Origin of the sequence: Labrys miyagiensis (genome assembly GCF_030160835.1) — a bacterium.
Classification (GTDB): Bacteria; Pseudomonadota; Alphaproteobacteria; order Rhizobiales; family Labraceae; genus Labrys; species Labrys miyagiensis.
Genome location: NZ_BSPC01000076.1, coordinates 1 through 48,488, shown reverse-complemented (window position 1 = coordinate 48,488; position 48,488 = coordinate 1). Strand labels below are relative to the sequence as shown.

General features: G+C 63.5%; 47 protein-coding genes and 1 riboswitch. Of the genes, 26 read left to right on the top strand and 21 right to left on the bottom strand.

Features of this window, described 5'->3' with window-relative positions:
- Positions 1-408 precede the first annotated feature (408 nt).
- From QQL24_RS32875 to QQL24_RS32830, 10 genes are all read left to right on the top strand, one after another.
- Entirely contained in the window at positions 409-1,428 is a 1,020-nt protein-coding gene (locus tag QQL24_RS32875) for an SPFH domain-containing protein (protein ID WP_284316540.1), read from the top strand.
- Between the two features lie 90 nt (positions 1,429-1,518).
- Positions 1,519-2,199, top strand: coding sequence for a DUF4178 domain-containing protein (locus QQL24_RS32870; RefSeq protein WP_284316539.1), 681 nt, complete (start codon positions 1,519-1,521; stop codon positions 2,197-2,199).
- Positions 2,199-3,620, top strand: a complete 1,422-nt coding sequence (locus QQL24_RS32865) for a DUF4178 domain-containing protein (protein WP_284316538.1) — start codon at positions 2,199-2,201, stop codon at positions 3,618-3,620. The genes QQL24_RS32870 and QQL24_RS32865 overlap by 1 nt, the downstream gene beginning before the upstream one ends.
- Positions 3,617-3,754, top strand: coding sequence for a hypothetical protein (locus QQL24_RS32860; protein WP_284316537.1), 138 nt, complete (start codon positions 3,617-3,619; stop codon positions 3,752-3,754). Before QQL24_RS32865 ends, QQL24_RS32860 begins: the two co-directional genes overlap by 4 nt.
- A gap of 10 nt (positions 3,755-3,764) precedes the next feature.
- Positions 3,765-3,992, top strand: coding sequence for a DUF350 domain-containing protein (locus QQL24_RS32855; protein ID WP_284316536.1), 228 nt, complete (start codon positions 3,765-3,767; stop codon positions 3,990-3,992).
- 281 nt (positions 3,993-4,273) lie between these two features.
- A complete protein-coding gene (locus QQL24_RS32850) occupies positions 4,274-5,782 on the top strand; it encodes a polyamine aminopropyltransferase (protein WP_284316535.1) in 1,509 nt (502 codons plus the stop codon).
- 348 nt (positions 5,783-6,130) lie between these two features.
- Positions 6,131-7,768, top strand: coding sequence for an FAD-dependent oxidoreductase (locus QQL24_RS32845; protein WP_284316534.1), 1,638 nt, complete (start codon positions 6,131-6,133; stop codon positions 7,766-7,768).
- Positions 7,769-8,053: 285 nt separating this feature from the next.
- Positions 8,054-9,169, top strand: coding sequence for a hypothetical protein (locus QQL24_RS32840; protein WP_284316533.1), 1,116 nt, complete (start codon positions 8,054-8,056; stop codon positions 9,167-9,169).
- Entirely contained in the window at positions 9,166-9,516 is a 351-nt protein-coding gene (speD, locus tag QQL24_RS32835; RefSeq protein WP_284316532.1) for an adenosylmethionine decarboxylase, read from the top strand. The genes QQL24_RS32840 and speD overlap by 4 nt, the downstream gene beginning before the upstream one ends.
- 267 nt (positions 9,517-9,783) lie before the next feature.
- Complete coding sequence (locus QQL24_RS32830) at positions 9,784-10,992, top strand: ROK family transcriptional regulator (RefSeq protein ID WP_284316531.1); 1,209 nt, start codon at positions 9,784-9,786, stop codon at positions 10,990-10,992.
- A 65-nt stretch (positions 10,993-11,057) separates the two neighbouring features.
- Here QQL24_RS32830 and QQL24_RS32825 read toward each other — a convergent pair whose 3' ends face one another.
- Positions 11,058-12,098, bottom strand: coding sequence for an SIS domain-containing protein (locus tag QQL24_RS32825; protein WP_284316530.1), 1,041 nt, complete (start codon positions 12,096-12,098; stop codon positions 11,058-11,060).
- Between the two features lie 35 nt (positions 12,099-12,133).
- Entirely contained in the window at positions 12,134-13,039 is a 906-nt protein-coding gene (locus QQL24_RS32820) for a BadF/BadG/BcrA/BcrD ATPase family protein (RefSeq protein ID WP_284316529.1), read from the bottom strand.
- A gap of 322 nt (positions 13,040-13,361) precedes the next feature.
- Between QQL24_RS32820 and QQL24_RS32815 the strand changes: the two genes are divergently transcribed.
- The 5 genes from QQL24_RS32815 to QQL24_RS32795 all read left to right on the top strand — a co-directional run bounded on the left by QQL24_RS32815 (position 13,362) and on the right by QQL24_RS32795 (position 17,293).
- A complete protein-coding gene (locus QQL24_RS32815) occupies positions 13,362-14,612 on the top strand; it encodes a sugar ABC transporter substrate-binding protein (RefSeq protein ID WP_284316528.1) in 1,251 nt (416 codons plus the stop codon).
- Positions 14,613-14,633: 21 nt separating this feature from the next.
- On the top strand, positions 14,634-15,548 hold the full coding sequence (locus tag QQL24_RS32810) for a carbohydrate ABC transporter permease (RefSeq protein ID WP_284316527.1): 915 nt from the start codon (positions 14,634-14,636) through the stop codon (positions 15,546-15,548).
- Positions 15,548-16,414, top strand: coding sequence for a carbohydrate ABC transporter permease (locus QQL24_RS32805; protein WP_284316526.1), 867 nt, complete (start codon positions 15,548-15,550; stop codon positions 16,412-16,414). The genes QQL24_RS32810 and QQL24_RS32805 overlap by 1 nt, the downstream gene beginning before the upstream one ends.
- Before the next feature lie 195 nt (positions 16,415-16,609).
- A complete protein-coding gene (locus QQL24_RS32800; RefSeq protein ID WP_284316525.1) occupies positions 16,610-17,005 on the top strand; it encodes a hypothetical protein in 396 nt (131 codons plus the stop codon).
- 138 nt (positions 17,006-17,143) lie between these two features.
- Positions 17,144-17,293, top strand: a complete 150-nt coding sequence (locus QQL24_RS32795) for a hypothetical protein (protein WP_284316524.1) — start codon at positions 17,144-17,146, stop codon at positions 17,291-17,293.
- 370 nt (positions 17,294-17,663) lie between these two features.
- On the opposite strand, the gene QQL24_RS32790 is transcribed toward QQL24_RS32795, so the two are convergent.
- Both QQL24_RS32790 and QQL24_RS32785 read right to left on the bottom strand, forming a co-directional pair.
- Positions 17,664-18,332: a hypothetical protein gene (locus QQL24_RS32790; protein WP_284316523.1), complete on the bottom strand. Its 669-nt coding sequence runs from the start codon at positions 18,330-18,332 to the stop codon at positions 17,664-17,666.
- Positions 18,333-19,078: 746 nt separating this feature from the next.
- Positions 19,079-20,056, bottom strand: coding sequence for a zinc-binding dehydrogenase (locus tag QQL24_RS32785; RefSeq protein WP_284316522.1), 978 nt, complete (start codon positions 20,054-20,056; stop codon positions 19,079-19,081).
- Between the two features lie 96 nt (positions 20,057-20,152).
- Here QQL24_RS32785 and QQL24_RS32780 point away from each other — a divergent pair, with 96 nt between their 5' ends.
- Positions 20,153-21,064, top strand: coding sequence for a LysR family transcriptional regulator (locus QQL24_RS32780; RefSeq protein WP_284316543.1), 912 nt, complete (start codon positions 20,153-20,155; stop codon positions 21,062-21,064).
- A gap of 144 nt (positions 21,065-21,208) precedes the next feature.
- On the opposite strand, the gene QQL24_RS32775 is transcribed toward QQL24_RS32780, so the two are convergent.
- Positions 21,209-22,111 carry a zinc metalloprotease gene (locus QQL24_RS32775; RefSeq protein WP_284316521.1) on the bottom strand — a complete coding sequence of 301 codons (903 nt, stop codon included), beginning with the start codon at positions 22,109-22,111 and terminating at the stop codon, positions 21,209-21,211.
- A 582-nt stretch (positions 22,112-22,693) separates the two neighbouring features.
- Here QQL24_RS32775 and QQL24_RS32770 point away from each other — a divergent pair.
- The gene (locus QQL24_RS32770) at positions 22,694-25,174 is read left to right on the top strand and encodes a glycogen/starch/alpha-glucan phosphorylase (RefSeq protein WP_284316520.1); all 2,481 of its coding nucleotides are present in this window, start codon (positions 22,694-22,696) and stop codon (positions 25,172-25,174) included.
- A gap of 267 nt (positions 25,175-25,441) precedes the next feature.
- Here QQL24_RS32770 and QQL24_RS32765 read toward each other — a convergent pair whose 3' ends face one another.
- The gene (locus tag QQL24_RS32765; protein WP_284316519.1) at positions 25,442-26,347 is read right to left on the bottom strand and encodes a LysR family transcriptional regulator; all 906 of its coding nucleotides are present in this window, start codon (positions 26,345-26,347) and stop codon (positions 25,442-25,444) included.
- Positions 26,348-26,450: 103 nt separating this feature from the next.
- On the opposite strand from QQL24_RS32765, the gene QQL24_RS32760 reads away from it, so the two are divergent.
- From QQL24_RS32760 to QQL24_RS32745, 4 genes are all read left to right on the top strand, one after another.
- The gene (locus QQL24_RS32760) at positions 26,451-27,746 is read left to right on the top strand and encodes an aspartate aminotransferase family protein (RefSeq protein WP_284316518.1); all 1,296 of its coding nucleotides are present in this window, start codon (positions 26,451-26,453) and stop codon (positions 27,744-27,746) included.
- Entirely contained in the window at positions 27,743-29,248 is a 1,506-nt protein-coding gene (locus tag QQL24_RS32755; RefSeq protein ID WP_284316517.1) for an amino acid permease, read from the top strand. Before QQL24_RS32760 ends, QQL24_RS32755 begins: the two co-directional genes overlap by 4 nt.
- Positions 29,249-29,434: 186 nt before the next feature.
- Positions 29,435-30,172, top strand: a complete 738-nt coding sequence (locus QQL24_RS32750) for a hypothetical protein (RefSeq protein WP_284316516.1) — start codon at positions 29,435-29,437, stop codon at positions 30,170-30,172.
- 273 nt (positions 30,173-30,445) lie between these two features.
- Complete coding sequence (locus QQL24_RS32745; protein ID WP_284316542.1) at positions 30,446-31,405, top strand: DMT family transporter; 960 nt, start codon at positions 30,446-30,448, stop codon at positions 31,403-31,405.
- A 65-nt stretch (positions 31,406-31,470) separates the two neighbouring features.
- Here the strand turns inward: QQL24_RS32745 and QQL24_RS32740 are convergent, their stop codons facing one another.
- Entirely contained in the window at positions 31,471-32,220 is a 750-nt protein-coding gene (locus tag QQL24_RS32740) for an SDR family oxidoreductase (protein WP_284316515.1), read from the bottom strand.
- Positions 32,221-32,855: 635 nt separating this feature from the next.
- Between QQL24_RS32740 and QQL24_RS32735 the strand changes: the two genes are divergently transcribed.
- The 3 genes from QQL24_RS32735 to QQL24_RS32725 all read left to right on the top strand — a co-directional run bounded on the left by QQL24_RS32735 (position 32,856) and on the right by QQL24_RS32725 (position 35,369).
- On the top strand, positions 32,856-33,584 hold the full coding sequence (locus QQL24_RS32735) for a class I SAM-dependent methyltransferase (RefSeq protein WP_284316514.1): 729 nt from the start codon (positions 32,856-32,858) through the stop codon (positions 33,582-33,584).
- Positions 33,585-33,785: 201 nt separating this feature from the next.
- Positions 33,786-34,796 carry a DUF5995 family protein gene (locus QQL24_RS32730; protein WP_284316513.1) on the top strand — a complete coding sequence of 337 codons (1,011 nt, stop codon included), beginning with the start codon at positions 33,786-33,788 and terminating at the stop codon, positions 34,794-34,796.
- 93 nt (positions 34,797-34,889) lie between these two features.
- Positions 34,890-35,369, top strand: a complete 480-nt coding sequence (locus QQL24_RS32725; protein WP_284316541.1) for a Crp/Fnr family transcriptional regulator — start codon at positions 34,890-34,892, stop codon at positions 35,367-35,369.
- 49 nt (positions 35,370-35,418) lie between these two features.
- Here QQL24_RS32725 and gcvPB read toward each other — a convergent pair whose 3' ends face one another.
- The 9 genes from gcvPB to QQL24_RS32680 all read right to left on the bottom strand — a co-directional run bounded on the left by gcvPB (position 35,419) and on the right by QQL24_RS32680 (position 44,088).
- Positions 35,419-36,984, bottom strand: coding sequence for an aminomethyl-transferring glycine dehydrogenase subunit GcvPB (gcvPB, locus tag QQL24_RS32720; protein ID WP_284316512.1), 1,566 nt, complete (start codon positions 36,982-36,984; stop codon positions 35,419-35,421).
- Complete coding sequence (gene gcvPA, locus QQL24_RS32715; RefSeq protein WP_284316511.1) at positions 36,984-38,324, bottom strand: aminomethyl-transferring glycine dehydrogenase subunit GcvPA; 1,341 nt, start codon at positions 38,322-38,324, stop codon at positions 36,984-36,986. The genes gcvPB and gcvPA overlap by 1 nt, the downstream gene beginning before the upstream one ends.
- Positions 38,325-38,327: 3 nt before the next feature.
- On the bottom strand, positions 38,328-38,699 hold the full coding sequence (gene gcvH / locus QQL24_RS32710) for a glycine cleavage system protein GcvH (protein ID WP_284316510.1): 372 nt from the start codon (positions 38,697-38,699) through the stop codon (positions 38,328-38,330).
- Between the two features lie 179 nt (positions 38,700-38,878).
- Positions 38,879-40,045: a glycine cleavage system aminomethyltransferase GcvT gene (gene gcvT / locus QQL24_RS32705; protein ID WP_284316509.1), complete on the bottom strand. Its 1,167-nt coding sequence runs from the start codon at positions 40,043-40,045 to the stop codon at positions 38,879-38,881.
- A 173-nt stretch (positions 40,046-40,218) separates the two neighbouring features.
- Positions 40,219-40,323, bottom strand: a riboswitch (glycine riboswitch).
- 327 nt (positions 40,324-40,650) lie between these two features.
- On the bottom strand, positions 40,651-41,187 hold the full coding sequence (locus tag QQL24_RS32700) for a hypothetical protein (RefSeq protein WP_284316508.1): 537 nt from the start codon (positions 41,185-41,187) through the stop codon (positions 40,651-40,653).
- A gap of 291 nt (positions 41,188-41,478) precedes the next feature.
- Positions 41,479-42,261, bottom strand: coding sequence for a 5'-methylthioadenosine/adenosylhomocysteine nucleosidase (locus tag QQL24_RS32695; protein ID WP_284316507.1), 783 nt, complete (start codon positions 42,259-42,261; stop codon positions 41,479-41,481).
- A gap of 143 nt (positions 42,262-42,404) precedes the next feature.
- The gene (locus QQL24_RS32690; RefSeq protein WP_284316506.1) at positions 42,405-42,614 is read right to left on the bottom strand and encodes a hypothetical protein; all 210 of its coding nucleotides are present in this window, start codon (positions 42,612-42,614) and stop codon (positions 42,405-42,407) included.
- Between the two features lie 99 nt (positions 42,615-42,713).
- Entirely contained in the window at positions 42,714-43,415 is a 702-nt protein-coding gene (gene ctrA / locus QQL24_RS32685; protein ID WP_284316505.1) for a response regulator transcription factor CtrA, read from the bottom strand.
- A gap of 340 nt (positions 43,416-43,755) precedes the next feature.
- On the bottom strand, positions 43,756-44,088 hold the full coding sequence (locus tag QQL24_RS32680) for a hypothetical protein (protein WP_284316504.1): 333 nt from the start codon (positions 44,086-44,088) through the stop codon (positions 43,756-43,758).
- Positions 44,089-44,275: 187 nt separating this feature from the next.
- On the opposite strand from QQL24_RS32680, the gene fliJ reads away from it, so the two are divergent.
- A complete protein-coding gene (gene fliJ, locus QQL24_RS32675) occupies positions 44,276-44,638 on the top strand; it encodes a flagellar export protein FliJ (RefSeq protein WP_284316503.1) in 363 nt (120 codons plus the stop codon).
- A 139-nt stretch (positions 44,639-44,777) separates the two neighbouring features.
- Here fliJ and QQL24_RS32670 read toward each other — a convergent pair whose 3' ends face one another.
- Genes QQL24_RS32670 through chpT form a run of 4 tightly spaced genes read right to left on the bottom strand, consistent with a single transcriptional unit; the run spans position 44,778 to position 46,750 of the window.
- Positions 44,778-45,335: a putative glycolipid-binding domain-containing protein gene (locus tag QQL24_RS32670; protein ID WP_284316502.1), complete on the bottom strand. Its 558-nt coding sequence runs from the start codon at positions 45,333-45,335 to the stop codon at positions 44,778-44,780.
- A gap of 36 nt (positions 45,336-45,371) precedes the next feature.
- The gene (locus QQL24_RS32665) at positions 45,372-45,677 is read right to left on the bottom strand and encodes a hypothetical protein (protein ID WP_284316501.1); all 306 of its coding nucleotides are present in this window, start codon (positions 45,675-45,677) and stop codon (positions 45,372-45,374) included.
- A gap of 38 nt (positions 45,678-45,715) precedes the next feature.
- A complete protein-coding gene (locus QQL24_RS32660; RefSeq protein ID WP_284316500.1) occupies positions 45,716-46,096 on the bottom strand; it encodes a RidA family protein in 381 nt (126 codons plus the stop codon).
- 9 nt (positions 46,097-46,105) lie between these two features.
- Positions 46,106-46,750 carry a histidine phosphotransferase ChpT gene (gene chpT / locus QQL24_RS32655; protein ID WP_284316499.1) on the bottom strand — a complete coding sequence of 215 codons (645 nt, stop codon included), beginning with the start codon at positions 46,748-46,750 and terminating at the stop codon, positions 46,106-46,108.
- 436 nt (positions 46,751-47,186) lie between these two features.
- Between chpT and cysQ the strand changes: the two genes are divergently transcribed.
- Entirely contained in the window at positions 47,187-47,978 is a 792-nt protein-coding gene (gene cysQ / locus QQL24_RS32650) for a 3'(2'),5'-bisphosphate nucleotidase CysQ (RefSeq protein ID WP_431310792.1), read from the top strand.
- Between the two features lie 19 nt (positions 47,979-47,997).
- On the opposite strand, the gene QQL24_RS32645 is transcribed toward cysQ, so the two are convergent.
- On the bottom strand, positions 47,998-48,488 hold a 491-nt coding region (locus QQL24_RS32645; RefSeq protein ID WP_284316497.1), incomplete at its 5' end, for an integrase core domain-containing protein.

Below are 48,488 nucleotides of genomic sequence, written 5' to 3'. Positions count from 1 at the left end.
CACGCTCATGCCAACCTCAGATCACCAGGGAGGTTGACACAGGGTGTCTCTTGAACCTCCGACCTCGCAGGAAAAGGGCGCGGGACCCCCTGGGACCGCAGGCGTCCTCGCCTGCTTCTTCCTCTCCGGCGAGCGCGGCGGTTCTAAGAGCAGGCGAGACGCCTGCGGTCCCAGGCATCGGCCGCGTTTCCGGCGCCCCTTACTTTCCATGACGAGGTGCGGGACCGGAGTGGCGATCACTGATCGCCATTTTGGAAACGGCGCGGCTATAGAAGAGGAAGATGTCGATCAGTGATCGACACTCCGATTCGCCCCCATTCTGTTCCCGTCGTCATGTTTGGCCATTGCTCCGTGTGTTAGCTACTATAGGTTGACGACTGCAGCAGCGATGCGATGGAGAGCACGGGCATGAGCCTCATGAATTTCATTTCCAAGCAATTTATCGACATCATCCAGTGGACAGCGGAGGAGCCGGGCCTCATCGCCTACCGTTTCCCGATGCAGGACAAGGAAATCCAGAACGGCGGGCAGCTGGTGGTGCGCGAGACGCAGAAGGCGGCCTTCTTCAACGAGGGCAAGATCGCCGACGTCTTCGGGCCTGGCACCTATACGCTGAACACGCAGACCCTGCCGGTCCTCACCTATCTGCAGAACTGGGACAAATTCTTCGAATCGCCCTTCAAGTCCGACGTCTATTTCTTCGACACCCACGACCAGATCGACCGCAAATGGGGCACCACCCAGCCCCTGACCATCCGCGACAAGGAATACGGGCCGATCCGCATCCGCGCCTTCGGCAATTATTCCTATGCCATCGGCGATGTCGGCCCGTTCTGGTCGCGCCTGGTCGGCACGGCCGAGCGCTGCACCACGGAGATGATCGAGGGCCAGCTGCGCGGCGCCATCCTCACCGCGATCGCCACCTATCTCGGCCAGAGTAACATCGCCTTCATCGACATGGCCGCCAATCAGGAGACGTTCTCCCAGAAGTTGACGGAGGCGATCCGGCCGGCGCTCCGGGATTACGGCATCGACCTCAAGACCTTCTATGTGCAGAGCCTGTCGCTGCCCGACGAATTGCAGCAGGTGCTCGACAAGGTCTCCTCGATGAACATGCTGGGCGACCTCAATCGCTACACCCAGTTCCAGACGGCGCAGTCGATCCCGATCGCGGCGGAAAATCCCGGCGGGCTTGCCGGGGCGGGCGCGGGGCTCGGCGCCGGCATGGCGATCGGCCAGGCGATGGCGCAGGGCCTCAGCGCCTCCTCCGCGGCCTCGTCTTCGGCCTCCGCCTCATCCACGCCGGCCCAGCCGGCGGAGGATCCGATCGCGCTGCTCGAAAAGCTCGGCGGGTTGCTGGCCAAGGGGATCCTGACCCAGCAGGAATTCGATGCCAAGAAGGCCGAGTTGCTGGCGCGTATCAAGTAATGGTGTGCCGGTCTTCAGACCGGCCCTGCTCGCTTTGAAGATGCCGGTCTGAAGACCGGCGCACCAGTTCCCACCCGGTCCCCGATCCCCATGCCGAAATTCGCCTGCCCCTCCTGCGGAGCCGATGTGGTGTTCCAGTCGGCGCAGTCGGTCTATGCCGTCTGCGTCTATTGCCAGTCCATGGTGGTGCGCACCGATGTCGACGTGAAGGCCATCGGCAAGATGGCGGCACTGCCAGACGACATGAGCCCGCTGCAACTGGGCACCGGCGGCGTTTATGAGGGGTTGGACTTCACCATCATCGGCCGCCTCAAGATCGGCTGGCGCGACGGGTTGTGGAACGAATGGCATATGCTGCTGTCGGACGGCCGCCGCGGCTGGATCGGCGAGGCGCAGGGCTCGTTCTCGGTGAGCTTCGAACTGGAGGAGCCCTTGCCGCGGGACGTCATGGCGTCCCTGGAGCGCTGCCTGCCCCAACTGGTCGGAAACCGGGAGAGCGCAGAGGAGGTAGCGCCCGGCTTCCCCGTCGTGCTCAACGGCCAATCCCTGCGGGCCGTCGACATCAAGCAGGCGACCTGCCTCGGCAGCGAAGGCGAGCTCCCCTTCGCCGCCCCGAAGGGCAGGCGGACGATCGCCATCGATTGCGTCGGCCCCGACGGCGGCTTTGCGACCATCGAGCATGATGCCCATGAGGCGCGCGCCTATCTCGGCCGCTATGTCGAGTGGGACAGCTTCCGCTTCTCCAACCTGCGGCCGCTGGAGGGATGGTGATGGACGAGCAGCCCTCGCCCCAGACGCCGCCCGCCCGCCCTCCCGGCAAGCCGCGCACTTTCGCCTGCCCCAGTTGCGGCGGCCCTGTGACCCTGCGTGCCGTCGGCCAGTCGATCTCGGCCACCTGCAGCCAGTGCTCCTCGCTGATCGACGTGGCGGATGAGAATCTGCGCATCATCGAGGAGGCGAACTCGGCCCTGCGCCAGGGCGCCATCCCGATCGGCACGCGCGGCAAGCTCAAGGACATCGAGTGGGAGGTGATCGGCTATATGCGCCGCTCCGACCGCTCGGGCGATTACCGCTGGACCGAATATCTCCTGTTCAACCCCTATTACGGCTACCGTTTCCTGGCCGAGGAACAGGATCATTGGACCCTTGTGAAGATGCTGAACCAGGACGTGCCCGGCGCCGGTCGACAGGGCCGGGTGACGGCGAACGGGCGCTCCTACCGGTTCTTCGGCAAGGGCACGGCGCTCACCACCTATGTCGCCGGCGAGTTCTACTGGCGCGCCTCGACCGCCGACGTCACCACCGCCACCGACTATATCGCGCCACCCTACCGCCTGATGGTGGAGAGCAATGGAGAGGAGATCATCGTCTCCGAGGGCGAATATCTCGATGCCGGCTCAGTTGCCGCCGCCTTCAAGGTGCCGCTGTCGCGGCCGTCTTCCTGGTCGGCAGGCGTCAGCCAGGTCAACCCGCACAAGACCTCGCTGAGGGTGGGCCTGATTGCCGTCGCCGCGGCGACCGTGCTGCAGTTCGTCTCGCTGGCGATGGCGCCCGGCCAGCGGGTGAACCAGCAGACCTACACCCTGTCGGCCGCCGACAAGGGCAAGACGCTGTCCTCCGATACCTTCGCGCTGAAGTCCGGCGGTAATGTCGAGATCGACAGCAATGCCGCGCTCGACAATGACTGGCTCGAGCTCGACATGACCCTGGTCAACACCGAAACCAACCAGTCCTATCCCGTCTCCCAGGCGCTGGAGCGTTATTCCGGCTATGACGAGGACGGCTTCTGGAGCGAGGGCAGCAACGAGAATTCCGTGCTGCTGCCGCCCGTGCCGGCAGGCACCTACAAGCTCCTCATCGAGCCCGATGCCGGCGTGTTCTCCAAACCCGCCGTTGCGCCCTCGATAGGCCTGTCGCCCAGCATGCAGCGCCTTTTGAAGGGTGGGGCGAACATGAACACGCAGGACTGGCTGAACGCGCCGCCCGATCCGCCGCCGCCTCCGCCCGTACTGCCGACGCAGACGGTGTCCATCGCGGTGAAGCGCGGCGTGCCGGTGTGGTCCAACTACCTCATCGCTGTCGTGCTGCTGGCCATCCTACCGATCTTCAGCGTGGCGAGGCGCATGATGTTCGAAAAGTCGCGCTGGGAAAAAGGCGGCCTTGCCGAAGAATTCGAGAAGGGGGACTCATGAGCAGACTGCAGATGATCTACGCGGCGCTCGTCGTGCTGGGCATGTCGGCGGCCAATTACAACGGCTACGCCGTCGCCTCGATGTTCAACGGCAAGCAGACCGCCACGCGCGGCGTCAACGCTTATCATAAATAGGGGGGCTTCGATGGATACAACCAGCCTGATCGAATGGAAATATGTCGTCGCCTCGCTGCTTTATTCGGGCATCGGCATCGCCGTCTTCATCATCGCCTTCGCGCTCCTGGACCTGCTGACGCCCAAGGTGCATGTGTGGGCGGAACTGGTCGAGAAGCAGAACCTGGCGATGGCCATCTTCCTGGGCCTGGTAGCGCTGGGGATCGCGGTGATCATTGCATCGGCGATCCATGGGTGAGGAAGGCGCAACGTGAGCCTCCCCCACGAAGCTGGGGGTATCCGTGACAACTTCGCGTGCGAAGTTGTCACTGGGACGAACGGAGTGAGGTCGGAGGGGGTGTGGTCCGACGAGCTCAACCTAAAAGTAGAGGTCTCGGCCTCTTCAAATGAATTGTCTGAGTTTTTCTCTGTAATGCCGAGCTAGCGGACCACACCCCCTCCGTCATTGCTTCGCAATGCCACCTCCCCCAGCTTCGTGGGGGAGGCTCGCGTCGCGCCTCACTCCCCCAGGACTCTCCTTTGGAAATCCTCCTCCTCTTCTCAGCCTTCGTGATCGCCACCTGCGGGCTGGTCTATGAGCTGATCGCGGGAACCCTCGCGAGCTATCTCCTCGGCGATTCCGTCACGCAGTTCTCCACCATCATCGGCAGCTATCTCTTCGCCATGGGCGTGGGATCCTGGCTGTCGCGCTATATCGAGCGCAACCTGCTCGGCACTTTCGTGCGCGTCGAGCTGCTGGTCGGGGCCGTCGGCGGCAGTTCGGCGGCGCTGCTCTTCGTGCTGTTCGACCATGTCGCCTCCTTCCGCGTCTGGCTCTATTTCCTGGTCGGGGTGATCGGCATCCTGGTCGGCATCGAGATCCCGCTGCTGCTGCGCATCCTCGAAGGCCGGCTCGTCTTCAAGGACCTCGTCTCCAAGGTCTTCACCTTCGACTATGTCGGCGCGCTGTTCGCCTCGCTGCTTTTCCCGCTGGTGCTGGTGCCTTATCTTGGCCTGATCCGCTCGGCCTTCCTGTTCGGCATCCTCAACACGCTGGTGGCGATCTGGGTGCTCTATGCAATAAAAAGCGACATCCCCCGGCGCGGCGCCCACAAGCTGGTGGCCTTCCTGGTGCTGGCGGGGCTTGCCGCCGGCTTCGTCTGGTCCGAGCGCATCCAGTCGATCTCCGAGGCCAGTATCTATCCCGGCTCCGTCATCTTCGCGGAATCGACGCCCTATCAGCGCATTGTCGTCACCCGCCAGCAGAAGGACATCCGCCTCTTCCTCAACTCCAATCTGCAATTCTCCTCGCTCGACGAATACCGCTACCACGAGGCTCTGGTGCACCCGGTGCTGAGCGCCCTGAGGGACCCCCGCAAGGTGCTGATCATTGGCGGCGGCGACGGGTTGGCGCTGCGCGAGGTGCTGAAATATCCGGCGGTTGAGCATGTCACCATGGTCGATCTCGACCCGGCCATGACCAGGCTGTTCTCCTCCAACGAGCTCCTCACCAGCCTCAACCAGGATTCGCTGCATTCGCCCAAGCTCACCCTCATCAATGCCGACGCCTTCCTCTGGCTACGCGAGCAGAAGCCGGCGGACGAGCGCTACGATGCGGTGATCATCGACCTGCCGGACCCCTCCAATTTCTCGATCGGCAAGCTCTATTCGCTCACCTTCTATCGCCTCCTGAAATCGGCGGTGAAGGACGACAGCATCGTGGTGATCCAGAGCACCTCGCCGCTGGTGGCGCGCAAATCCTTCTGGTGCGTCGACAACACGCTGGAAGCGGCGGGCTATCAGACGGCGGCCTACCACCTCTTCGTGCCTTCCTTCGGCGAGTGGGGCTTCATCATCGGCTCGCTCTCGCCCTATCATCCGCCGGACAGGCTGCCGGAAGGCCTGCGCTTCCTGGACCTGCCGACCATGAGGGCGATGTTCCAGTTCCCGCCCGACATGTCGCACATCCCGACCGCCATCCAGCGCCTCGATGACCAGCCGCTCGTGCGCTATTTCGATGAGGAGTGGGGCGATTACCTTATTTATTGAACAGGGGAGAGCGAGAGCTTCCGCTGGGCGAGATGAGCCGCATGAGGATAGAGCGCGCCGGTGGCGCCCCCTCGCCCCGCCCTTGCGGGGAGAGGATAGAGGTGAGGGGCTGCGCAGAGTTTTGGGATTAAGGTTCTCTAAGGCCCTCCGATCCGGAGAGCCACGTTTGATCTATTGTAAGTTATTGGGCAAGCTAAGAAAAATAATACTGCCGATGTTGCGCAGCCCCTCACCTCTATCCTCTCCCCGTAAACGGGGCGAGGGGACTTCGACGGCGCGCTCCATTCCATGACGCCTCATCTCGCCCAACCGAAGTCTTTGCGCCTCTTCTTCGCGTGGGCCTTCCTCATGACCCGCATCACCCGCAAGCAGTTCCTCGCCCTCGGCGCGGCCGGTCTCGCCGGTGCCGGCCTCCTCGGCGTCGAGAAGTTCGCCGGCCCCGCCGCCGCCACCCCGCCCGCCGTCCCCGGCACCCTCGTCGGCGCCTCCTCCGCCATCGGCCACCGCCTGCGCTCCGGCGGCTTCCCGCCCCCCAGCGAAACCCGTTCCGCCGGCCTCGTCATCGTCGGCGGCGGCATGGCCGGGCTCGGCGCCGGTTATCGTCTCGCCAAGGCCGGCTTCGACGATTTCCTGCTGCTCGATCTCGAGGCCGCGCCCGGCGGCAATGCCGCGAGCGGGCGCAATGCCGTCTCTGCCTATCCCTGGGGCGCCCATTACGTGCCGCTGCTGACGCAGGAGGCCAGGGCCGTGCGCGCGCTGTTCGAGGATCTCAACATCATCACCGGCTATGGCGCCAATGGCGCGCCCGTCTATGACGAATACGCCCTCTGCGCCGACCCGCAGGAGCGGCTCTACCGCTATGGCCGCTGGCAGGAGGGCCTGGTGCCCGCCATCGGCGTCACGCCTGACGAGGAGGCCGAGTATAGACGCTTCTTCGCCGCCATGGCCGCCTTCCGCCAGCGCATCGGCAGCGACGGCAAGCGCGCCTTCGCGATCCCGATCGACCTCTCCTCGCAGGACGCCGACCTCACGGCGCTCGACGCCATCACCATGACGCAGTGGCTGCAGCGCGAGGGCTACCGCTCGCCCAACCTCGCCTGGTACATCAATTATGGCTGCCGCGACGATTATGGCACGGAGGCGCAGCATGTCTCGGCCTGGGCCGGCATCCATTATTTCGCCGCGCGCAATGGCCGCGCCGCCGATGCCGACGACCAGGGCCTGGTGACCTGGCCCGAGGGCAATGGCTATCTCGCCCATCGCCTGGCAGCCGCGCTGGGCGACAAGGTGCGCATCCGCCAGCTCGCCTTCCATGTCGAGACCCGGGATGACGGTGTCGTCCTCGATGTCTGGGATGCCGCCGCCGACAAGGTCTACCGCCTGCAGGCGAAGGCCGCGATCCTGGCGACGCCGCATTTCGTCACGGCGCGCCTCACGGGCGATCCCGCGCTCGCGACCGGCTTCAGCTACGCGCCCTGGGTGGTGGCCAACATCACGCTGAGCGCCATGCCGGCGGGCCTCGGCGCCGAGCTCAGCTGGGACAATGTGATCTTCGACAGTTCCCTGCTCGGCTATGTGGTGGCGACCCACCAGGCCACGCAGATGCGCCCGCTCGCCACCGTGCTGACCTATTACTGGCCGATCAGCCATTTGCCGCCCGAGGATGCCCGCCGCGGGGCGCTGGCCCGGCGGCTGGAGGATTGGCAGGCGATCTTCCTGAAGGAGCTGCTGGCCGTGCATCCCGAGCTTGACGGCCATGTCGAGCGCTGCGACGTCTGGGTCTGGGGCCACGCCATGATCCGCCCCGAGCCCGGCTTCATCTGGGGCGAGCAGCGCCGAAGGAGCCTGGCACAGAAGCCGCCGCTCTTCACCGCCCATTCCGACATGAGCGGCATCTCGATCTTCGAGGAGGCCTATACGCATGGCGTGCGTGCGGCGGAGAACGCCATGGCTTATGCTGGGCATGGGTTTGAGACGGTGCTGTGAGGGGGGAGATGATGAGGGGGCTCGAGAATAGAGCGCGGCGTGAGCCTCCCCCACGAAGCTGGGGGAGGTGGGCCGGCGAAGCCGGCTCGGAGGGGGTGTGGTCCACTAGTTCAGCGATACCGGAGATGGCTCAGAGCATTCATTGGAAGAGACTCAAGTTTTCTCGTTCAGGTCGAGCCCGTCGGGCCACACCCCCTCCGTCACGACTTCGTCGTGCCACCTCCCCCAGCTTCGTGGGGGAGGCTCGCGTAGCGCCTTACTCCTCACTCTTTCCCCGCTAACCCCATGCCTCCCACCCAGCCCTGGATCTTCTCGGCCCGCTTCGATCTCGGCTTCATCTTGGCGCCGGCGCTTCTCGTCACGCTCGCGGCGCTGGCCTGGCCGCTGCTCGGCCGGGCGCCGGCTGAGATCCCCGCCGGGCTCTGGCTGGTGCTGGTGGTGGGCGTCGATGTCAGCCACGTCTATTCGACGCTGTTCCGCACCTATCTCGACCGCGCCGAGCTCGGCGCCCGGCCGTTGCTCTATACGCTGACGCCGCTCCTCGCCTGGCTTGGCGGCTCAATGCTCTATTGGTGCGGCGCCCTGGTGTTCTGGCGCGTGCTCGCCTATGCCGCCGTCTTCCATTTCGTGCGGCAGCAATATGGGTTCATGATGATCTATGGCCGGCGCGAGCGCAGCCTGCCGGCCTTCTGCCGCCGCCTCGACAAAGCAGCCATCTATGGCGCCACGCTCTATCCGCTGGTCTGGTGGCATTGCCACGCCCGGCAGTTCAACTGGTTCGTCGACGGCGATTTCCTGCAGCTCGACCTGCCGCTGCTGAGCCGCCTCGCCGGCGCCGCCTATGCCGCCATCCTCCTCGCCTATGCCGCCAAGGAGATCTGGCTCTGGCGCGGCGGCCATGGCTTCAACCTGCCGCACAATCTCCTGCTGGCGGGTACGGCCGCGTCCTGGTTCATCGGCATCATCCTGTTCGACAACGACCTGGTCTTCACCGCCACCAATGTCATCGCCCACGGCATTCCCTATATCGCGCTGATCTGGGGCTATGGCCGCAACCAGGCGCAATTGCAGGGCCTGACGCGCAATTCCTTTCTGGCGCCCTGGATCGCCCGCCTGTTCAGCTGGCAGGCGGTGCCCTTCTATATCGGCGCGCTTTTCCTGCTGGCCTTCCTGGAGGAGGGGCTGTGGGACGGCTTCGTCTGGCGCGAGCATGCCGGCCTGTTCGGCGCCTTCCAGGGCCTGCCCGCCTGGAGCACCTCGGACAATCTGATCTGGCTGGCGCCCCTGCTCGCCATGCCGCAGGCCACCCATTACATCCTCGACGCCTTCATCTGGCGCATGCAGACCAGGGACACCAATTGGAAGCGCATCCTCTTCCTGCGGAATCCGGGGCGGCCATGACCGTATCGGCGCCCTACGCCCCCGGCCTGCATCTCCTCATCGATTTCTGGGATTGCCGCGTGCCGGAGGACCCGGCCGAAATCGAGGCAGCCCTGCGCGAAGCCGCCACCGCCTGCGCCGCTACCGTTCTCACGGTGAACCTGCACCACTTCGGCGAAGGCGGCGGCATCACCGGCGTGGCGCTCCTCGCCGAATCCCACATCAGCATCCACACCTGGCCCGAGACCGGCTACATCGCCCTCGACATCTTCATGTGCGGCCGTTGCGACCCGCAGCTTGCGGTGCCCGTGCTGGAGCGGCGCTTCCTGCCGGGCAGGGTGAAGGTGGGCGCGCATCGGCGGGGGTAGGTGACAGCTGGACAACATCCGATCAGAACAACGCGCATCGTCATTCCGGGCGACCGAAGGGAGACCCGGAATCCATGAACACTGTCCTTTGAGGTTGGTGTTCATGGATTCCGGCGTTTCGCTTTGCTACAGCCGGAATGACGTCGCGCGTCATTCTGATCGGATACTGGCCCAAGGCGGGCCGTGGAGATATTCGCAGTCCACGACCCATCCATTCCCATAGAAAACAGCATCGTCTTTTCAGCCTCATGCTCTAAAACTCCGACCATGGACATCCCGAGCCCTCCCACCCTGACCGAAAGTTCCCGCGCCGTGCTGCGCCTGCTGGCGACGCGGGGGCCGATCACCCGGCCGCAGCTGGGGGCCATACTGGATCTGTCCAAGCCCACCATGTCGGCGGCTGTGTCGGAGCTGAGCGCGATGGGGCTGGTGGCTTCCTTCGGCTCGCACAAGGGCGCCCTGGGGCGAACGGCTGTGATCTATGGGCTGGGGCCGGCGGCGGGCTATGCCGTCGGAATCGATGTCGGTGAGGCGCAGGTCAGGGCGGTGGCGCATACGCTGGACGACCTGCCGCTCGCCACCATCGAGGAGCAGATCCCGCGCCGCCAGCGCGGCTCGATCGAGGGCGTGGGCGAGGTCATCGCATCCGTGGCGCGGGCGGCCATGCTGGCTGTCGGCGACAAGCATGGCTCCCCGCGCACGGTGGCCGTCGCCGTGCCGCGCATCGTCTCGCAGCATCATCTCGGCCAGAACAAGCGCCGCAGTCCCGAGGCGATCCTGCAGCAGCTCAGGAACTGGCTGGAGGTGCCCGTCATCCTCGAGAACAACGTCAATTGCGCCGCTCTTGGCGAATTGCATTACGGTGCGGGGAAAAGCCATGATGTCTTCGCCTATCTCCAGGTCGGCGTGCGCATTGGCCTCGGCATCGTCATCAATGGCAGGCTGTTCCGCGGCTTCAACGGCGCTGCCGGCGAGATCGGGCGCCTGCCTTTTCCCTGGACCTCCTCCGAGATCCCAACGCGCGAGGGCCTCGAACATTATCTCGGCTCAAACGCGCTGATCCGCCGCTGCACGGAGGACTGGCCGGAAGAGGAGGGGCCGCCGCCCGTCTCGGCCAAGGAACTCTTTGCCTGGGCGGAGGAGGGGCTGCCCCGTGCCCAGAAATGGGTGGCGCGCCATGCCGCCGATATCGGCCGTCTGGTGGCCGCCTGTATCGGCATGGTCGATCCCGGCCTGATCGTGCTCGGCGGTGGCGTCGGACAGAACCCGCTGGTGCTCAAGGAGGTGCAGCGGGTGGCCAGGGAACTCACCTGGGCCGCCGACATCGCCGTTAGCGCCCTCGGCCCCGGCGCGACGGCGCTCGGCGCCACGCGGCTGGCCGCCGAGTACGCGCTCGGGCTGATCCTGGGCGAGACGAACAGGTCGCTGGTGGTGCTACCGTCGTTGCGGGCGGCCGAGCGAGATGAGGCGGTTTAGAACGGGGCGAGGGGACTTCGAAGGCGCGCTTTATCCTCAGCCGCCTCGTCTCGCCCTGCCGCCCCCTACACCTCCGTCGGCGACCAGGGCTTCAGCTTGGTGTCCGTCTGGCGGTAGCGGAAGGTGATGTCGGCGAGGCCTGCGGCGTCCTGCATTTCGCCGACGATTAGCTGCGCCGCTACGATATGCACGATGGCGTCGCTGATCTCATTGCCGCCGGATGGCACTGATATCACCGCGAGCCTGTCGGTGGCGGCGATATCGGTGCGGTTGGTGATCAATACCGAAGGGCAGCCGAAGGCGGCGACGTCGACGGCGATCTGCGCCTCGCGGCCATTGCCGAAGGCGATCAGGCCGGTGCGCCCGTCCTGCGATTCCATCGGCCCGTGCAGGTAGTTGAGCGTGTCCCAGCCGGCGGCAGGGATGCGCACGGCCTCGCGGATCAGCATCGCGCCTTCGCCCGCGGTGGCAAAGCCGGCGCCGGCGCCCACGAGATCGATGGAAGAGCGACTGGCAAGGAGATCGGCGGCTTGCTTGGCCGGGTCACCCGAACTCGCCAACACTTTCGCGATGGTGCCAGGCAGGTCGGCCCACTGGGCGTCGAGCGCCTCCCCGACCAAGCGGTCCGCCAGCTGGCCGATGGCGAGCAGCATGCTGGTATAGCCGGTGGAGCTGGCGCCGTTGTCGTCGCCCGACTGCGTGCCGATCACCGCGCCGGTGATGGCGGCCAGCGGGTTGTCGGTGCCGCGGCAGATGGCGAGGCGCGGCAGGTGGCTGCGCGCCTGCATGACCTCGGCGATCTCCTTGCTCTGCCCGGAGGCCGAGAGCGCGACGAAGGCGTCGGCGGCATCGACGGCCTCGTAGAGATCGGTCGAGCAGAAAGCGAAGGCGCGGCGGCCGCGAGCGCGCAGGAAACTCGCGCCGGCCAGCGCCGCCTGATAGCTGGCGCCAATGCCGGCAAGGCCGATGGCCTTGCCCTCGAAGGTGGAGAGGTCGAGCGTCCTGAGCGTCTCACTGACCGCAGCCCGTGTCGTCTCCAGGGCCTCGGGCTGGCGGGCCACCGCCTCGCGATAACCGATCCGCCGCATCATGGCATCTTTTGTCATGGCTGAAACATCCGTTTGAGTATGAAGGGCCGGAGCTAGTGCAAGGCGCGCTCGGCCAGCACCAGGGCGCCGGTGACGGGCGGGGCGCGTAGCAGCACGACATTGCTGGTGGGCGAGATCTCGGCCATGCCGCGCTTGAAGGCGTCCATCAGGCGGGGCTGCTCGACGATGACGCCGCCGCCGGCGACCACGTTCGAGGCATCGGCCCCGCGCCGGATCAGGATGCCCACCAGCGCCGCCAGCGCCTTGCCACCCTCGGCGATGACCATCACGGCAAGGGGTGAGCCGCCATCGGCGGCGCGGAACACGGCATTGGCGTAGCGGCCCCAGATCACGGCGCTACGCGTGTCGTTGAGGAGGCGGCCGAGCATGGTGGGGTCGTCGGTACCGATCTCGGCCATCAGGGCATCGATCAGCCCATCGTCGCGATGGCCGTTGTCGAGCGCGCCGCGGACCGCCTTGGCGGCCTCGCGCACCAGGGCCGGGGCGCTGCCTTCGTCGCCGAGAATCCAGCCCCAGCCACCGGCGACCAGCATCTCGCCCTTGGCCGTGCGCGCCACGGCGATTGAGCCGGTGCCGGCGACGACGCCGATGCCGCCGACATAGCCAGCCGCGGGCGCCATCAGCTCGGAATCGTTGAACACCCTGACCACGCCTGGCAGGTGCTGGCCGAGCGCCTGCTGATATTCGCGGCACTGCTCGTCCGTATCGCAGCCATGGGCACCCACGGCGGTGGCGCCCAGAGCGGCCGCCGGCACGTCCTTCTCGGCGCAGAGCCGCGTTACCAGGCCGGCGAGGGAGCGCGCATCTGCCTCGACCTCGCGCACGCGCCACGCGTCGGTCGGCAGGGTGGTGTCAACGATGGATCGCCCGGCGCTATGGATGAGCACACTGGTCTTGGTGCCGCCGATGTCGATGCCCGCGATGATCTCTGTGCTCATGCCTTCACGCCATTCCAGCCGCTGGAGGGCCCGTCGGGGTCACCTCGTTAATTTAGTTAGGCAAGTTAACAAACTATCTAGCCACGGAGCAAGAACTATGATTTGCTGGCGAACATAGAGCCTGACCGAAAAATCGCGGGAACCTCAGCTTTTTGTCATTGCCGGGCTTGTCCCGGCAATCCACGGCACAGAGGCTGGCAAGCGTTGCGTCTGGATGCCCGGGACAAGCCCGGGCATGACAGAAGCGGCGCCTTTCTCGACTCTTCTGCGATTTCTGGTCGGGCTCCTAGAACAGCGCGAAGCGTGCAACGGGAGATGGGGAATGGTTACAAAGCATATCGGGAGAACCCTTCTGGCTGCTGTTGCGGCCTGGGGCCTGGCGGCGTCGGCTGCCCTTGCCACCGAGATTTCGTTCTGGACCTGGCGCCAGGAGGACAAGGCCGCCTATAACGAGATGTTCGCGGATTTCACCAAGCTGAATCCGGACATCACGGTGAAGTTCGAGTCCTTTCCGGATGAGAACTATCCGACCATCGTCTCGACGGCTCTGGCGGCCGGCCATGGCGGCGATGTGATCCACACCCATGCCTATGGCTGGCTGGAGCAGTTCATCAAATCCGGCTATTTCGTGCAGCTCGATCCGTCGAGCGTGCCGTCCATCGCCAACATGCCGGCGGATGCGCTCGCCGCCACCAGCTATCGCGTCGACGGCAAGCTCTATTCGCTGCCCTTCGCCTCGCAGACGCTGGGCCTGTTCATCAACAAGGACGTCTTCGCCAAGGCGGGCCTGACCCCGCCCAAGACCTGGGACGAGTTCATCGCCGTCAGCAAGGCGCTGAAGGAGAAGGGCATCACTCCGCTTGCCAACGGTCTCGGCACCAGCTGGTTCAACGAGATGTTCGTGGCGGTGTTCACCAACCCCTTCCTCAGCCAGGATTTCGTCAAGGACCTTGTCGCCGGCAAGACCACCTTCAAGGATCCGCGCTATGTCGCGGCGCTCGGCAAGCTGCTGGAGCTGCGCAACTACATGCCCCAGGGCTATGAGGGCGTCGATTACGATACCGCCGGGCAGCTCTTCCTCACCGGACGCGCCGCCATGCTGGCCGGCGGCAGCTTCGACATCGCCACCTATCGCGGCGAGAACCCGGCGATCAACATGGACTTCATCGCCCCGCCCTCGGCCAAGGCCGGCGATACGCCCGAGGTCACCAAATTCTATGACGGCGGCTATGCCGTCAACGCCGCCTCGCCCAACAAGGAGGCAGCGCTGAAGCTCGTCGACTACATGGGCACCAAGGCCTTCGGCGACAAGCTGGTCTCGCTGCTCGGCAATATCTCGCCGATCAAGGGCGTCGAGGTGAAGGATCCCTTGCTCTCGGAAGTGGCGATGCTGAACCAGACGGCGATGCCCCACATCAACGTCGTCTATTTCCGCTTCCAGAAGCCGACGGGATCGGAACTCCTGCAGGGCGACATCACCAAGATGATGGCCGGCAGCATGACGCCGGACCAACTCGCCGCCGATCTCACCAGTGGCCTGGCGAAGTGGTATGCTCCCTTCCAGGGGAAGTGAGGGGATGAGCGAGGGCGCCGCATGACCAGCCTTCTGCCGCGGCGCCGGACGCTCTGGATTATCTTCCTGCTCGCGCCGGCGACGATCACCATGACGGTGTTCGTCGTCTGGCCGCTCCTCTCGGCCCTGCGCCTCTCCTTCTACAGCTTCAACGGGCTGAAGCCGGCCGGCTTCGTCGGGCTTGAGAATTTCCGCCAGGTGCTGTTCGAGTCCCCCTACAGCGACTGGACCTACAACGCCTTCTTCCACAACGTCATCGTCTTCGTCGCCCTGATGGTGTTCGAGAACGGCACCGCCTTCCTCCTCGCCTTCGCGCTCTTGAAGACCCTGCCCGGCCACCGCGTCCACCAGGTCATCGTCTTCCTGCCGGTGGTGCTTTCGGCCGTCATCGTCGGCTTCCTGTGGAAATTGCTGCTGCATCCGCTGTTCGGCCTGGTCAACCAGACCCTGGCGCTGGTGGGCGTTCCCCCGCATGCCTGGCTTGGCGATGAATCCACGGCGCTCGGTAGCATCATCCTCGCCAATGTCTGGCACTGGGTCGGCTTTCCCACCCTGGTGCTGCTGGCCGGCATGCAGCGCATCAGCAAGGAAATCCTCGAGGCCGCCCGCCTCGACGGCGCCGGCGACGGGGTGCTGCTGCGCCAGATCATCTGGCCGCTGATCGCCCCCAGCGTCACCATCGTGTGCATCCTCACCTTCATCGGCAGCTTCAACTGGTTCGAGCTGCCTTACATCATGGCGGGGCTGACCGGTTCGCCCGGCGGCTCCACCGACGTGCTCGGGCTCTATTTCTACCGCACGGCCTTCGGCAGCGTGACCAGCGGCATTCAGGATTTCGGGCAGGGCAGTGCGCTCGCCGTGCTGATGTTCATCTTCATCGCCGGCGTCACCACCGTCGCGCTGCGCATCCTCCGGCGGCGCGAGATCGAGGTCTGATGAGCATCTCCGCCACCGCCGAGACGCAGGCCCAGGCCGGACGGCGGCCGGACACGCTCAAGAACGGCGCCATCCAGATCCTTCTGCTGATCAACGCCTTCATCATGGTCTACCCGCTGGTGGTCATGGTGCTGTCGTCCTTCAAGACCAATGCCGAGATCTTCACCTCGCCCTTCGCGCTGCCGGCCAGCTTCTCGCTCGCCAATGTCGACAAGGTGCTGGCCGAGACCAATTTCGTGCGCTACCTCGCCAATTCCGTCGGCGTGACCAGCGCGGCGGTCCTGCTCATCCTGGTCTTCAGCACCATGGCCGCCTATGCCATCGCGCGCTACGAGTTCCGCTTCAGTTCGCTCGTGCTGATGTTCTTCCTGAGCGGCATGACGGTGCCTCTGAAGCTTGCCATCATCCCGCTCTTCATCCAGCTCGACACGCTGCATCTCATCGACACCTATGCCGGCCTGGTGCTGGTCTATGTGGCGATGGGCATCCCCTCCGCCATCTTCATCATGACCGGCTTCCTGCGCTCGCTGCCGCGCGAAATGGAGGAAAGCGCCCGCATCGACGGCGCCAGCGAATGGAAGGTGATGACCGCCATCATGCTGCCGCTCGCCCGGCCCGCTCTGGTGATCGTGGCGATCCAGAACGCCGTGCCGATCTGGAACGACTTCTTCTTCCCGCTGATCCTGATCAATTCCGACGACCACAAGACCCTGCCGCAGGGCCTGACCGTGTTCATGGGCGAATTCACCACCAATTGGGGCGTGCTCTTCACCGGCCTGTCGCTGGCGGCGCTGCCGATCACGCTGCTCTACCTCGTGCTGTCGCGCCAGTTCATCGCCGGGATCACGCAGGGCGCGGTGAAGTAGGGCAAGGGATCCTTCCCGCCGGCCAGAGGCAGCCAGACTTCGGGCTTCGTCCCGCAATGGCAGGGGCAAGGCAGGCATACGAGGATGCGAAGCATCCGGCCTATTCTTTTCTGTCTCTGCCTCTGGTTCTGTATCTGTATCTGGTTCTGTCTCTGTATCTGGGGCCGTTGCAGTAACGTTGCGCCGGGCGTTACGGTGACGTTTCACCCGCTCGGTCGAAACGTCGCTCCTGAATTGACGCTTCGCCCAGCCATGCGGCGACAAGCGTCCGCCCTGCCTGTCGAGAAGACCACACGCAGTGAGCTCGGCGAGCAGCTCCGCGATTTCTTCCGCCTTCTGTCGCAGCATGAAGGCGAGGTCGTCGAGATCATCCGGCAGCACGCCATCATGCTTGCTGGCGACGCACAGGAGGTTGACCCAGCCCTTGAAGGCAGCGGGCTGCAAGAGCTGCACCTTGGGGTCATCGAGCGCCTCGTCATAGAGGCGAAACCAGCGGCCCATGCGGGCAACGGGCTGGGGGAGGGATTTCATGGGAAGTCCTGGAAGTGGTGGCGTCGAGGCCGGGTTTCAGTGAAGACCGGCCAATTATAAGGGAAATATCCCTCAATTTCAAAGGGAAATATCCCGCAATCTTGTTATATGGGGCCAACCAACTCCACAGGCATCCGCTGTCCTGAAACCGGCCCCGCGGTTGCGCATTGAAGTCTCGAATGAAAAGGAGTTCGAGCGATGATCCGCAGGCTGAAATCAGGAGAGTATCGCATCTACTCGCGCAAGGTGGATCCGAAGACCGGCAAGAGGCGCAATCTCGGCACGTTCCACTCGAAGGAGGCTGCCCAGAAACACGAGCGCGAGATCCAGTATTTCAAGCGGCACTGATAGGGTGGTCGCGCGGTTGATCTGGAGCGCGGTCGTGGTGACCCTCGCGATCATCTGCGGCATCGCCTGGTGGATGGCTGCAACGGATCATGCAAAGGAAGGCCGGCATGAGCCGCCTGCCAAGATGGGTGCGACCGAATAGCGGATGCCTCGCCTAGAACGTTTTGTTTTCAGATCGAATCACCAAGAATCGCAAAATACGTTTGATACCAATGAGTTAAGTTTTGGGTTCGGCCCTGCCTGAACGCATTTTGCTCTAGGGAAGCAGGCGATCGCCCTGAGAAGATCTGCCGGCTCCCCTGGCCTCGAACCACGCCTCAAAAAAAAGCGGAGGCAATGACGCCTCCGCATTGAGCATTGTTGTGCTGGCTTACTTGCCGCCATGGCCACCCTTGTTTCCGCCGTTGTTGTCGCCGCCCTGGTTGTCGCCGCCCTGATTGCCACCCTTGTCGTCGTGGCCGCCCTTGTCGCCGCCGCCCTTGTCGCCGCCGCCCTTGTCGCCGCCGCCCTTGTCGCCGCCGCCCTGGTTGCCACCCTTGTTGTCGCCACCCTTGTCGCCGTGACCGCCCTTGTTGTCGCCGCCTTTGTTGTCGCCACCCTTGTCGCCGTGACCACCCTTGTTGTCGCCGCCTTTGTTGTCGCCGCCCTTGTCGCCGTGGCTACCCTTGTTGTCGCCACCCTTGTCGCCGTGACCGCCCTTGTTGTCGCCGCCTTTGTTGTCGCCGCCCTTGTCGCCGTGGCTACCCTTGTTGTCGCCGCCCTTGTCGCCGTGGCTACCCTTGTCGTCGCCACCCTTGTCGCCGTGGCCGCCCTTGTTGTCGCCGCCCTTGTTGTCGCCACCCTTATCGCCGTGGCCGCCCTTGCCGTCGCGGCCACCCTTGTTGTCGCCGCCCTTGCCGCCACCCTTGTCGCCATTGTGATCGTGGTGCCGCCCATCCTTGGAGCCCGGATCACAATTCCCGGGAGTGCCGCCGCCATTGCCCGGGTTGCCGCTTCCAGAACCTGGATCGCCGCCCTTGTTGCCCGGCTTGCCGGACACAGAGGTGGATTTGGTCGAACCGCCCCCGTTGTTGCCATGCGAACCGCTGTTCGGTGGGGGGTAGATTGCTTGCAGATCGTCGGCTGCACATGACCTACCGCCGAACGCTCCGAATATGGCGCCGAACTGCTGGAGCGTGCAACCTCCGCGGGATCCGGCGGCATTCGCCGGTGCCGAAATACCTAGCATCAACGAGACGGACAGCATGGTTCCGCCAAGAAGGCAAATGACTTGCGCGTTCTTTTTCATGATCAATCTCTATGTGTGATACAATAACTTTGTCTCTCTGCGCTCTTCTGTTGGGTAAAAGCGAGTGAGTTATTTATGGATAAAATCTAATCGACTTTGCAGTTCTGTTTTTGTTTAAAAGGCCATGCTCTATGGCGTAAGAAGTTCTGCTCTTCCGGCTTAGCCGTTATGCTGTTGGGAGGCCCTGGGTCAGCCACTCTTTGACCATTTGGGTTAATCCCCAGCGTCGAAAGTCAATCGAGCAGGATGAGCCTCAGACTTCGGGGGAGATTGGTTCCCCTAAAGCGATCGGCGGAGCGAGCAACGCCTGGGGCAGCGTATCCACGCTGCCGCCGCAACTTTCACACAGGGGATCATGCCTGGAGGAGGCGATGAAAACTGCCGACGACCGGAATTCAGGCGACAAATCCCGTCGGCGACGCTGCGGAACTCGGCAGTGGAGTATCGTGGCCGGCGCCTGATCTTCCCCTCTGCATGCTCGAGCCTGATCGGCCCTCTTACAAGCGCACCACGATCTTGCCGTTCGCCGCGCCGGCCTCCATCAAGCGATGGGCCTCGCGGATCTCCTCGAAGCGGAACACCCGCGCCGGCTCGGCCTTGTAGGTGCCGTCTTCAACCCGCTCGACGATGGCCTGCATGGGAACCTCGGACGTCGGAAACGCCGGCGCGCCGAACATGAAGCTGCCGAAGAAGCTGAAATGCACACCGCTGGGCAACTGCATGACCGGCATGAAGATGGGGATCGGATCGAGGCCGCCGAGGAAACCGGCGAGGCAAAGGCGGCCGTGGCGGCGGATCATGGCAAGCGATCCGACGACCGTGCTGTTGCCGACCAGCTCCAGCACGGCATCGACGCCTTGCGGGTGCCGGTCGCGCACGCGCTGCGGCAGGTCGGGCGCTTCCAGCACCACTTCCCTGGCGCCCAGCGCCTCGAGTGTCTCCGCGCGCTGCGGGTTACGGGTCGTGGCGATGACGCGGGCGCCGGCATGGGCGGCGATATTCAGCGCCGCCTGACCCAGCGCGGAGGTGGCGCCGCGGATGACAAGGGTCTGGCCGGCCTTGAGGTCCAGATTGCCATGGAGGGCAGCCCAGGCGGTGGCGTAGGATTCCGGGATCGCTGCCAGGGTGTCCCAGGCAAGCCCGGTCTTCACCGGCAGCACGTTGCCGGCGGGCACGCTGGTCAGCTCGGCGTAGCTGCCATTGATGCTGCGCCCCAGGCCGCCCATGAAGGCGACGACTTTCTGGCCCGGAGCGAGACGCCCATCCGGATCGGCCTTGACCAGGCCGACGCATTCGATGCCGCTGATCTCGGTCGCCTCCGGCCAGTTTCCTTCCCGCATATGGGTCTCGGCGTGGTTCACGCCGAAGGCCTTGACCTCGATGAGCACATGGCCTGGCTGCGGCTTGGGATCGGGGCGCTCCTCGATGCTCAGCACGTCCGGGCCGCCATATTGCTTGATGACAATGGCGCGCATGACTGATCTCCAGATTGGTTGGCGCACCCTTGATGAGCGATTGGAGACTTGATAAAAAGAATGAAGTTTCGATCATCTTAATAGGATTTACCGATGATTGAGGGCCTCACCTTACACCAGCTGCAGTGCTTCGACGCGGTGGTGGTGGAGGGGGGCTTCCAATCCGCGGCCGAAAGACTCGGGCGCACGCAGCCGACGGTCTTCACCGCTGTGAAGAATCTGGAAGCGCAGCTTGGCCTGACCTTGCTCGACCGCAGCGGCTATCGCGTGGCGCTGACCGAGGCCGGCCGCTCCTTCCATGACCAGACGCGCGTGTTCCTGCAGGAGCTTCGCAGCTTGCAGTATCACGCCCGGCAACTCGCCATGGGCGAGGAGAGCGAGCTGCGCGTCGTGATCGGCGATCTCAGCCCTGTGCGCGAGGTGCTCGCTTTGCTCCGCGCCTTTTTCGACCGTCATCCGGGAACCCGGCTGCACCTGCATGTCGAGGCCATCGCCGGCCCCTGGGAGCGGCTCTTCGACGGGGAGGCCGACCTGATCATCCACCATATCGACAAGGCCGATCCGCGGCTCGAATTCATCGATCTTTGTGCCGTCAAGCTCATCCCGGTGGTGGCGCCCGGATTTCTGCGCATGCCCGTCTCCGAGGAAATTACCCCCGACCAGATGCGCGGCTACATCCAATGCGTCATTCGAGACACGGCCCGCCACAGCGTCCGGCCGAACTTCTACATCATCGAAGGCGCGCCGAGCTGGACGGTGGGCGACCAGCTGATGAAGAAGGAGATCATCATGCAGGGCGCGGCCTGGGGCCACTTGCATGACGTCTTGATCGAGCGGGAACTGCGCGATGGACGCCTGCTCTCCATCGCCGGCCGGCATTTGAAGGGCGGCCGCATCGAGCTCACGGCAGCGCGGCGACGCGATCAGGTGCACGGCCCGATCGCCAACCGGCTCTGGCAGCATATCGAGGAGAGGGCCGCGAATTTCACCGTCGCCGGGCATGAATGAGGCGAATTCGCGCGCGATAACGGGAGCAGGGCTGCCGGTGCAGGAACGTCCGCGCCTGCTTCGTGTATGGAGGCGAAAAGCGGCGGCCAACCGCCTTATGCGGACATGTTTGACGGGGCAGGATTTGGCCGTGTGCGGCCCGCTTCAAGTCCAGGTTCCCGCGCCAGGATCGCTCGTCACGGCACGCCAGCCCATTATCTCGCCCGCGGGCCGCAGCATCCCCATCGCCCATAGCCAAGGCGTTGCGTTTTCAACCGAGAAATCATCGCCCGCTCCCATGATGTTGCCGGAGTTGTTGATGCCCTGTTCGGAGCCGTAGCAGAAGTGTGAATTCGTGCCGCCTTTTATCTTCCAGTATACGTCCATCCCCGCGTTTGCGGAGGCAATCGCAAACTCGCAGAGCGGTAACCGTCGCATCACCCCGATATGATCGAGACCGATCGTATGACCGATCTCATGAGCGATTGTGTGATGTGTTTGCGGCTCGCCTGGCTGGGGGACAGGGTCGACATGTGGAATGGTGTCCAATGAATCATAGAGCAGGGAGTGCGACCGGAATGTCAGGCTGTCCAAGGACTGGCCAGTGAGCATGGCGAGGTTGAGATAGGCCACATCGATAGTCCTGTGGGCGTCACCGCTTGGAGCGAAATCAACGGAGAGTTCGCAAACCACATTGGGACGCCATTCCTTTGGCATCGAGATGACCTTCTTATTGTACTCGGAGAAGCTGGGCGGTGAGACGAGCCAGAATTGGCCGTTCCACATATTTGCTTGGGCCTGAGCGGCGGCGACGAACCGCCCCCAATCGACGGCGGGCCAGGGCAAGGTCCAAAACAGCTTGTCGTCGGCGTCGAGAATGAACGGCACGGACTTGGATTGTCGCAGTTTCATCCGAATCGCGATCGTCAATTTCATCGGCGCGAGGAAGGAGTCGCTTGTCGGCTGGTAGAGAAACGCATCGAAAGATGCGGGCACGCTGCCGCCAGTGGTTGTATTGGAAGAGAATGTCGTCGCCGCAACAGGCATCGGATTGTACGAGATCGCCATGGTCTAACCCCTGCATCCGGTACTGGCGTATAGTGAAATATTTCTAAAAATATTTCATTATACACAAATATATCATCGGCTATCTGAAGGTATTACTAAGAATTAGATGAAATATTGCAAAAATTACTTATACAAATCTCAATTTAATAGTAGTTGAACGGCATCCTGGGCTGATATCGCGTGCCGCGAGCGCGAGCGCGAGCGCGAGCGCGAGCACGACTGACGCCGCTTTTGCCTACCTGACGCTGACGCTCAAGAAGATGTCCGAGGTCTCTCAGAGCCGGACACAAGTCGTGCTTCTTGGGAGCTCAGCCCGAGGCTGATGATGCAGTAAGAAACCAACGCCGTGACGAGGATGTGACCCGGTCGTCGCGCTCTTCATGCCCCTGTCATGTGGCGGGACGATGCTGGCTCAATTGTCACCGCCTGACGCTCGCATGCGAGTGATGGCCAGGGCGTCATCAGAGCGCCCTTTCGAGAAATCTCGCGACATAAAGAACTCGGCCCGACCCCTTATGGCGGTGGCGTGGTATCATCGCAGATGGCCAGATGACGGCGCATCGTTCCATGCAGGAGGAAATCATGGACGCCCCAACCCGCTCAAGCCTTGCATCGAAGCAGACTCCCCCGCAGCCTTTCTCCGTGCCCTTTTTCGGACAGGCCGATGCCCTGTTCGAACGCCATCTGCTCTCGGACGCCGTGGTTGAACCGGTCGGCGCCTATGAGCGGCAGCGCTTCGAGGCGCTGGGGCACTCCGTCCGTGATGTCCTCGCCGCGCAGTGGATCAAGACCCAGGCGACCTACGACCAGGCCGATCCGAAGCGTATCTACTATTTGTCGATGGAATTCCTGATTGGCCGGTCGCTGACCAACAACCTCACCAATCTGATGTTGAACCCCTCCTTCAAGCATGCCGCGATCGAGGCTCAACTTGACTGGGTCGGCATGGTCGAGCAGGAGCCGGATGCCGGTCTTGGCAATGGCGGCCTCGGCCGGCTCGCCGCCTGCTTTCTCGACTCGATGGCAACCATGCAGCTCCCGGCGATGGGCTACGGCCTGCGCTACGAATATGGCATGTTCAAGCAGGCGATCGAGCAGGGCTGGCAGCGCGAACAGCCCGACAATTGGCTGCGCCGGCAGGATCCCTGGGAGATCTTGCGTCGGAGCGAATTCGTCGAAGTCAAGCTCAGCTGCTCTTTCGAGATGCATCAGGGCAATCTCCAGATCGTCGCCGGTCACCCCTCGACGCTGATCGGTGTGCCCTATGACCGCCCGATTGTCGGCTTTGGCGGCAGGACGATCAACAGCCTGCGCTTGTGGAGTGCCACCGCGCCCGATTATTTCGACTTTCAGGAGTTCAGTTCGGGCGATTTCGTCGGCGCGCTCGTCGGCAGCATCTCGGCGCAGACCCTGACCCGCGTTCTCTATCCCGACGACTCCACCCAAAAGGGACAGGCCTTGCGGTTCGCCCAGGAATATTTCCTGGTCGCCTGCTCGCTTGCCGATCTCATTCGCCGTTTTCGCCGGCACAGCGATGATTGGCAGCTTCTGCCCGAGAAGGTTGCCATCCAGCTCAACGATACGCATCCCTCCTTGTCCGTGCCGGAGCTCATGCGCATCCTGCTCGATGAAGCGAATCTGCCTTGGGACGAGGCCTGGGATCTGACGACCCGGAGCCTGGCCTACACCAACCACACTCTGCTTCCCGAGGCCTTGGAGAAGTGGCCGCTGCACTATTTCCGCCAGATGCTGCCACGCCAGCTGGAGATCATCTACGAGATCAACAGCCGCTTCCTGAGCGATGTGCGCAGCCGCCATCCCGGGGATGAGGGCATCGTCGAGCGCGTGAGCCTGATCGAGGAAGGCGAGGAGGACAAGGTGCGCATGGCGAACCTCGCCATTGTCGGCTCGCACAGCACGAATGGCGTTGCCGCCATCCATTCGAACCTCCTGAAAACGACGACGGTGCGGGACCTTGCCCAGATCTTCCCCGAGCGTTTCAACAACAAGACCAATGGCGTCACGCCGCGACGCTGGCTGCTGATGTGCAACCCCGACCTGTCGCAGGTGATATCGGATGCGATCGGCGAGGACTGGATGGAGGATTTCAGCAAGATCGTTGACCTGGCGCCGCATGCCGGGGAGCCCGGATTCCAGCATGCGTTCCTACAGGCCAAACGCAACGCAAAGGCAAATTTCGCCGGCTGGCTGCATTCGGTCTCCGGCCAGTCCGTCGATCCGGATAGCATCTTCGACTGCCAGATCAAGCGCATCCATGAATATAAGCGGCAGATGCTGAACGCACTCAGGGTGATCGTGCTCTACAACAGGATCCGTGCGGTTCCGGATCTCGAGATCACGCCGCGGACCTTCTTCTTTGCCGGCAAAGCGGCGCCCGGCTATCGCATCGCCAAGCTGATCATCAAGTTCCTGAACAATCTGGCCGGCACCATCGACGGCGACCCGCTCGTGCGCGGCCGCATCAAGGTGGTCTTCCTGCCGGAATATTGCGTCTCGCTCGCCGAACGCCTGATCCCCGCCGCCGACGTCTCGAACCAGATCTCGACGGCGGGCTATGAGGCGAGCGGCACGAGCAACATGAAATTCATGATGAATGGCGCCCTGACCATCGCCACGCGCGACGGCGCCACCATCGAAATGGCCGAGCAGGCCGGGGAGGACAATTTCTTCCTGTTCGGCTTGACGGCGCAGCAGGTCGCGGAGAGCCGGGGCTGGTACGACCCACGCTGGCACTACGACAACGACGTCGAAACCCGGCAGGCCATCGATCTGATCGCCAGCGATCATTTCAGCCAGAACGAACGGGGCGCCTTCGGGCCGATCGTCGACATCCTGCTGCATGGCGATCACTACATGCACCTGGCAGACCTGTCCGCCTACCTTGCGGCAGACCAGGCCTTGTGCGCACTCTACGCCGACCGCAACGAATGGGCCCGCAAGGCCATTCTCAACGTCGCGCATTCCGGCCCGTTCTCGAGCGACCGCAGCATCGCGCAATATGCGTCGGAGATCTGGCGCGCGAAGCCGTGCCCGGTGGCGTAAGACAGGCGGAGACCTGAGCAGGGGAGGCGCAAGAATCCTTCCCCGGCTTCGGGGAAGGTGGCTGAGCGAAGCGAAGTCGGAAGGGGTAGGGTGGCGCCTCCCTATCCCAAAAGCCGGCTATGTAGCGCCACGCTCCCCCTTCCGTCACCGCTACGCGGCGACACCTTCCCCGCAGTCGGGGAAGGATTCGCGCCTCTGCGTCTTAAGTTAGTGTCGATGGTTCAATAGTCCACAACCTCGACAATTTCAGCCTGCCGAGCCATTTCCTTAGCCGGCTGTCATATCCCCAGCCACCACCGCTACAGCCGTCGCCGCGAAGCTGCGGGCCAGCATGGTGGGTGCCTTGGGCAGGGCGACCGCGACCGGGCAGGGGGGCATGTCGGCGATGGGGACGAAGGAGACGCCGGGGCGGGCATAGAAGCGCCGGGCGGCCTCGGCCGTGATGCTGATGCCACGCCCGGTAGCGACGGCCTGCAACTCGCCTTCGAAGGTCGCTGCCTCGTAGACGATGTTGGGCGGCCGGCCTTGGCGGTAGGCGTTGGCCGTCCAGTAATCGCGCCAGATGCCCCGACCGGGCGCCGCGACGATGGGTTCGTCCAGGAGGTCGTAAACGCTGACGCTCCCGGCCTGCGCCAGGCGATGGGCTGATGGCAGGCAGGCGACGCAAGGTTCTTCCAGCAGGGGGATGCAGGTTGCGCCGATATCCTCGATCGGCGGGCGGATGATGGCGACATCGATGGAGCCATCGGCGAGGCCGGCCTCGGGCATCGAGAAATCGAACTCCCTGAGCGCCAGGTTGACCAAGGGAAACTGCTCGCTGAAGCTGCGCAGGATGTTCGGGACGAGATCGACCGCCGCCCCGATCAGGTAGCCGACGCGCAGGGTGCCCTGGCGGCCGGCGGCGAGGTCCTGCGCCGAAACCACGAGAGCCTCGATGCGCTGCAGAATCTCCTCGGTGTCCTTCAGGAGAACCGCGCCTTCCTCAGTCAGCGCCACGCGATGGGTCGTGCGCTCGAACAGGCGGACGCCGAAGCGCAGCTCGAGCTGGCGGATGGTCTGCGACAGCGCCGGCTGGGACACATGCAGCCGATCCGCGGCGCGCATGAAGTTGCGCTCCGCCGCCACGCCGGCGAAAGCCCGCAAATGCCTGAGATCGATGTTTATAAGCGGCATGAATAGTAAGTGTCACAATTCGTCTTTCCCATCAAGCGCGCCGGCCAGCATTCTCTCCGAACCCGGGATGCAACGACATTCCATGGGACCAGAGGAGAAGACGATGTTGGAAACTGTTTCACAGACAAGGTTCCGATCGGAGCCGAAGGCGGAAGTAAAAAACAAGAAGATCAACCTGGTGAAGGCGCGCGGCTCCTTCGTCTATGACGATGCCGGCCGCGAATACATCGATTGTACGGCGCAGGCCTGGTCCAACAATCTCGGCGCCAACGATCCGCGCGTCGTCGAGGCGGCGATCGCGCAGATCCACGACATCATGCATGCCCGCCCCAATTTCGATACGCCCATCCTGCGTAAGCTCACCGCCAAGCTGGGCGAGATCGCGCCGGGTCGGCAAAGGCAGGTCGGCTATTGCCTGCATGGCAGCCTCGGCTCCGAGATGGCCATGAAGCTCGCCTTCAAGAACCGTCCGCAGGCCCGCAACATCATCACCCTGCAGGACGGCTATCACGGCCGCTCGCTCGCGACCCTGGGCGCAAGCTGGCCGCACCCGAACAATCCCTTCCTGCCGATCCAGCCACGGGTGACCCGCGTTCCCCATCCCGACCCCTATCGCCCGCGCCTCGGCATGGATCCGGAAGCCGAGTCGGCGCTCTGCCTCGAATTGCTGGAGGATACCATCCGCAAGGGCGTCGACGGGCCGGTCGCCGCCGTGATGATGGAGCCGATCCAGGGCAATGGCGGGCATATCGAGTTCCCGCGTTCCTTCTACAAAGGCGTGCGCGAGATCTGCGATCGGCAGGGGGTGCTGCTGATCTTCGACGAAGTGCAGACCGGCTTCGGGCGCCTCGGCACCATGTGGGCGTCGCAATATTACGACGTCGTCCCCGACATCACCGTCTTCGGCAAGGGCATCGGCGGCGGCTTCCCGCTCGCCGGCATCCTGGCCGATGAGGGTCTTGCCTGGTTCGAGGAAGGCGAGGAGGCCCTCACCTTCGGCCAGTTCCCGCCCTCGCTCGCCGCCGCCTTGGCCACCATCGAGGCGATCGAGGCCGATGGTCTCTGCGAGAAGGCGGCCGGGCATGGCGTCTATGCTACCGAGCGGCTGAAGGAGATGCAGACGCGCCGCAAGCTGATCGGTGACGTGCGCTGCCCCGGCCTGTTCGTCGCCATCGAACTCGTCCGCGACCGCATAACCAAGGAACCGGCGCGCTGGGAGAGCCAGGAAGTCTACCGGCGCGGTGTCGAGAAGGGCGTGCTGTTCGGCGAAAGCCGCTATCTCGGCCTCGGCAATTTGATCAAGATCAAGCCGCCGCTCGACATCAGCCGCGAATTGCTCGAGCGTTCGCTGGATGTGCTCGACGAGGTTCTCGGCGATATCGAGGAGAGCAGGCCATGAGCGATTCTCCCCTGCCTATCGGCATCGGCGCCGACCTCGCACCCGCGCCGGCGACCGCAAATGACGACCAGGAGCTGTCGCGTCTCGGCTATCAGCAGAAGCTGCACCGCACCATGGGGCCGTTCACCTCCTTCGCGCTGGCTTTCTCGATGGTGTCGATCAACACCGGCATCGTCTCCCTGTTCGCCGATCCCTTCACCCGGGTCGGCGGCATCGGCATCCTGCTCTGGGCCCTGGTGATCCCGCTGGTCGGCGCCATCGTCGCCGTCTACGCGCATCTGGCCGGCCGCATGCCGATCACCGGCTATGCCTATCAGTGGTCGAGCCGGCTGGCGGGGCGGCATTTCGGCTGGTTCACCGGCTGGGTCGCCCTGATCTCCTTCATCGCCGGCACGGCCGCGACCTCGGCCGCCATCGGCTCGGTCTTCGCACCGGAAATCTGGGTCGAGCCGACGCAGTTCCAGGTCCAGGCCCTCAGCATCGCCGCCACCCTGGTGGTCTGCATGCTGAACATCTTCGGCATCAGGATCACCACCCGCATCAACGACATCGGCGCGGTGATCGAACTCGTCGGCACACTGGCGCTGGCGGTGCTGCTGATCGCTGGCCTGCTGTTCTTCTTCGGCCAGACCCAGGGTCCCGGCGTGCTCATTGCTATGCAGCCGACGAGCGGCAAGCCGATCTCGCTGGAGACCCTGGCGCTGGCAACGCTCCTGCCCGTCTCCGTGCTGCTGGGCTGGGAAGGCGCGGCCGACCTCGCCGAGGAGACCAAGGATCCACGGCGCACGGCGCCCAGGGCGATGTTCCAGGCCGTGCTGGTTTCCAGCGTGCTCGGCCTCCTGGTCTTTGCCCTGCTGGGCATGAGCATTCCCGGCGATATCGGCGCCTTCCTGGCCGATCCCGAGAACCCCGTGCTGCATCTGGTGCGTGTCCAGCTCGGCCATCTCGCCGGCTCGCTGATGACGGCCGTGGCCTTCGTGTCGATCTTCGCCTGCCTGATCGCCAACATGGCGGTGGCGACCCGCATGGTCTACGCCTTGTCGCGCGACCATATGCTGCCGGGTTCCAGGGTGCTGGAAGCGGTGCATCCGCGCCGGGGCACCCCCGACGCCGCCATCCTGCTGGTGACGGCCATCGCGGTGGTGCTCAACTTCGCCAGCGGCGGCTTCGTCACCGCGATCTATTCGATGGTAGGGCTCACCTATTACCTGACCTATTTCCTCACTTTGGTGGCCGCCATCATCGCCTGGCGCGCCGGCCGCATCCCCGCCGCCCCGCAAGGCGTGTTCAACCTCGGCCGCTGGCTGGTGCCGCTCGCCTTGATCGGCGGCCTCTGGACGCTGGCCGTGATCGCCACGCTTAGCATTCCGGACGAGAACAGGGCGGCTGCGCTGACGACGATTGTCGCGCTGGTGATCGGGTTTGTGTGGTGGGCAGTGTCGCTGCGAGGGAGGCTGAATTCGGGGGTGGCGGGGGCGCCGAACTCGGCGGGGGCGCAGTAGGGGGCGAATAGACAGTTCGCAACTTCGCATCGTTGGAAGTAGCGGCTCGCCTGGTCAACAGGCGGGCCGCGCTCGTTTGGGTGGGTGTGAACAATCGGGCTGGATGTGGCGGCGGAGCGCGGCAAGCCGTGGCGTCTCACCTAACGATTTGATAAGCACTTGCCGGGGGCCTCAAAGGACGACGGAATGGACGTTGCATTCGAGCCAACCGATGAAGACGCCAAAGCCATAGCTTTCGGCGGCAGAACTTATCGGAATATCTGGCTGCCTGCATCAAGTGGCGCCGCGATCCTTCTTTTTGTCCAATTCCTCAGGGTTTGGATGAACTCCAAGGAGCCGACGGGCCAACATCGTTATGACTACTCGGATACTCTGTGGATCGTTCTCGCTGCCATCGGCTGCTTTTGGTCCATAGGGACCAGCAATTATTCTCAATCGCAGAGAAAACTTCCGTGGTATTTAGATTTTATGATGTTATTCATGGTAGTGCTTGCAATTGATTTTCTTGATTGGATGATGAGTAAATTGCCTATATCACCTGTTGCGATATTTGTACTTGATTATGTCTATGGAGGTACGGAGAATGGCTTGATTATCATCCTTGGCATCTCCGTCGGCTTTGGCTTTAGCCTGATCTGGCCAGCCTGGAAAGCCTGTGAGAAGCGCCTCGCCGCGATCACGCCCTATCTCGCGGCCCGGCGTGGCAGCCGATTTTCTGTCTCGTCTGAAGGTTTTTCCTTCAAGGACGCGAAGGCAACCACCGCCCGCTACTGGGTCGACTTCCAATCATGTCGGGACAATAGCGAGGCTTTGTTCCTGCGAGGCCGTCGGGGAACAGAGTATTTGCCGCGCCGACTCTTCAGCGAGAAAGAATTCAAGGCGATCCAGGGATATTGGTTCAAGTCTAAGCGCCCGGACACATGAAGCATCGCGGCGGTAGCAACAAGGTAAGCCTGCTAGAGCATTAGGCCGCTCCCCTCAAAGCTTCATCACGCCAATCCTATCGCAGGCGCGGAATTGACCGCTTCACATCAAGCAGCGTCCATCGATTCCAAAAGCGGGCATTCGCTTTCAAACCAACAGCCGCTTCTTGCCAGTGATCGATGGCGATTTCGAAGACTTCGATTGCCTGGTACGCTGCCTCTCGGCAAGATCGTGGAATTGCGCTAGTATTCAATCGGCGAGGGAGAGACGAAAATTCAAGCGCTACCAATCGCACATTCGGAGACTACGAAGGCGGCCCCCAGCGCCTCGCTTCCACTCGCCTATTCGACCGCGGCCCTCTGCTGGCTGCTTTCTGCCGGCGTGTATATTGCAGCCAAATGGGTGGCGCCGGAGATGGGACCATGGGCGCTCTGCTTTTGGCGGCTGGCGCTTGCTTGCGCGATCCTGTTGCCGATCGTCTATCACCACTATGGCGCGATGATCGCGTTGATCCGGTCGCGGGCGGCGGAGGTGGTGTTCATTGGGGCCATTGGCCTGACACTCTGTCAGGGCATGATCTACACGGGCCTCCACGATACCAATGCCACTACCGCTGGCATCATAATGGCGCTTTCGCCAGTTATGACCATGGTGATTGCTCGAATTGTGCTGGGTGAGCCACTCGGTCTATGGAAGGCGATCGGCGCGCTTTTCGCCCTGGCGGGCATGATGATCATCGTTGCCCATGGCGATCTCATCGCATTGATGCGGCTCCAGTTTAGCGCCGGAGAGCTATGGATTGCCGGCAGCGCGCTGTGCTGGGGCGTGTACACCGTCCTCCTGCGCCGTGCCAGGTTCGGCATCGACCTTTTGCCCATGGTCGTCCTCTTGCTCGGGGCCGGGAGCCTCGTCGCCCTGCCTTTCTATGCTTGGGAACTCTATTCCGGCGACCGCTCAACGCTGCACGCGAACGGCCTGATTGCGCTCGCCTATATGGCCGGCCCGGGTGGTGCACTGATGTATTATCTTTACAATCGCAGCGTTGAGATACTTGGTGCCGGCCGTGCCAGCATGCTGCTCTACCTGCAGACGCTATTCGTTGCCTTGCTTGCCTATCTCCTGCTCGGCGAAAGTCTGAAAAGCTATGACGTCTTCGGGGCGGCTTTTATTGTCGCTGGAGTCATATTGGCTACAGTGATCAAGCAAAAATCCCCCGCTGCCAATTCGCAATAAGCAGGCCCGCCATCCGCTCGAATGCGGATATGGATCCTGCCAGCGCGGGCCGGCCGCCTCTTGTTTCACAAGTTGCCGACGCCTCCGTCGACCAGCAGTTCCGTACCGACCACAAAAGCGGATTCGTCGGACGCCAGGAAGACAGCGGCTTTGGCAAGTTCAAGCGGCGTGCCCATGCGTCCGATCGGCACGAGCTGTCGGATCTCCTCGCGTAGCGCTGCTTCGGCTTCCCCCTTCAATCCGAGCTTGCCGAGCGCGGACGTATCGGTCGGCCCCGGGCTCAGGCCATTGACGCGAATGCCGCGGTCCTTGAACTCGCCGGACAAGGTTCGTGCCAATGAGAGCAGCCCCGCCTTGCTCGCTGCATAAGCACTTGATTGCGGCACTCCAATATGGGCGGCGACCGAACCGCAAAGGATGATCGACGATGGATTGGCAAACAGCGGCAGCAAGGCGCGGATAAGAAAGAACGGCCCTTTCAGGTTCGTGGCCATCAGGGCATCGAAGGTGGCCTCGTCCCAATCGGCGAGCGGGCGATGTGTGACGTCGCCGGCGTTGACAAAGAGGATGTCAATCTTCTGCCAGTGCTTGCGGAGCGTCGCGACCAGGTCCTCCTGGCCGGAGGCGTCGCCTGCCTCGCTGCGAAGCGTCAGAACCGTGCCGCCGAGCGCTTTCCCCGCAGCCTCCAACCTCTCTTCCGATCGACCTGTAATCGCAACCGCGGCGCCTTCCATCAAGAACTGCCGCGCCGTTTCCAGGCCAATGCCACTTGTACCGCCTGTGATCAGCGCAAGCTTGCCCTCGAGCCGTGCCATGGTCTCACCTCTACCGTTTCTTTCGGCGGCAATTGTCCGTCAGAGGTATACTTTGTATAGCAAGCAATTTTTTTGACAAAGAGCTCATTAAAGCGTTTTGCGATTTGACGGACTCGGCAAGAATCGCAAAGACGCGTCGAAACAAAGAGCTAGAGCAAAGCAGCGTTTACGCTTAAACGCGCTTTGCTCTAATGTGTGTCGGGCAATGCAAATTTTCCGCACTATAGGCCCTATTCAGATGACGGCGCATAATGTTCGCCGTGTTCGAACTTCCCATTGCTGCCGGATGGTGGGGTGAGGGGCCGGGTAGAATGGGCACGGTGCCGCTGACTCGACCGGCATCGGGCGAAGGACTCGAAGAAGGCACGGAAAAATTGTATAAAAGCTGCCTAAGCAGGTTCCGAAAAAGTGTAACACGGTTTTCCGACAAGAACCTGCGTCGAAACAAAGACCTAAGCAGGTGAAGCGTTGGTTTGCCAACGCAAGTTTGCTTAGCGCGCCCACCGTCGGGTGCAACGAGGATCGATGGCGTTGCGGGTCTCGCAGTTCCTGAAAGTCCCAGCTTTTCCTTCCAGACACGCAATAGATCTGGGCACCGCCGTCCAACGCTGACACAGCCATGCAGGGGAATGGAGATGGGCTCGCCCGATGGAGTTGACCTATCATCGTCGGCCCGGGAGCAGGCCGCTGCATTGTTCCAGACGCAATGGCAGATCTATCGCAAAGTGGTCGACAACAATTATCTCTTTCACAACGACGCCTATGCCGCCTTGCATCAATTTCTGATCGACGAACAACGCGCGCCCTTCAGTTTCCTCGATATCGCCTGCGGCGACGCCAGCCCCACCTTCGGTGCGCTGGCGGACACGGCCGTGGCACGCTATGTCGGTGTCGATCTTTCAGAATACGCACTCGAGCTGGCCGCACGCGGCACGTCGCTTTCGTGCCCGTGCGTCTTTCGGCACGGCGATCTTGCCGACGCCTTGACGGGCTGGTCGGAACCGATGGACGTCATCTGGATCGGGCTGTCGCTGCATCACTTCCGTGCGCCGCAAAAACTTGACCTGATGCGCGAATGTCGCCGCATCGTCGGCGGTTCGGGAAAGCTCGCCATCTATGAGAATGCCGGCCCGGACGGGGATACACGGGACGATTGGCTCGCGCGCTGGGATGGCCAAAGGCCGAATTGGCATACATTCACGCCGGCGGAGTGGACGACCTTGAGAAGCCATGTCCATGAATACGACTTTCCTGAAACCGTTTCGAGCTGGCACGAACTCGGACGGGCAGCCGGCTTCGTTACCATTCGTCAGCTCTTCGCTTCTCCCACCGACTTGTTCCGACTCTTTGTTTTCCAGGCCTGAAGGGCGCGGCGCTCATAGGTTGGGAAGGCACGCGGGCTCGACATTCTGCGGCAGGTCAAAACGAGACCCCCTGACGGACCCCTCTCGGACCCACAACAGCCCGTCCCGTAAACAGGGGAAGTCCGGGGACCGCAGTGCTGATATTCTGAGCTTGTCGCCGCTGGCAATAGCTGCAGCGTCGCCGCCAGGAAGGGCTTGAGCATGCCAAGCACAAAGCCACCGACCGTTGTTGCGCCGTTTCCGTCTGCGGAGCATCTGGCGAAGGGCACTCCTTACAAGGTGAAGGATGGCGACAATTGGTGGAGTATCGCGAGCGCCAACCGGGTCGACGTCAACATGCTGATCAGCTTCAACTTCAAGACCTCCAATACCGATGAGATCAACTGGTATCTTCGCGAAAAGGTCGGATGCCGGCTGGAGACGCCGGACCACGACAATTACCGGTTCGGCTCCGCAGACGTTCCGGGCATCATCTACATCCCCAAGGTCGCGCCGCCACCCTGTCCCAACGACTTCAGCAAGTCGTTCGAGATCGAATTGAAGGAGGCGCTCCGCACCAAGCACCAGAGCGTCGACGTCGCCAGCCGGTTCTTCAGCACCGTCGGCGCGGTCGGGCGCACCGGCCGTTTCATTTCGACGGTCACCGACACCAAATACTGGTTCGCCAAGCTCTATGAAATCACCACCGGTTTCGAGATCGGCGCGGCGCGGGACTACAAGCAGCCGGGCTTCGTCCTGCACTTCATTCCGATCTTCTACAACATGTACAATCGCGCGCTGGATGCGTGGGACGCCGGCGGCGCTGGGGTCTCGCCGCTATGGCGCCTGCATTTCATGAACACCGGCCGTCCCGACAACGATTCCGTATTGGGTTGGTCGAGCGGGATCATGACCAGCCTCATCACCGGCGTTACCGCTCATATCCGTGGCGATATGGGCCAGGCGCTGGAGACCGCCTACCACTCCTTCGTCAGCAAATACTGCCTCGATCCGGCACCGCCGTTCGATACCTACAAAGAGGACTTCTTCGCCATGGGCACCGTTTTCAACCAGGCGCGAATGGCAGCGATGTCGCTGGTGGCGTCCCTCGGCCCGATCCCCGAGGCCGGGGTAAAGATCGGGGACTCGCTCGGGGCGGGCCTCGACGTAAACCAGGTCAACCAATGGCGCGCGGAAGCATGGGCCGACGCCAAGCGGCGCCTGGGGCAGTAGGAGAAGGCAGCGCAGATGACGTCCCTGTCTGAGGCCCTGCCCGTCGGGCGAGGGCCCGCTTGCCGCCGCTGGGAGCGGGGGTATAATGCGGCGATGGCAGCCAATTTGCCCGATCTGAAAGCGTTTTTGCTCTCCACACCTTTCTTCGGCGGCCTCTCGGATACAAGCCTCGATCTCCTGGTCACAATGCTGGTCGAGCGCCGCTTCGAAGTCGGGGCCGCTGTCGTGGTGGAAGGAGAACCGGGGCGCTCCATGTTCATTGTTCACTCCGGCGAACTCGCGGTGAGCAAACGGGGAGGTTCGGGGCGCGCAATTCGCATAGCGGATCTCGGACCGGGTGATTTCTTTGGCGAAATGACGCTCATCGAAATGCAGAACCGATCGGCCAGCGTCGTCGCGGAGAGCCCGATCGTGCTGTACGAGCTCACGGCCGGAAAGCTCTACGCGTACTACAAGGCCGACATCTACGCGTATGTGATGGTGATGCAGAATATCAACCGCGAGCTTTGTCGACGGCTCCGGCGCGCCGACGATTGCATTGCCGAGCTGCAGACGCTTCACGCGAGTCAATGACGCCGGGCATTCCCGCCGAGGCCTCCCCCGGCGGGCCCACTTCCTCGCCTTACTCCGCCGCGTCCTTCACCGGCTCCGGCGGCGTCCACCGCAGCACTGGCTGTCGCGCGGCCCGCGTCTCGTCCATCCTGCGCCTCGGCGCGTGATAGGGTGCGCCCGAGAAGCGCGCCGTCTCGCCGCGCTTGGCCGCCAGCGCCAGATCCCGCAGGGTGGCGATGAACAGGTCCAGCGAGGCCTTGGATTCGCTTTCCGTCGGCTCGATCAGCATGGCGCCGTGCACGACAAGCGGGAAATACATCGTCATCGGGTGATAGCCCTCGTCGATCATCGCCTTGGCGAAATCGAGCGTGGTGACGCCGGTGTCCTTCAGCCAGCTGTCGTCGAACAGCGCCTCGTGCATGCAGGGCTGGTCGCCGAAGGGGGCGGACATCAGATCGTGCAGGCCGACGCGGATGTAGTTGGCCGAGAGCACCGCGTCCTCCGAGGCCTGGCGCATGCCGTCGGCGCCGTGCGAGAGCATGTAGGTCAGCGCCCGGGTGAACATGCCCATCTGACCGTGGAAGGCGGTGAGGCGGCCGAAGGGCGTCTCGCCGTTCATCACCTCTTCCTCGCGCTCGATCAGCACGCGGGCATTGACGACATAGGGGAAGGGCGCGAAGGGGGCGAGCTTTTCGGAGAGCACCACCGGCCCTGCGCCGGGTCCGCCGCCGCCATGGGGCGTCGAGAAGGTCTTGTGCAGGTTGATGTGCATGGCATCGACGCCGAGGTCACCGGGGCGGACCTTGCCGACGATGGCGTTGAAATTGGCGCCGTCGCAGTAGAAATAGGCGCCCGCCTCATGCACGGCCGCGGCGATGGCAATGATGTCCTTCTCGAACAGGCCGCAGGTGTTCGGGTTGGTCAGCATGATCGCCGCCACTTCCGGGCGGAGGGCCTTGCGCACATCGGCGGGGTCCACGGTACCGTCGGGCCGGGCGGGGATGGATTCCACGGTGAAGCCGATCAGCGCGGCGGTGGCGGGGTTGGTGCCATGGGCCGAGTCCGGCACCAGCACCACCTTGCGCGTTTCGCCTTCGCCGCGCGCCGCGATGGCGGCCTTGATCGCCATCATGCCGCAGAGCTCGCCATGCGCGCCGGCCTTCGGGCTCATCGCCACGGCCGGCATGCCGGTGAGGGTCTTCAGATAATGGGCGAGATGGTCGATCACCGCCAGCGCGCCGGGCACGGTGGAGACCGGCTGGAGGGGGTGGATGTCCGCAAAGCCCGGCAGCCGCGCGATCTTCTCGTTGAGGCGCGGATTGTGCTTCATGGTGCAGGAGCCGAGCGGGAAGAGCCCGGTGTCGATGCCGAAATTCTTCTGGCTGAGCCGCACGAAATGGCGCATCGCCTCCGGCTCCGCAAAGCCCGGCAGGCCGATCGGCACCTTGCGCTCGAGGCCGCCGAGACGCGGCGTGAACGCTTCCGGCTCGTCGATATCGACGCCGGTCACCTCCAGGCGGCCGGATTCGAACAGCAGTGCTTCCTCGATGATGAGCGCGCGGTTGCCGGTGAAGGTGGCGTGCGTGGTGCCGTCGGTTTCGCCGGCCGACGTGGGGCGTCCCTGGTTGTTCAACATCAAACGAGCTCCTTCAGGGCGCTGACGAGGGCGACGCGGTCCTCGTCGGTGTTCACTTCGGTCGAGGCGATGATCAAGAGGTCCTTGAGCTCGGCATGGGCGGCGATGCGCGAATAGGGCACGCCGGCGAGAATGCCCCGTGCCGCGAGCTTTTCGAGAAGCGCGGCGGCACTGCCGGGCACGCGGATGGTGAACTCGTTGAAGAAGGCCTTCTGCAGGATCTCGATGCCCTTCACGCCCGCGAGCATGTCGGCGAGCTTCACCGCATTGGCATGGTTCACCAAGGCGAGCTTGCGCAGGCCTGTCTGGCCGAGCAGCGCCATATGGACGGTGAAGGCCAGCACGCACAGGCCCGAATTGGTGCAGATGTTCGAGGTGGCCTTGTCTCGGCGGATATGCTGCTCGCGGGTGGAGAGGGTCAGCACATAGCCGCGATTGCCGTCGGCGTCGACCGTCTGACCGCACAGGCGCCCCGGCATCTGCCGAACATATTTCTGCTTGGCGGCGAAGAGGCCGATATAGGGCCCGCCATAATTGAGCGAATTGCCGATGGACTGGCCCTCGCCCACCACGATGTCGGCGCCCATCTCGCCGGGCGATTTCAGGAGGCCGAGCGACACCGCCTCGGTGAAGACGGCGATCAAGAGGGCGCCCGCCTTCTGGGCAGCGGAGGCGACGGCGGTGAGATCGCGCAGATTGCCGAACACATCGGGCGTCTGCACCACCACGCAGGAGGTCTCGCCATCGATCTGGGCGATGATGTCCTCGGCGGCGGTGACGTCGGCCGGCATGGCGACGACGCTGTGGCCGGCCATCATCGAGAGGGTCTGCACCACCTCGGTGTAATGGGGATGCAGCCCACCCGAGAGGACGGCCTTGCCGCGGCGGGTGACGCGGTGGGCCATCAGCACGGCCTCGGCGGTGCCGGTGGAGCCGTCATACATCGAGGCGTTGGCGACCTCCATGCCGGTGAGCAGCGCCACCTGCGTCTGGAACTCATAGAGATATTGCAGCGTGCCCTGGGCGATCTCGGGCTGGTAGGGCGTGTAGGAGGTCAGGAACTCCGAGCGCTGGATCAGATGGTCGACGGTCGCCGGCACATGGTGCTTATAGGCGCCGGCGCCGCAGAAGAAGGGCGCGGAGGAGGCGGTGAGATTGCGCGAGGCGAAGGCGCCCATGATCTTCTCCACCGCCATCTCGCCCTTGCTGTTGGGCAGGACAGGCGGGGATTTCAGGAGCGCGCCGGCCGGCACATTGGCGAACAGGGCATCGATATTGTCGACGCCGATCTTCGCCAGCATGGTGGCGCGATCGTCGGGAGTGAGAGGCAGATAACGCATCGATCAGGCTCCGATATGCGCCTTGTAGGACGCATCATCCATGAGGGCGTCGAGCTCGGCCGGGTTGGAGAGCTTGACCTTGATGAACCAGCCCTTGCCGAGCGGATCCTCGTTTACCGTGGAGGGCGCGTCGGGCAGGCCGTCATTGACTTCGACGATCGTGCCGGAGACGGGTGCATAGACCTCGCTCGCCGCCTTGACGGATTCGACCACGGCCGCCTCGTCGCCCTGCTTGAGCACCTTGCCATTGGCGGGCAGCTCGACGAACACCACGTCGCCGAGCTGCGACTGGGCGTAATCGGTGATGCCGATGGTGGCGACATCCCCCTCGACGGAGACATATTCGTGATCGGTGGTGAACTTGATGGTGGCCATGGGTTGGGTCCTCTGGTGGAGATGGGGTGATGTGGTTCAGCTGGCGGCCGGCTTATGGAACTGCGGTCTAAACGGAGAAGGCGCGAGAGCCTCCCCAGCTTCGTGGGGGAGGCTAGTCGCGTCTTCTCCGGCGAGGAGAGGCGCTTGCTCGGGAAGCTCATGAACGCCATGCCCGCCCCCTATCCCCGATGAAACCGGTGCGGCGTAAACGGCATGGGCGCCACCTTGATCGGCAAGTCCTTGCCGCGCAGCTCCACGAGCAGGCTGGTGCCGGGCGCCGACAGGGCGGGGGGCACGTAGCCGATGGCGACGGGGCCGCCGACCGTGGGGCCGAAGCCGCCTGAGGTGACGATGCCGATGGTCTGCCCATCGGCGTTCTTCAGCGGGGCGCCGTCGCGCACGGGCGAGCGGCCCTCCGGGATGAGGCCGACGCGGGTGCGCGCCACGCCCTCGGCGATCTCCTTCTGCAGGCGCGCGGCGCCCGGGAAGCCGCCCTCGACGCGGCGGCGCTTCTGGATCGACCAGATCAGGCCGGCCTCGATGGGGGATATCGTCTCGTCGAGCTCATGGCCATAAAGGCAGAGCCCGGCTTCCAGGCGCAGCGAGTCGCGGGCGCCGAGGCCGATCGGCTTGACGCGCTCGTCGGCAAGCAGGGCGCGCCAGATCTGCACGGATTTGGAGGATTTCACCGAGATCTCATAGCCGTCCTCGCCGGTATAGCCCGAGCGCGAGAGGGCGATGTCGATGCCGTCGAAGGTGGAGGAGCGCGAGCCCATGAAGGGCATGGCGGCCGCATCCGGGCAGTGATCGGCCATCACGGCGGCGGCCTGCGGCCCCTGCAAGGCGAGCAGGGCCCGATCCTGCACGATCAGCAGCTTGGCACGGTCGCCGATCCTGCTCTTGATCAGTTCGAAATCGGCCTGCTTGCACGCGGCGTTGACGACGAGGCCCAGCGAACCGTCATCGGCCTCCTCGGGCGAGCGCGCGATCATCAGGTCATCGAGCGTGCCGCCCTCCTCATTGAGGAATTGCGAATAGCGCTGGCGGCCGCGGGGGAGGTTGAGGATATCGGCCGGCACCAGGGTCTCGAGAGCCAGCGCGATGCTGTCATGGCTCTTGCGGCCATCCTTGGCGGTCACGAAGGCCTGGCCCATATGGGAGACGTCGAACAGGCCGGCAGCGGTGCGGGTGTGGTTGTGCTCGGCGATGATGCCGGAGGGATACTGCACCGGCATGTCATAGCCGGCGAAGGGTACCATGCGCGCGCCCAGCGCGACATGCTCGGCGTGAAGCGGGGTGGTGAGAAGGGATGTTTGAAGATCAGGACCTGCGGCTGGATCGGCCATGGGCACTCCGGCAATAAGGTTGCACGCCGGACGGATGTCCGGTGGTGCCCCCTCTGTCGCGGTACCTGAGAGATTTCGTGACCCTGCCCCCGAATAAGGTGGCAGATTCGCGGGTCACTTACGCCCGTCGGTGAGCCCGGATGCTTACGCGCCCGTGCCGCTTTCCAGAGTCTCGTTCCCCCGCGGTCCGGATGCCTGAGAGTTTCCGGGGCGGTTGCTCCTTCGGCGCCGGCCATCGATTCGAGGAGAATCGGACCAGTCTCTTCCGCGGGGATCGACCGAGTGGCCGGACCCTAGCCCTGCCCTCCGCTGTCGTCAACTGGGCAAAAGGTGGCGCAACCAGAAAAGGGCTTGGAGCGCGGACTTCCAGTCCGCTCTGCTTTTGTCGGAGGGCACATCGGTTCCAAGGGCAGGCGAGACACCTGCGGTCCCAGGAACGACTCCACCGTTGGTGCGCGCATGACGACGGCACCAGTCCAGAAGACGCCGACGGCCGAGGCGCTCCTGGGACCCCAGGCGTCTCGCCTGCTTCTTCCTTGTCACAAGGCGCTGTGGTTCCAGAGGCAGGTAAGGATGCCTGCGATCCCAGGGAAAAGCGCCCCAGGCTACCCGCGCTTCTTCTTCTTGTGCGGCAGGTTGGTCATGCCCTTGCCGTCGAAGCCGACCTCGATGTCGTAGGAACTCAGCGGCTGCTGCAGGCCGATGGTGATCGGCGCGGAGGTGTCGACTACCTGGAACTTGCCCTGGGCCGTGCCCGGCTCGACCGTGGCCGAGACGCGCACGACCTTGGTGTAGACAGCCTTCTCGTTGTTGTCGCGGATCGAGATGCGGACGGGCGCCGAATAGGTGCCGCCGCCGGCGCCGGCGAGGATGACATGGCCCTCGACACCGATCTTGATGGTGACGGTGGTGCCGCTGGCCAGATCGCATTCACGCGCGAAGTTCGAGATCGAGAATTGCGAGCCGTTCGGCGTGCCGTAGGCCGAGGCGCCGGCGGGGATGTTGATGACGGGGCATTCGGTGTCCGGGTCGAAATCGACCCGGGTCGGGCCGGCAGGGGTGGCAACCTGGGTGGCGTTGACGTCGGGCGGCGTGCCATACACACCGGAAATGAACGTGTTGGCGCCGGAACATCCCGCCAAAGCGAGGACTCCCGCCAACAGGCCCCCCCGAGCCGCCCAAACGCCAAACTGACTGCCAACCATCGAAACGCTCCCTGGGCGTAAATTACTGGCGCCCTTATAGCATGCCGGATGACTTCGGCCAGTGTGGAGGAGGCGGTCTTTGCACAGTCTGTAGGCTTGGGGCGGAATTGGAGTGTCGATCCCGCGCCTTCGGCGTGGCCGAAGGCGCTGAGATCGACATCTTCCCCGCCTGTAAACGCCTCGTTTCCAGGAATGTCGATCGGTGATCGACACTCCAATTCCGCGTCGTCACAGCGACCAGTCGCTGCTCTCCAGGAAGCGGCGCAGGATGTGGTGGGAGTAGTAGCTCGCCACCGCCCTGAGGAAGGCCGGGAAGTCGACATGGGCGTTGTCGTCGGCGCTGTCGGAGATGATGCGCAGTACGGCGCAGGGGACGTCGTAATCGTGGCAGACCTGCCCGATGGCGCCGCTCTCCATCTCAATGGCCATGGCGTCGGGAATGTCATGGCGCAGGGCGGCGACGGCGTCATGGCCGTTGACGAACTGGTCGCCGCTGATGATCAGGCCCTGATGGAGCCGCGGGGCGGCGAGGGCGAACTGGTCGCGGATTTCGGTCGGCAGCATGGGCAGGTCCTCGGCGAGAAAGGCGAGGACAGCCTCGCTGAGGCTGGCGCTGAGGGTGGCATCGGCGGCAAAGCGCGACATGCCGGTGAGCGGCACCTCGTAGCGCGGGAAGATCGGCCTGGCGTCGAGATCATGCTGCAGCAGGGTCTCGCCGACGACGATATCGCCGACCTTCACCGAGGCAGCGGCGCCGCCGGCGACGCCGACATTGAGGATGCCGCCGACCTCGAACTCATGGATCAGTCCCGCCGCAGCGGTGGCGGCGGCCACCTTGCCGACGCGCGAAAGCGTCAGCACGCAGGCCCGCCCGAACAGGTGTCCGCTGTGATAGTCCCGCCCGCCGATGCGCCGCGTCTTGGTGGCGCCATCCTGCTGCATGAGCGCGAAGAGCGCCTCGGCCTCCTCCGCGAGGGGGACGAGGATGCCAAGGGGAGAGCGAGAGGGCATGGGTGTATTCCTGAAAGGCTGAGGCGGCGGAGACGTTCCTGGGACCGCAGGCGTCTCGCCTGCCCTTGAACCGCGTCGTTTCCAAGAGCAGGCTAGACGCCTGCGGTCCCAGGCAGGTCGCGGCAGAAATTAAGGTCGAGCATCTATTTCTTCGGAAAGATATCCGGCTCGGGGCGAGGAAGCTCGTTGTCGGTGCCCCAAGACATCACCCAGGCATCCACCGCCTCTTGAGAGATGAAGACGCCCTTGTCGGCTTCGGCCGCCGCGATTCTCAAGGCTTCGAGCTTGCGTGCGTCGTAACGGCCGACAGCCCCTTCGTGGGACTCTGTATCAAGTATTCGCTCTTCGCTCATCGGGGCCGTCTCCCATGACACCCAATCCTACCGTTGTCGCTCCAAAAAGAAAGGCCGGGACGATGCCCGGCCTGTTCCTGAATTCGCTGTTTCGCCGGCTCACACCGCGATGCGCTCTTCGATCTCGTTGGGCTCGCGCAGCACATAGCCGCGTCCCCAGACGGTCTCGATGTAATTGGTGCCGCTGGTGGCGTTGGCGAGCTTCTTGCGCAGCTTGCAGATGAAGACGTCGATGATCTTCAGCTCCGGCTCGTCCATGCCGCCATAGAGGTGGTTGAGGAACATTTCCTTGGTGAGCGTGGTGCCCTTGCGCAGCGAGAGCAGCTCCAGCATCTGGTATTCCTTGCCGGTCAGATGCACCCGGGAGCCGTGGACCTCGACCGTCTTCGTGTCGAGATTGACGATGAGGTCGCCGGTGGCGATCACCGACTGGGCGTGGCCCTTGGAGCGGCGCACGATGGCGTGGATGCGCGCCACCAGCTCGTCCTTGTGGAAGGGCTTGGTAAGGTAATCGTCGGCGCCGAAGCCGAGGCCCTTCACCTTGTCCTCGATGCCGGCGAGGCCCGAGAGGATTAGGATGGGCGTCTTGACCTTGGCCACCCGCAGGGAGCGCAATACTTCGTAGCCCGACATGTCGGGCAAGTTCAGGTCAAGCAGAATGATGTCATAATCATAAAGCTTGCCCAGATCGACGCCCTCTTCGCCGAGGTCCGTCGTATAGACGTTGAAACTTTCTGACTTGAGCATCAGCTCAATGCTCTGCGCCGTGGCGCTATCGTCTTCGACAAGAAGTACGCGCATCTCAATCCCCCACTGCGGCCTCGGAGGGTCGACCGCCGTCGCGAATGCGCAGACGACACGGTAAATTCACCTCGTCGATGATCAACCGCGACGCTACGCAGGAATGGTTAACAAATTGTGATTCTCTCATGCAAGCGAAACCTGAAAAAAGGATGTGAAACTTCCCGTAACGCATTGCCTGAAAGACAAATTTGGCGAATGAAGGGCGTCAACATTCACATGAAGAAACCCCTCTAAGCGATTCATCGGACTCAACCATTCCGCCGCAAAGATTGACAAACATGGTTGCGAGACCGTTGATCCGCATTAGGGATCATTAACGAGCCAGGTAAATTAATGGTTACCGTGGCGGCAGGCTCTTAGCGAATTTGACCGAATCAGTCAGGCCTGCTGCCTCATTTTTGACGGGCTTGTCCGGTGGCGGCGGATGGGTCGGGCACCCTTTTGAAGAGGCCTGCCGCACGACGATGCCTGTTTGAAAATAATCGATATATATCAATGCATTGTGCGGTAGCGGTTTCCATGCCGGACAAAGCCCTCGCGACTTTCCGGAGGCACCATTATGACGCAACGGAATAAGGCTCGCGGACGGCCGGGCGGCGCCTCGAAAAAATCTTAAGAAAAATCGCCGCCCTGGGGAAAAGAGATGATTCATCTTCATGAACGGCGCCATTTCCTATCCAGCACTTACCTGTCCCGCGTTGGTTCGCGGCGTTTTCAGGGCCAGTAAGGAAGAATTCACGTCCATGCTGGATGGTGAAGCTCTCGCCGGGCCTGTTGCCTGGCGGCCAAATTATGCGGCCTCTTCCGCGCCACATTACAGGCGAGGCGGGCCAATGCGGCTGATGGAGTAACGAGTAATGAAGTCGCGCGATAGTCTCATTCGTCTCAAGCGCTTCCAGGTGGACGAGAAGCGCCGTCAGGTCATGCAGATCGAAACCATGGTTGCCGAGTTCGAGCGCATGGCCGGCGACCTCGACCGGGAGATCAAGGCCGAGGAGGCCAAGGCCGGCATCACCGATCCCTCCCATTTCGCCTATCCGACCTATGCCCGCGCCGCCACCTCCCGCCGCGACAATCTGCGCGGCTCGGCCGACGACCTGAAGATCAAGCTCGAGGATGCCAAGGTGGCCCTCGCTGACGCTGTCGAGGACCTTAAGATGGTCGAGACGCTGGACGATCGCGAGAAGGCAAACGAGCGCGGCTTGGTCGCGCAGGGCTGACGGAGTGCGCGATTGGAGTGGCGGTCTCCGACCGCCATTCTTCGAAGCAAAGCATTTGGTGTCGAGCCGAAGATGGCGGTCGGAGACCGCCACTCCAATTCCCTCACCGGCAAGCCCGCGCCCATAGACGGGCAACCGCTCAGCCGGACCGCTCCTCCCGCCATAGCGTTGGATACACCCTCGCAAAGCCGCTGGGTGCGAGCTCGATCAGGCCCTCGAAGTCTGCGGTCGGTGATTCATACCAGTAGGTCGTCTCGCTCTCGCGCCGATAGATTTGCGGCAGGGCCGTCAGCGTGCCCATGCCGACATCGAACCACACGACAGTGAATTTCGCGCTCTGTACGATTTCGAGGGCCAGTCGGCGCAGTTGCGGCATGTTGGTGGCCGGTGTGAAGCCGAAGTCGAGATCGACGAGATGGCCGAGACCCTCGATGACCCGGCCGTCGAGAGACCAGCCGCCGTCGTCATGCCGGATCACATGGTCGAAGCGCTGCAACCCCCGGACACCCCGCACCCGTCCACCCAGGCTGCGCCAGCGCTCGTCGAGCTCGACCTCATAGGAGAGGCCGGTCGGATCGCCGGTTTCGTTGAACGCCGCATGCCCCTGCAGGAGCCAGCCACCGCCGGGTCGCGCCGTCAGCACAGCCATGTCGTGGCCTGGCACGTCCAGGCGGCGCCAGAATGCAAATTCGCCCATCGCAGCCCCCAAAAAACCAGGCTGCGGGGCACTCTATCACTGCTTGGGCGTCGGCGGCTTGGTGCTGGTGCAGCGGACATCCTTCTTCACACAGGAAATGCCCGGCGTAGAGCACATCGCCTTGCCGCTGACCACCGCGCAGATGATGCACTCGTCCGTCAGTTCGCTGCAGTCGGGATTGGCGGCGACGAAGGCGAGGATGCTGTTGTCGGGCGCAATCGGCTGCGACGGCGCGGGGGGCTCCGGCGGCTTGGCGGGCGCATCGTCAGCCCGCGTGGCCACAGTGCCGGCGGACCAGGCCATGGCGCCGATCAGACAGAGACGGAACAACACGCTGCGCATAGTGCCAAGCATCCTTCCAATCGCCGGGGCGATATATCCTAACCGCGAAATGCTGTCACTTCGATCTCGACCTTCATCTCGGGCTTGAGCAGGTCGCAGACGAGAAGGGTCGCTGCCGGGCGAATCTCGCCGAAGACGCGGCCCGTCGCAGCGAAGACCGCATCGGCATGCTCGGCCTTGGTGACATAATAGGTCGCCCGCACCACCTCGGCCATGGCGAACCCGCCTTCGGCAAGGGCCTTCTCAATGGTGGAGAGGGCATTCGCGGCCTGGTCGGCGACGTCCTCCGGCATGACCATGCTGGCATAGTCATAGCCGGTCGTGCCGGCAACGAAGCACCAGGCGCCCTGCACCACGGCACGCGAGTAGCCCGCCACCTTTTCGAAGGGAGAGCCGCTGGAAATCAGCTTACGCGTCATGTCCGATCCTCAAGCCGTGGTCGCCGTCAGGCGCGAGCCGCCGTCGATGGCCTCGACCTTGACGTCCATGCCGGCGGCGCGGGCGATCAGCCCGGCGAAATAGGGCTGGATGACGTGGCTGTCGAGCGAGCCGTTCTCCGGCTCGCCGGCGAGCAAGCCGGTGAGGCCCTGGGGAATGCGCGAATTGGTGCCCAGCGCCACGATCTCGAAGGTGGGCGCCTCCGCCTCGCCCATCACCTTGGCGCTGATGGTGCCGCCGCGCGGAATGGTGGAGCCGGCGACGACCAGGAGATTGAGCAGGAGCTTCACCTTGTTCTTCGGCATGAACAAGCGCGGCGCCGTCCAGTTCAGCGTCACCTTCTCGTCCTGGATGAAGCCGCGGGCGACATTCTCGGCATCGCCCAGGTCGATCGAGGCGCCGGCCGAGCCGGCCGCTCCGAAGGCGATGCGGGCAAATTGCAGGCGGGCCGAGGCCGTGCGCGCGCTCTTCTTGATCAGATCCAGCGCGAAGGTTTTCATGGAGGCGTCGTCCTCGTCCTCCAGCACCTCCAGCCCGTTGACGATGGCGCCGACGGGATTGATCACGTCATGGCAGACCCGCGAGCAGAGCAGGGCGGCAAGATCAAGCGCATCGAGTTGAAAACCGGCGGTCATCGCAGCACCCACGGCAGAGAACAGGAGAATCACGTCACATTGGACGCATTTCCAGATAGACTCTGCAGCTTCGTCTGTGAAGGCAGCCTTCCGGACCATCCCCCAACGCGGCAGGGTTATACCAGCCAGGGCCAAGGCTCAGAACTCGATCCAACAAGGATGCAAGCCGGTCGATTCGTCATTCCGGGCGACCGTATCCTCACTAGCGGAGCTTGTGGGTGGAGACCCGGAATCCATGAACACAGTCCTGCGAGGTTTGTGTTCATGGATTCCGGCGCTCTGCTTCGCACCGGCCAGAATGACGACGCCCTGCCTTTGTCAACTTCACCACGCGAGGAGGGTGCAAACCGCAACCCCGCTTCCTATATGCTTGTCAGTTGCGGCCTGGCTGACTAAACAGGCCGGGATGAACAGAGGGCCCATCGTGTCCCATTCCATGCAAGCCGCGCCGGAAACCATGTCGCATGACGATCTGGCGCACGCTTTTGCCGATATCGCCCGCGAGGCGGGCGCCGCCATCATGCAGATCTATGCAAGGGGCTGCGCCGCCCGCATGAAAGAAGACCGCTCGCCGGTGACCGAAGCCGACGAGGTGGCCGAGGCCATCATCCTGGAGCGCCTGGCCAAGCTGGTGCCGGATGTGCCGGTGGTCGCCGAGGAATGCGCCGCCAAGGGCGTGCTGCCCGACAATGTCGGCACGCGCTTCATCCTGGTCGACCCGCTCGACGGCACCAAGGAATTCATCAACCGCAATGGCGAGTTCACCGTCAACATCGCCCTGATCGAGAACGGCAGGCCGGTGGCTGGCTGCGTGTTTGCGCCGGCGGTCGACACGCTTTATGCCGGCGGCGATACCGCCTGGCGCGTGCAGAACGGGGTGACGAGCGAGATCGCGACGCGCGATTATCCGAGCGAGGGTCTGACTGCTCTGTGCAGCCGCTCGCATCCAGATCCGAAAAGCGAGGCCTTCCTCGCGAACTATACCATCGCCGATCGCAGCGAGGCCGGCTCCTCGCTGAAGTTCTGCCGCGTGGCCGAGGGAGCGGCGGACGTCTATCCGCGCTTCGGGCCGACGATGGAGTGGGACGTGGCGGCTGGGCACGCCGTGTTGTCGGCTGCCGGCGGCACGGTACTGATGCCCGGTGGCGCGCCCTTCACCTATGGCAAGACCGAGAGCGGCTTCAAGAACGTGGCTTTCGTCGCCTGGGGACAGGATGAGCTGAAATAGGGGATTGGAGTGTCGATCTCTAGCTGTGGATTGTCATGAGGTTGTTCCCGGTTAAATTGAGACGACTGATTGGTGTTTTAAAGCCTATGCCGCCATGGGGCCGATGCCAGTTGTATTGGTGCAGCCATCCAGGCAAGGCGCAAGCTCTGTCGCAGGAGTTTGCATAGGGCCTGGCATAGGCCCATTCGCGCAAAATGGTCTGCACGAAGCGCTCGGCCTTTCCATTGGTTTTGGGGGAGTAAGGTTTGGTGCGGATATGCTTGATGCCCAAGTCCTTGCAGGTGTTGCGGAAGGCAAAGGATCTATAGCAGCCGCCGTTGTCGGTCATGACGCGGGTGATGGAGACGCCCAAGCTTGCGTAATAAATGACGGCGGCCCTGAGAAAGGCGGCAGCGCTCGCCGCCTTTTGGTCGGGCAGGATCTGCGAGAAGGCAATGCGCGAATGGTCATCTCTGGCGACATGGACACATTCCCAGCCAACGCCGCGACTATTGCTCTGACTGGTCCTGT

Coding starts and splice junctions, on each gene's coding strand:
- QQL24_RS32865 (WP_284316538.1), top strand. CDS start 2,199: ATGGACGAGCAGCCCTCGCCCCAGACGCCGCCCGCCCGCCCTCCCGGC.
- cysQ (WP_431310792.1), top strand. CDS start 47,187: ATGCAAGCCGCGCCGGAAACCATGTCGCATGACGATCTGGCGCACGCT.
- QQL24_RS32840 (WP_284316533.1), top strand. CDS start 8,054: ATGCCTCCCACCCAGCCCTGGATCTTCTCGGCCCGCTTCGATCTCGGC.
- QQL24_RS32825 (WP_284316530.1), bottom strand. CDS start 12,098: ATGACAAAAGATGCCATGATGCGGCGGATCGGTTATCGCGAGGCGGTG.
- QQL24_RS32830 (WP_284316531.1), top strand. CDS start 9,784: ATGGACATCCCGAGCCCTCCCACCCTGACCGAAAGTTCCCGCGCCGTG.
- QQL24_RS32690 (WP_284316506.1), bottom strand. CDS start 42,614: ATGAGCGAAGAGCGAATACTTGATACAGAGTCCCACGAAGGGGCTGTC.
- QQL24_RS32660 (WP_284316500.1), bottom strand. CDS start 46,096: ATGACGCGTAAGCTGATTTCCAGCGGCTCTCCCTTCGAAAAGGTGGCG.
- QQL24_RS32670 (WP_284316502.1), bottom strand. CDS start 45,335: ATGGGCGAATTTGCATTCTGGCGCCGCCTGGACGTGCCAGGCCACGAC.
- fliJ (WP_284316503.1), top strand. CDS start 44,276: ATGAAGTCGCGCGATAGTCTCATTCGTCTCAAGCGCTTCCAGGTGGAC.
- ctrA (WP_284316505.1), bottom strand. CDS start 43,415: ATGCGCGTACTTCTTGTCGAAGACGATAGCGCCACGGCGCAGAGCATT.
- QQL24_RS32665 (WP_284316501.1), bottom strand. CDS start 45,677: ATGCGCAGCGTGTTGTTCCGTCTCTGTCTGATCGGCGCCATGGCCTGG.
- QQL24_RS32750 (WP_284316516.1), top strand. CDS start 29,435: ATGGACGTTGCATTCGAGCCAACCGATGAAGACGCCAAAGCCATAGCT.
- QQL24_RS32810 (WP_284316527.1), top strand. CDS start 14,634: ATGACCAGCCTTCTGCCGCGGCGCCGGACGCTCTGGATTATCTTCCTG.
- QQL24_RS32795 (WP_284316524.1), top strand. CDS start 17,144: ATGATCCGCAGGCTGAAATCAGGAGAGTATCGCATCTACTCGCGCAAG.
- QQL24_RS32875 (WP_284316540.1), top strand. CDS start 409: ATGAGCCTCATGAATTTCATTTCCAAGCAATTTATCGACATCATCCAG.
- QQL24_RS32775 (WP_284316521.1), bottom strand. CDS start 22,111: ATGGCGATCTCGTACAATCCGATGCCTGTTGCGGCGACGACATTCTCT.
- QQL24_RS32785 (WP_284316522.1), bottom strand. CDS start 20,056: ATGCGCGCCATTGTCATCAAGCAATATGGCGGCCCGGACGTGCTGAGC.
- gcvT (WP_284316509.1), bottom strand. CDS start 40,045: ATGGCCGATCCAGCCGCAGGTCCTGATCTTCAAACATCCCTTCTCACC.
- QQL24_RS32815 (WP_284316528.1), top strand. CDS start 13,362: ATGGTTACAAAGCATATCGGGAGAACCCTTCTGGCTGCTGTTGCGGCC.
- QQL24_RS32770 (WP_284316520.1), top strand. CDS start 22,694: ATGGACGCCCCAACCCGCTCAAGCCTTGCATCGAAGCAGACTCCCCCG.
- speD (WP_284316532.1), top strand. CDS start 9,166: ATGACCGTATCGGCGCCCTACGCCCCCGGCCTGCATCTCCTCATCGAT.
- QQL24_RS32765 (WP_284316519.1), bottom strand. CDS start 26,347: ATGCCGCTTATAAACATCGATCTCAGGCATTTGCGGGCTTTCGCCGGC.
- QQL24_RS32730 (WP_284316513.1), top strand. CDS start 33,786: ATGCCAAGCACAAAGCCACCGACCGTTGTTGCGCCGTTTCCGTCTGCG.
- gcvPA (WP_284316511.1), bottom strand. CDS start 38,324: ATGCGTTATCTGCCTCTCACTCCCGACGATCGCGCCACCATGCTGGCG.
- QQL24_RS32820 (WP_284316529.1), bottom strand. CDS start 13,039: ATGAGCACAGAGATCATCGCGGGCATCGACATCGGCGGCACCAAGACC.
- QQL24_RS32755 (WP_284316517.1), top strand. CDS start 27,743: ATGAGCGATTCTCCCCTGCCTATCGGCATCGGCGCCGACCTCGCACCC.
- QQL24_RS32860 (WP_284316537.1), top strand. CDS start 3,617: ATGAGCAGACTGCAGATGATCTACGCGGCGCTCGTCGTGCTGGGCATG.
- QQL24_RS32855 (WP_284316536.1), top strand. CDS start 3,765: ATGGATACAACCAGCCTGATCGAATGGAAATATGTCGTCGCCTCGCTG.
- QQL24_RS32845 (WP_284316534.1), top strand. CDS start 6,131: ATGACCCGCATCACCCGCAAGCAGTTCCTCGCCCTCGGCGCGGCCGGT.
- QQL24_RS32735 (WP_284316514.1), top strand. CDS start 32,856: ATGGGCTCGCCCGATGGAGTTGACCTATCATCGTCGGCCCGGGAGCAG.
- QQL24_RS32740 (WP_284316515.1), bottom strand. CDS start 32,220: ATGGCACGGCTCGAGGGCAAGCTTGCGCTGATCACAGGCGGTACAAGT.
- QQL24_RS32760 (WP_284316518.1), top strand. CDS start 26,451: ATGTTGGAAACTGTTTCACAGACAAGGTTCCGATCGGAGCCGAAGGCG.
- gcvH (WP_284316510.1), bottom strand. CDS start 38,699: ATGGCCACCATCAAGTTCACCACCGATCACGAATATGTCTCCGTCGAG.
- QQL24_RS32805 (WP_284316526.1), top strand. CDS start 15,548: ATGAGCATCTCCGCCACCGCCGAGACGCAGGCCCAGGCCGGACGGCGG.
- chpT (WP_284316499.1), bottom strand. CDS start 46,750: ATGACCGCCGGTTTTCAACTCGATGCGCTTGATCTTGCCGCCCTGCTC.
- QQL24_RS32680 (WP_284316504.1), bottom strand. CDS start 44,088: ATGGCGCCGTTCATGAAGATGAATCATCTCTTTTCCCCAGGGCGGCGA.
- gcvPB (WP_284316512.1), bottom strand. CDS start 36,984: ATGTTGAACAACCAGGGACGCCCCACGTCGGCCGGCGAAACCGACGGC.
- QQL24_RS32870 (WP_284316539.1), top strand. CDS start 1,519: ATGCCGAAATTCGCCTGCCCCTCCTGCGGAGCCGATGTGGTGTTCCAG.
- QQL24_RS32695 (WP_284316507.1), bottom strand. CDS start 42,261: ATGCCCTCTCGCTCTCCCCTTGGCATCCTCGTCCCCCTCGCGGAGGAG.
- QQL24_RS32725 (WP_284316541.1), top strand. CDS start 34,890: ATGGCAGCCAATTTGCCCGATCTGAAAGCGTTTTTGCTCTCCACACCT.